Source organism: Martinezella lusitana (genome assembly GCF_016901135.1).
Classification (GTDB): domain Bacteria; phylum Pseudomonadota; class Alphaproteobacteria; order Rhizobiales; family Rhizobiaceae; genus Rhizobium; species Rhizobium lusitanum_D.
In genome coordinates this window covers 507,460-562,033 of sequence record NZ_JAFEVL010000075.1, presented here as the reverse complement: position 1 = coordinate 562,033, position 54,574 = coordinate 507,460, and the positions used below count along the sequence as shown (strand labels likewise).

General features: G+C 60.8%; 60 protein-coding genes, 1 other RNA gene and 1 pseudogene (2 of these 62 running past the window's edge). 30 read left to right on the top strand and 32 right to left on the bottom strand.

From position 1 onward, the window contains the following. From pyk to JTP94_RS34485, 3 genes are all read left to right on the top strand, one after another. Positions 1–245, top strand: the end of a protein-coding gene (gene pyk / locus JTP94_RS34495; RefSeq protein ID WP_204854808.1) for a pyruvate kinase. The gene continues 1,195 nt to the left of window position 1, outside the view; the window shows 245 of its 1,440 coding nt (coding positions 1,196–1,440); its start codon lies beyond the left edge, outside the window; it ends in the stop codon at positions 243–245. 131 nt (positions 246–376) lie between these two features. Further along, on the top strand, positions 377–1,258 hold the full coding sequence (locus JTP94_RS34490) for an NAD(P)-dependent oxidoreductase (protein ID WP_204854807.1): 882 nt from the start codon (positions 377–379) through the stop codon (positions 1,256–1,258). Positions 1,259–1,574: 316 nt separating this feature from the next. After that, positions 1,575–2,210 (top strand): LysE family translocator, encoded by a 636-nt coding sequence (locus JTP94_RS34485; RefSeq protein ID WP_204854883.1) that lies wholly within the window; start codon positions 1,575–1,577, stop codon positions 2,208–2,210. An 83-nt stretch (positions 2,211–2,293) separates the two neighbouring features. Here JTP94_RS34485 and JTP94_RS34480 read toward each other — a convergent pair whose 3' ends face one another. From JTP94_RS34480 to JTP94_RS34465, 4 genes are all read right to left on the bottom strand, one after another. Then, a complete protein-coding gene (locus JTP94_RS34480; protein WP_204854806.1) occupies positions 2,294–3,265 on the bottom strand; it encodes a threonine/serine dehydratase in 972 nt (323 codons plus the stop codon). Between the two features lie 90 nt (positions 3,266–3,355). Then, complete coding sequence (locus JTP94_RS34475; RefSeq protein ID WP_204854805.1) at positions 3,356–3,928, bottom strand: DUF4865 family protein; 573 nt, start codon at positions 3,926–3,928, stop codon at positions 3,356–3,358. Between the two features lie 3 nt (positions 3,929–3,931). Further along, the gene (locus tag JTP94_RS34470; RefSeq protein ID WP_204854882.1) at positions 3,932–4,327 is read right to left on the bottom strand and encodes a cupin domain-containing protein; all 396 of its coding nucleotides are present in this window, start codon (positions 4,325–4,327) and stop codon (positions 3,932–3,934) included. 5 nt (positions 4,328–4,332) lie between these two features. Further along, positions 4,333–4,725 carry a tautomerase family protein gene (locus tag JTP94_RS34465; protein ID WP_204854804.1) on the bottom strand — a complete coding sequence of 131 codons (393 nt, stop codon included), beginning with the start codon at positions 4,723–4,725 and terminating at the stop codon, positions 4,333–4,335. A 110-nt stretch (positions 4,726–4,835) separates the two neighbouring features. Here JTP94_RS34465 and JTP94_RS34460 point away from each other — a divergent pair, with 110 nt between their 5' ends. Then, positions 4,836–5,789, top strand: coding sequence for a LysR substrate-binding domain-containing protein (locus JTP94_RS34460; RefSeq protein WP_204854803.1), 954 nt, complete (start codon positions 4,836–4,838; stop codon positions 5,787–5,789). On the opposite strand, the gene JTP94_RS34455 is transcribed toward JTP94_RS34460, so the two are convergent. The 6 genes from JTP94_RS34455 to JTP94_RS34430 all read right to left on the bottom strand — a co-directional run bounded on the left by JTP94_RS34455 (position 5,755) and on the right by JTP94_RS34430 (position 9,671). Next, complete coding sequence (locus JTP94_RS34455) at positions 5,755–6,795, bottom strand: alpha/beta fold hydrolase (protein ID WP_204854802.1); 1,041 nt, start codon at positions 6,793–6,795, stop codon at positions 5,755–5,757. The two genes, JTP94_RS34460 and JTP94_RS34455, sit on opposite strands and share 35 nt — an antisense overlap. Positions 6,796–6,902: 107 nt before the next feature. Beyond that, positions 6,903–7,529: a hypothetical protein gene (locus tag JTP94_RS34450; protein WP_204854801.1), complete on the bottom strand. Its 627-nt coding sequence runs from the start codon at positions 7,527–7,529 to the stop codon at positions 6,903–6,905. A 91-nt stretch (positions 7,530–7,620) separates the two neighbouring features. Further along, complete coding sequence (gene ykgO / locus JTP94_RS34445; protein ID WP_111162638.1) at positions 7,621–7,746, bottom strand: type B 50S ribosomal protein L36; 126 nt, start codon at positions 7,744–7,746, stop codon at positions 7,621–7,623. 152 nt (positions 7,747–7,898) lie between these two features. Further along, positions 7,899–8,957, bottom strand: coding sequence for a 5-(carboxyamino)imidazole ribonucleotide synthase (locus tag JTP94_RS34440; protein WP_204854800.1), 1,059 nt, complete (start codon positions 8,955–8,957; stop codon positions 7,899–7,901). Then, complete coding sequence (gene purE / locus JTP94_RS34435) at positions 8,954–9,448, bottom strand: 5-(carboxyamino)imidazole ribonucleotide mutase (protein WP_034505381.1); 495 nt, start codon at positions 9,446–9,448, stop codon at positions 8,954–8,956. Before purE ends, JTP94_RS34440 begins: the two co-directional genes overlap by 4 nt. Positions 9,449–9,467: 19 nt before the next feature. Continuing rightward, a complete protein-coding gene (locus tag JTP94_RS34430) occupies positions 9,468–9,671 on the bottom strand; it encodes a YdcH family protein (RefSeq protein WP_034503554.1) in 204 nt (67 codons plus the stop codon). Between the two features lie 231 nt (positions 9,672–9,902). On the opposite strand from JTP94_RS34430, the gene JTP94_RS34425 reads away from it, so the two are divergent. Next, complete coding sequence (locus JTP94_RS34425; RefSeq protein ID WP_034503556.1) at positions 9,903–10,076, top strand: YdcH family protein; 174 nt, start codon at positions 9,903–9,905, stop codon at positions 10,074–10,076. 179 nt (positions 10,077–10,255) lie between these two features. On the opposite strand, the gene JTP94_RS34420 is transcribed toward JTP94_RS34425, so the two are convergent. Then, positions 10,256–10,516, bottom strand: a complete 261-nt coding sequence (locus JTP94_RS34420) for an ArsR/SmtB family transcription factor (protein ID WP_004117412.1) — start codon at positions 10,514–10,516, stop codon at positions 10,256–10,258. Positions 10,517–10,751: 235 nt separating this feature from the next. Here JTP94_RS34420 and JTP94_RS34415 point away from each other — a divergent pair, with 235 nt between their 5' ends. The 5 genes from JTP94_RS34415 (at position 10,752) to JTP94_RS34395 (ending at position 15,841) form a co-directional block, all read left to right on the top strand. Next, positions 10,752–11,405, top strand: a complete 654-nt coding sequence (locus JTP94_RS34415) for a thiamine phosphate synthase (RefSeq protein ID WP_204854799.1) — start codon at positions 10,752–10,754, stop codon at positions 11,403–11,405. 9 nt (positions 11,406–11,414) lie between these two features. After that, the gene (locus JTP94_RS34410) at positions 11,415–12,635 is read left to right on the top strand and encodes a tetratricopeptide repeat protein (RefSeq protein ID WP_246755447.1); all 1,221 of its coding nucleotides are present in this window, start codon (positions 11,415–11,417) and stop codon (positions 12,633–12,635) included. Between the two features lie 193 nt (positions 12,636–12,828). Next, entirely contained in the window at positions 12,829–13,629 is an 801-nt protein-coding gene (locus tag JTP94_RS34405; RefSeq protein WP_204854798.1) for an inositol monophosphatase family protein, read from the top strand. Between the two features lie 130 nt (positions 13,630–13,759). Continuing rightward, the gene (locus JTP94_RS34400) at positions 13,760–14,806 is read left to right on the top strand and encodes a MotA/TolQ/ExbB proton channel family protein (RefSeq protein ID WP_204854797.1); all 1,047 of its coding nucleotides are present in this window, start codon (positions 13,760–13,762) and stop codon (positions 14,804–14,806) included. 3 nt (positions 14,807–14,809) lie between these two features. Beyond that, positions 14,810–15,841 carry a peptidoglycan -binding protein gene (locus JTP94_RS34395; RefSeq protein ID WP_204854796.1) on the top strand — a complete coding sequence of 344 codons (1,032 nt, stop codon included), beginning with the start codon at positions 14,810–14,812 and terminating at the stop codon, positions 15,839–15,841. Between the two features lie 4 nt (positions 15,842–15,845). Here the strand turns inward: JTP94_RS34395 and JTP94_RS34390 are convergent, their stop codons facing one another. The 4 genes from JTP94_RS34390 to JTP94_RS34375 all read right to left on the bottom strand — a co-directional run bounded on the left by JTP94_RS34390 (position 15,846) and on the right by JTP94_RS34375 (position 19,800). Next, on the bottom strand, positions 15,846–17,093 hold the full coding sequence (locus tag JTP94_RS34390) for an RNA polymerase sigma factor (protein WP_204854795.1): 1,248 nt from the start codon (positions 17,091–17,093) through the stop codon (positions 15,846–15,848). Between the two features lie 5 nt (positions 17,094–17,098). After that, on the bottom strand, positions 17,099–17,437 hold the full coding sequence (locus JTP94_RS34385) for a YciI family protein (RefSeq protein ID WP_204854794.1): 339 nt from the start codon (positions 17,435–17,437) through the stop codon (positions 17,099–17,101). 244 nt (positions 17,438–17,681) lie between these two features. Then, positions 17,682–17,870, bottom strand: coding sequence for a YegP family protein (locus tag JTP94_RS34380; protein ID WP_015341032.1), 189 nt, complete (start codon positions 17,868–17,870; stop codon positions 17,682–17,684). 109 nt (positions 17,871–17,979) lie between these two features. After that, the gene (locus JTP94_RS34375) at positions 17,980–19,800 is read right to left on the bottom strand and encodes an ABC transporter transmembrane domain-containing protein (protein WP_409456657.1); all 1,821 of its coding nucleotides are present in this window, start codon (positions 19,798–19,800) and stop codon (positions 17,980–17,982) included. 174 nt (positions 19,801–19,974) lie between these two features. On the opposite strand from JTP94_RS34375, the gene rpmE reads away from it, so the two are divergent. Next, positions 19,975–20,196: a 50S ribosomal protein L31 gene (gene rpmE / locus JTP94_RS34370; RefSeq protein ID WP_034503571.1), complete on the top strand. Its 222-nt coding sequence runs from the start codon at positions 19,975–19,977 to the stop codon at positions 20,194–20,196. Positions 20,197–20,360: 164 nt separating this feature from the next. Here rpmE and JTP94_RS34365 read toward each other — a convergent pair whose 3' ends face one another. From JTP94_RS34365 to JTP94_RS34355, 3 genes are all read right to left on the bottom strand, one after another. Then, positions 20,361–20,876, bottom strand: coding sequence for a DUF1465 family protein (locus JTP94_RS34365; protein WP_204854792.1), 516 nt, complete (start codon positions 20,874–20,876; stop codon positions 20,361–20,363). Between the two features lie 364 nt (positions 20,877–21,240). Further along, positions 21,241–21,432, bottom strand: a complete 192-nt coding sequence (locus JTP94_RS34360; RefSeq protein WP_204854791.1) for a DUF1192 domain-containing protein — start codon at positions 21,430–21,432, stop codon at positions 21,241–21,243. 28 nt (positions 21,433–21,460) lie between these two features. After that, complete coding sequence (locus JTP94_RS34355; RefSeq protein WP_204854790.1) at positions 21,461–22,735, bottom strand: MFS transporter; 1,275 nt, start codon at positions 22,733–22,735, stop codon at positions 21,461–21,463. Positions 22,736–22,889: 154 nt separating this feature from the next. On the opposite strand from JTP94_RS34355, the gene JTP94_RS34350 reads away from it, so the two are divergent. Then, positions 22,890–23,123, top strand: coding sequence for a hypothetical protein (locus tag JTP94_RS34350; RefSeq protein ID WP_037196458.1), 234 nt, complete (start codon positions 22,890–22,892; stop codon positions 23,121–23,123). Between the two features lie 48 nt (positions 23,124–23,171). Here JTP94_RS34350 and JTP94_RS34345 read toward each other — a convergent pair whose 3' ends face one another. Further along, positions 23,172–24,089 carry a PhzF family phenazine biosynthesis protein gene (locus JTP94_RS34345; RefSeq protein WP_204854789.1) on the bottom strand — a complete coding sequence of 306 codons (918 nt, stop codon included), beginning with the start codon at positions 24,087–24,089 and terminating at the stop codon, positions 23,172–23,174. A gap of 136 nt (positions 24,090–24,225) precedes the next feature. Continuing rightward, positions 24,226–24,606, bottom strand: coding sequence for a helix-turn-helix domain-containing protein (locus JTP94_RS34340; protein ID WP_204854788.1), 381 nt, complete (start codon positions 24,604–24,606; stop codon positions 24,226–24,228). 47 nt (positions 24,607–24,653) lie between these two features. Here JTP94_RS34340 and JTP94_RS34335 point away from each other — a divergent pair, with 47 nt between their 5' ends. Then, positions 24,654–25,463 carry an SDR family NAD(P)-dependent oxidoreductase gene (locus JTP94_RS34335; protein WP_204854787.1) on the top strand — a complete coding sequence of 270 codons (810 nt, stop codon included), beginning with the start codon at positions 24,654–24,656 and terminating at the stop codon, positions 25,461–25,463. A gap of 50 nt (positions 25,464–25,513) precedes the next feature. Here the strand turns inward: JTP94_RS34335 and JTP94_RS34330 are convergent, their stop codons facing one another. The 7 genes and pseudogenes from JTP94_RS34330 to tkt form a co-directional block, all read right to left on the bottom strand. Continuing rightward, complete coding sequence (locus JTP94_RS34330; protein ID WP_204854786.1) at positions 25,514–26,662, bottom strand: hypothetical protein; 1,149 nt, start codon at positions 26,660–26,662, stop codon at positions 25,514–25,516. A gap of 243 nt (positions 26,663–26,905) precedes the next feature. Next, positions 26,906–27,931 (bottom strand): class I fructose-bisphosphate aldolase, encoded by a 1,026-nt coding sequence (locus JTP94_RS34325; RefSeq protein ID WP_204854785.1) that lies wholly within the window; start codon positions 27,929–27,931, stop codon positions 26,906–26,908. A 212-nt stretch (positions 27,932–28,143) separates the two neighbouring features. Further along, positions 28,144–29,402: pseudogene (locus tag JTP94_RS34320) on the bottom strand (phosphoglycerate kinase). 16 nt (positions 29,403–29,418) lie between these two features. Next, positions 29,419–31,269, bottom strand: a complete 1,851-nt coding sequence (locus tag JTP94_RS34315; protein WP_204854783.1) for a potassium/proton antiporter — start codon at positions 31,267–31,269, stop codon at positions 29,419–29,421. Between the two features lie 321 nt (positions 31,270–31,590). Further along, the gene (locus JTP94_RS34310) at positions 31,591–32,178 is read right to left on the bottom strand and encodes a putative glycolipid-binding domain-containing protein (RefSeq protein WP_204854781.1); all 588 of its coding nucleotides are present in this window, start codon (positions 32,176–32,178) and stop codon (positions 31,591–31,593) included. A gap of 2 nt (positions 32,179–32,180) precedes the next feature. Further along, positions 32,181–33,191, bottom strand: a complete 1,011-nt coding sequence (gap, locus tag JTP94_RS34305) for a type I glyceraldehyde-3-phosphate dehydrogenase (protein ID WP_204854779.1) — start codon at positions 33,189–33,191, stop codon at positions 32,181–32,183. 65 nt (positions 33,192–33,256) lie between these two features. Next, positions 33,257–35,239 (bottom strand): transketolase, encoded by a 1,983-nt coding sequence (gene tkt, locus JTP94_RS34300; protein ID WP_204854778.1) that lies wholly within the window; start codon positions 35,237–35,239, stop codon positions 33,257–33,259. Positions 35,240–35,640: 401 nt separating this feature from the next. On the opposite strand from tkt, the gene JTP94_RS34295 reads away from it, so the two are divergent. From JTP94_RS34295 to ssrS, 3 genes are all read left to right on the top strand, one after another. After that, positions 35,641–35,916, top strand: coding sequence for a DUF4164 domain-containing protein (locus JTP94_RS34295; protein ID WP_015341018.1), 276 nt, complete (start codon positions 35,641–35,643; stop codon positions 35,914–35,916). Between the two features lie 51 nt (positions 35,917–35,967). Further along, on the top strand, positions 35,968–36,345 hold the full coding sequence (locus JTP94_RS34290; RefSeq protein ID WP_204854777.1) for a cell division protein ZapA: 378 nt from the start codon (positions 35,968–35,970) through the stop codon (positions 36,343–36,345). A 69-nt stretch (positions 36,346–36,414) separates the two neighbouring features. Continuing rightward, positions 36,415–36,573, top strand: a non-coding RNA gene (gene ssrS, locus JTP94_RS34285) — 6S RNA. 78 nt (positions 36,574–36,651) lie between these two features. Here ssrS and JTP94_RS34280 read toward each other — a convergent pair. Both JTP94_RS34280 and JTP94_RS34275 read right to left on the bottom strand, forming a co-directional pair. Continuing rightward, positions 36,652–37,368, bottom strand: a complete 717-nt coding sequence (locus tag JTP94_RS34280) for an SDR family oxidoreductase (RefSeq protein ID WP_204854776.1) — start codon at positions 37,366–37,368, stop codon at positions 36,652–36,654. 43 nt (positions 37,369–37,411) lie between these two features. Continuing rightward, positions 37,412–38,230: an SDR family NAD(P)-dependent oxidoreductase gene (locus JTP94_RS34275; protein ID WP_204854880.1), complete on the bottom strand. Its 819-nt coding sequence runs from the start codon at positions 38,228–38,230 to the stop codon at positions 37,412–37,414. 102 nt (positions 38,231–38,332) lie between these two features. On the opposite strand from JTP94_RS34275, the gene JTP94_RS34270 reads away from it, so the two are divergent. The 8 genes from JTP94_RS34270 to JTP94_RS34235 all read left to right on the top strand — a co-directional run bounded on the left by JTP94_RS34270 (position 38,333) and on the right by JTP94_RS34235 (position 47,906). Continuing rightward, positions 38,333–39,196, top strand: a complete 864-nt coding sequence (locus JTP94_RS34270) for a helix-turn-helix transcriptional regulator (RefSeq protein ID WP_204854775.1) — start codon at positions 38,333–38,335, stop codon at positions 39,194–39,196. A gap of 430 nt (positions 39,197–39,626) precedes the next feature. After that, positions 39,627–42,236 (top strand): bifunctional lysylphosphatidylglycerol flippase/synthetase MprF, encoded by a 2,610-nt coding sequence (gene mprF, locus JTP94_RS34265; RefSeq protein WP_204854774.1) that lies wholly within the window; start codon positions 39,627–39,629, stop codon positions 42,234–42,236. After that, the gene (locus JTP94_RS34260) at positions 42,233–43,630 is read left to right on the top strand and encodes an AcvB/VirJ family lysyl-phosphatidylglycerol hydrolase (protein WP_204854773.1); all 1,398 of its coding nucleotides are present in this window, start codon (positions 42,233–42,235) and stop codon (positions 43,628–43,630) included. Before mprF ends, JTP94_RS34260 begins: the two co-directional genes overlap by 4 nt. 241 nt (positions 43,631–43,871) lie before the next feature. Further along, positions 43,872–44,549 (top strand): HAD family hydrolase, encoded by a 678-nt coding sequence (locus JTP94_RS34255; protein ID WP_204854772.1) that lies wholly within the window; start codon positions 43,872–43,874, stop codon positions 44,547–44,549. Positions 44,550–44,651: 102 nt separating this feature from the next. After that, a complete protein-coding gene (locus JTP94_RS34250) occupies positions 44,652–45,239 on the top strand; it encodes a 5-formyltetrahydrofolate cyclo-ligase (protein WP_204854771.1) in 588 nt (195 codons plus the stop codon). A 3-nt stretch (positions 45,240–45,242) separates the two neighbouring features. Further along, positions 45,243–46,067, top strand: coding sequence for a TIGR00282 family metallophosphoesterase (locus JTP94_RS34245; RefSeq protein ID WP_047555368.1), 825 nt, complete (start codon positions 45,243–45,245; stop codon positions 46,065–46,067). A gap of 126 nt (positions 46,068–46,193) precedes the next feature. Continuing rightward, positions 46,194–47,033: an MBL fold metallo-hydrolase gene (locus JTP94_RS34240; RefSeq protein ID WP_204854770.1), complete on the top strand. Its 840-nt coding sequence runs from the start codon at positions 46,194–46,196 to the stop codon at positions 47,031–47,033. 126 nt (positions 47,034–47,159) lie between these two features. Beyond that, positions 47,160–47,906 carry a YebC/PmpR family DNA-binding transcriptional regulator gene (locus JTP94_RS34235; protein ID WP_204854769.1) on the top strand — a complete coding sequence of 249 codons (747 nt, stop codon included), beginning with the start codon at positions 47,160–47,162 and terminating at the stop codon, positions 47,904–47,906. 58 nt (positions 47,907–47,964) lie between these two features. Here JTP94_RS34235 and JTP94_RS34230 read toward each other — a convergent pair whose 3' ends face one another. Next, positions 47,965–48,768, bottom strand: coding sequence for an anti-sigma factor (locus JTP94_RS34230; RefSeq protein WP_204854768.1), 804 nt, complete (start codon positions 48,766–48,768; stop codon positions 47,965–47,967). Beyond that, positions 48,765–49,472, bottom strand: coding sequence for a sigma-70 family RNA polymerase sigma factor (locus tag JTP94_RS34225; RefSeq protein ID WP_271025246.1), 708 nt, complete (start codon positions 49,470–49,472; stop codon positions 48,765–48,767). The genes JTP94_RS34230 and JTP94_RS34225 overlap by 4 nt, the downstream gene beginning before the upstream one ends. Before the next feature lie 416 nt (positions 49,473–49,888). Here JTP94_RS34225 and JTP94_RS34220 point away from each other — a divergent pair, with 416 nt between their 5' ends. The 3 genes from JTP94_RS34220 (at position 49,889) to JTP94_RS34210 (ending at position 51,887) form a co-directional block, all read left to right on the top strand. Beyond that, positions 49,889–50,863 (top strand): MBL fold metallo-hydrolase, encoded by a 975-nt coding sequence (locus JTP94_RS34220; RefSeq protein ID WP_204854767.1) that lies wholly within the window; start codon positions 49,889–49,891, stop codon positions 50,861–50,863. A 22-nt stretch (positions 50,864–50,885) separates the two neighbouring features. Then, a complete protein-coding gene (locus tag JTP94_RS34215; RefSeq protein ID WP_204854766.1) occupies positions 50,886–51,347 on the top strand; it encodes a tetratricopeptide repeat protein in 462 nt (153 codons plus the stop codon). A gap of 102 nt (positions 51,348–51,449) precedes the next feature. Next, the gene (locus tag JTP94_RS34210) at positions 51,450–51,887 is read left to right on the top strand and encodes a DoxX family protein (protein WP_204854765.1); all 438 of its coding nucleotides are present in this window, start codon (positions 51,450–51,452) and stop codon (positions 51,885–51,887) included. A 64-nt stretch (positions 51,888–51,951) separates the two neighbouring features. Here the strand turns inward: JTP94_RS34210 and JTP94_RS34205 are convergent, their stop codons facing one another. Then, complete coding sequence (locus JTP94_RS34205; protein ID WP_204854764.1) at positions 51,952–52,950, bottom strand: LLM class flavin-dependent oxidoreductase; 999 nt, start codon at positions 52,948–52,950, stop codon at positions 51,952–51,954. Between the two features lie 194 nt (positions 52,951–53,144). On the opposite strand from JTP94_RS34205, the gene ruvC reads away from it, so the two are divergent. The 3 genes from ruvC to ruvB all read left to right on the top strand — a co-directional run. Then, a complete protein-coding gene (gene ruvC / locus JTP94_RS34200; protein WP_204854763.1) occupies positions 53,145–53,672 on the top strand; it encodes a crossover junction endodeoxyribonuclease RuvC in 528 nt (175 codons plus the stop codon). 47 nt (positions 53,673–53,719) lie between these two features. Beyond that, positions 53,720–54,334, top strand: coding sequence for a Holliday junction branch migration protein RuvA (gene ruvA, locus JTP94_RS34195; protein ID WP_204854762.1), 615 nt, complete (start codon positions 53,720–53,722; stop codon positions 54,332–54,334). 154 nt (positions 54,335–54,488) lie between these two features. Further along, on the top strand, positions 54,489–54,574 hold the start of the coding sequence (ruvB, locus tag JTP94_RS34190) for a Holliday junction branch migration DNA helicase RuvB (RefSeq protein ID WP_037196500.1). 955 nt of this gene lie beyond the right edge of the window; the window shows 86 of its 1,041 coding nt (coding positions 1–86); it begins with the start codon at positions 54,489–54,491; the stop codon falls past the right edge of the window.

Below are 54,574 nucleotides of genomic sequence, written 5' to 3'. Positions count from 1 at the left end.
TGTCGCCGATCATTCAGACGGCCCGCCGCCTTTCGGTGGTCTGGGGCATGCACTGCGTCGTCACCCATGATGCGACCGATCTCGACGATATGGTCAACAATGCCTGCCGCATCGTTGCCGAAGAAGGCTTCGGCAAGCCTGGCGACCGCATCATCATTTCGGCCGGCGTACCACTCGGCACGCCCGGCGCCACCAACATGCTGCGCATTGCCTATATCGGTTCGGACGGCCAGTCCGGCGTGTGATCGCTGGCATCCGATTACGGCGGCACCTGAAACATCCGAAACCCGCTGTCGCAAGATGGCGGGTTTTTTCTTGAAGGCGAAGCGCCTGCGGCCGAACGTCGAAGCAGGCGGATTGAGAAGGAGATATGCCAATGAAGGTCGGATTTATCGGATTGGGACAGATGGGCAGCGCCATGGCGGCCAATCTCCTGAAGGCCGGACATGAGGTGACGGTCTACAATCGCTCCAGGGACAAGGCGGAAGCGTTGGCCGGTCAGGGCGCGAAAGTCGCCGCGACAGTCGCGGATGCCTGCGGTGGCGAAGCGGTGTTCACCATGCTCGCCCATGACGACGCGCTCTCGGCCGTCGTTCACGGCGATGGCGGCGTTCTCGCGAGCCTAGGCAAGGGAGCCGTCCATATCTCCGCAAGCACGATCAGCGTCGCCATGTCCGAACGGCTGACTAGGGAACATGCCGCAGCAGGCCAGCGCTTCGTTGCGGCGCCGGTCTTCGGCCGGCCGGAAGCCGCCGCCGCGGCGAAATTGTTTGTTGCCGCCGCCGGCTCACCTGATGCCATAGAGGCGGTCACGCCGCTTTTCGACGCCATCGGCCAGCGCACCTTCGTTCTCGGCGAAGAGCCGAAGGCTGCCAATCTCGTCAAGCTCAGCGGCAATTTCCTCATCGCCTCGGTCATCGAGTCGCTTGGGGAGGCCATGGCGCTAGTCGAGAAGGGTGGTGTCGACAGGCATGCCTATCTCGATCTGCTAACGTCGACGCTGTTCAACGCGCCTGTCTACAAGACTTATGGCGGGCTGATCGCCGATCGTAAGTTCAAGCCCGCCGGCTTCACCGCGCCGCTTGGCCAGAAGGATATCCGGCTGGCACTGGCCGCTGGCGAGGCGCTGAATGTGCCGTTGCCGCTTGCAAGCCTGCTGCGCGACCGGTTCCTGACCTTGCTTGCCCATGGCGGCGAGGAGCTCGATTGGTCGGCAATCGGCGCGCTGGCTGCCAAGGATGCGGGATTGGTGGAGTAGTTATGATCATTGGCGACCGAGTTTGTGGAGAGATACCCCCCTCTGTCACTTCGTGACATCTCCCCCACATGGGGGGAGTTTGGTGGCTCGCGGCACCGACCCGCCTCCAACCAATATCGGATCCGCAGTAACTGCAGTCTGTCGGTTTGAAAAGAACGGGCAGCAAGCTCCCTATGATCTCCCCCCTTGTGGGGGAGATGTCACGAAGTGACAGAGGGGGGTATCAGAGGTGCGGCATGCTGGAAGCCTACATCAAGCAGGCACTTGCTAAGCGCAGTGCCACATGCAAGTTTCGCTGCCTGAAGAGGAGGAAACCATGCATCTCACCACGCTGCTTGCCTTCGCCGCCGTCTCGTTCATCGGTATCGCGACACCGGGGCCGACCGTGCTTCTGGCGCTGACCAACGGCTCGCGCTTCGGTGTGCGGCGCGCCTTGCCGGGCATGTTCGGTGCCGTGCTTTCGGACGCGGTTCTGATCAGCGCTGTCACCATTGGCCTCGGCGCATTGCTCGCAGCCTCGGAATTCTGGTTCTCGGCGCTGAAATGGGTCGGCGCGGCCTATCTCGCCTTTCTCGGCATCATGATGCTGCGTTCGAAAGGAACGATCGACGGCATGTTGCAGAACGGCGCGGAGCAGCCGAAGGGAACCGCGTTTTCCATCGGCATGAAGAGCTTCATGGTCGCGGTGACCAATCCCAAGGGCTATCTGTTCTTCTCGGCCTTCCTGCCGCAATTCATCGATCCGTCGGCTCCGCAGCTGCAGCAGTATATGATCCTTGGCGCTATCTTCGCCGCGCTAGATTTCGCGATCATGTTCGGCTATGCCGTCTTCGGCTCGCAAGCCGTGCGTGTCCTGAAGACTGAGGGAGCAAAATGGCTGGAGCGCGCCTGCGGCGGCGCGCTTCTGGCTTTGGCCGGGTCGCTGGCGCTTTATCGTCGCGCCGTGAACTGACACAGAGCGGCTAAGCCGCTCGGTGTTGTTGTTTTCACGCAATTCCGGACGGAAAACCGCCACGCACTTTTCCTGGAATTGCGTTAGTGCCGGCTCAGTGCCGCCTCGAAGACTTCGGTATCCACGTTGCCGCCCGACGTGACTGCGATCACCGTGTCGCCGTCGATATCCTTGCCATGGAAAAGGGCCGCGGCCAGCGCGACTGCGCCGCCGGGTTCCACGACGATCTTCAGTCGGGTGAAGGCAAGCGCCATGGCTTTCTGAGCCTCTTCATCTGTCACGACGAGGCCTGGGCCGCAGAGGCGCTTCAGGATCGGGAAGGTGATGTTGCCCGGCTGCGGCGTGATGATGGCGTCGCAGATCGAGCCTTGCAGCGCGGCATTGCGCTCGATCTTGCCCGATGCCAGCGAGCGGGTGGTGTCGTCGAAATTCTCCGGTTCGCAGGGGCGCACCTTGAAGCTTGGCGCCCTGGATTCGAGTGCCAGCGCGATACCCGACGTCAAACCGCCGCCGCCGCAGGGGACGAGCACGCTCGCGACCTCGATGCCTTCCTCAGCGGCCTGCTCGGCGATTTCCAGGCCGGTCGTTCCCTGGCCGGCGATGACCTGCGGTTCGTCGAAAGGCTTGATCAGTGTCAGGCCGCGCTCCTTGGAGAGGCGTGCGCCGATCTCGTCTCGGTCTTCCTTGATCCGATCATAGAGCACGACTTCAGCACCGAAGGCACGGGTATTGGCGATCTTCAGCCTGGGAGCATCCGTCGGCATGACGATGACGGCGGGAATGCCGTGCAGCCGTGCGGCCAGCGCCACGCCCTGGGCATGGTTGCCGGATGAAAAGGCGATGACGCCTCTGGCGCGCACCGATGGCTCCAGTGCAGATACCGCCGACCAGCCGCCGCGAAACTTGAAGGATCCGGAATGTTGCAGGCATTCCGCCTTCACGAACAACCGGCGTCCGGCGATCTCGTCGAGGAAGGGCGAGGAGAGAAGCGGTGTGCGCCGCGCGCGGCCACCGAGGCGAACGCGGGCGGCTTCGATCATTGCAATATCGACCATGGAGGGATCACTCTTCTGCTATAAGAAAGGCTATCCATCCATAAAGCTCCCCGCTTCCCTTTGGAACAGCGAGATTGTCTCCATGACACTTCAGCTTGCGCTTGGCAGGGAAAGATGGCCGACATTGTAGGCTTGGACATCAGGTCGCGATACATCCTTCGGCGGCTCAGCCAGTAGTCGGAAGCGCACCAGCGTCCAATGTGTCGGCTCGAAGGCGACGATCGAGGCGAGGGCATTGCCGCTCGATATCGCGGTGATGGCCGCATCGCTCTCTTTCTGGCGAAGCTCGGCAAGCGGTACGTGCGCTCCGATTGCGACCACCTCGCGCGTGGCGAGGCGGGCGCTACGGATATCCGCTGACGTGTCGGCGCGCCAGGCGACCCAGGTGTTTACCTGTGGCCTGCCGAAACTCTCGGTCACGGCCACGAAGCCGGGACCGCAAACGAAGTCGCTCAGGACCTCTTCCTCTTGCCAGACATAGAAGGGCGCATAGAGATTTTCCCGGCTTGCCGTTATGGCGTCGCCCTTCCTCGCGGTGAGATAGGCCTTGAATTTCAGGCCCGGCAGATTGTCGAGCAAGGGCCCCTTGTCGCGGATGCGGCGATCGATGATCGCCATGTCGTAATCCGCCGGAAGGGAGAAATTATATTGCATGGCGATCATGAGTCATTCCTCCAGCCAGGTGACGGCGCTGCCGTTTTGGGCGGCCTGTATGCTGATATAGGCGAAGGTGCTTTCCGGTGCCGCACCGTGCCGATGGCGTTCGTTCGGTGCGAAGGTGATGCAATCGCCGGCGCGCAGTTCCTCGGCGGGGCCGCCATGGCGTTCGGCCAGGCCGACGCCGGACAGAACGTAAAGGATCTGTCCGTGCGGGTGGGTGTGCCAGCGGGTCATGACACCGGGTTCGATCGTGCAGCGCATCGCTGTCAGGCCGCCGTCCTCGCTGTTTTCGACCAGCATTTCCACCCAGAAGGGAGCGCTGGCGATGCCATCCGGCGTGCGTTGCACGGCCGTGCCGGCGCGATGGATTGCGGGCGATTGGCGCGATGTCGTTTGATGCATCATCGTCAGACTTGTTCGATCATCTGCGCGATGCCATCGGCAAAGGACAGATCCTCGCGTGTCGTGGATGTCACGGCAATCATGACGTCCTCGGGGCGAACACCCGGTGCGTCGCTGAGAAGTTCGACGAGCCGGCGATAAAAAGCCTTCTTGACCTCCGTGCTGCGCGGCTTTCCGATGGTTATATCGAAAAAGATGTAATTGTCCGAGCGCTGGCTGCTGACGAGATAGGTCCGGTCGAAGATCAGCTCATGCGGCTCCAGCTGATGGATTGCCTGGAAGCGATCTGTAGGCGGCACATCGAAGGTTTCAACCATGGCGCGGTGAAAATTGTCCGACAGGGCCTTCAGATATTCGGGCGACTTGCCGCGGAGGAGGGTGATGTGGGTGAAAGGCATGGGATGCTCCTGTTTCTGTGTCACTTGACGAGCATAGAATGTCATTGGATAATCATCCTGAAAATCAGATAATTCTGGACTTATAGTCCCAAAAATGTGGACGATTATCCATGCGGAAGATTATCTTCGACCTCGACGTCCTGCGCAGTTTCGTCACGGGTATGGAGCTCGGCAGCTTCGCCAAGGCGGCAGACCGGCTTGGGCGCTCGACGTCGGCGATCAGCGCCCAGCTCAAGAAGCTGGAGGAGCAGACAGGCACGCCGATCTTTCGCAAGGCCGGGCGCGGGCTGGCGCTGACCGAGGCCGGCGAGACCATGCTTGCCTATGCACGACGGTTGCTGGACCTGAACGACGAGGCGGCGACGGCGATCCACGGCGCTGAACTGGAGGGCTGGGTGCGGCTAGGCCTGCAGGAGGATTTCGGCGAAACCCTGCTGCCGGATGTGCTTGGCCGCTTTGCACGCGCTCACCCGAAGGTGCGCATCGAGGCACGGGTGGTCCGTAATGCGGAACTGGTCGAACGCGTGATATCAGGCAAGCTCGATCTGGCGCTTGCCTGGAGCGACGGCTTTCGCACCGCTCATTCGGATCGCATTGCCGAGGTGCCGATGTGCTGGGTCGGCCCGGCGCATGGTGCCGTGCATTGGCATGCCGGCAGTGGCGAACCTTTGCCCCTCGCATCGCTTGAGGCGCCCTGCCTTCTACGATCCATCGCCACGAAAATGCTTGATCGTGCCGGCATCGGCTGGCGGATTTCCTTTGTCAGCCCAAGCCTCGGTGGGCTTTGGGCGGCAACGGCGGCCGGCCTCGGGCTGACCGTACGCACGCCGCTCGGCCTGCCTGACAAGGTAAGGCAACTGCCTCCGGGCGAGGCCGGTTTGCCTCTCCTGCCCAAGCTTGATCTCGTGCTGCATCGCGCCGAGGCGGAGTCAAGCCCGGCGACGGATCGATTGGCGTCGATCATCCTGCAGGCGGTGCGGCAAACGGTTGAAGCCACGCCGCAGGGTCGAACCTTCGCGGATGCGCCGATTACGATGTCGTCACAGCCTGAGACGGTGGCGTAGGTTTGCTCTTGAGGCGGGCGATGCGGATTTCCGCCTGCGCCGCCAATCTCTGCAGGTCGCGGGGCTGCCCTGCCAGCCGCTCCATGGCGGCGATCGCAACATCAGTCGTCACGTAATCGGGTTTATGGCCGAGATTGCGGATGGTGATGAGCTGGGAGCCGGGGATATCGCGCGCGAGGCCCCGCGAATGCAATTTCTCCAGGACGATATCGTCGCTGTCGCCGGTGATGATGATCGTGGGTGCCTTGATCTCGCGATAGCGCGACGCGTGGGCGGAGACATAGCCGAAGAGATTAACGACATCGGCTGCGTTGTTGCGGAAGGTTTGCGGCCGCAGCACCAGTTCCGGCGCGGTCTTCGCTATATAGTCGGCCGGCCGCTCATTCGGGTGGAAGACGTTGAGCGTGCCGTTCTCGACACGGCGCAGGCCAATCGGGATGACGAACATGTGCGTGAAGAGCCAGCCTAAGAAGGGCATGGTGGCGAGGGTATAGTACCAGTCGACGCCGCCTGGCCATGGATGAGTCGCGGGTGCAAGGAAGAGCAGGCCTTCGGTCTTCTGCGGGTGTCGCATGGCGAAAGCGGCGGCGATCGCGCCGCCGAAGGAATGGCCGATGATGATGGCGCTCTTGATGCCGCGCTTGTCCATGAGCCTGGCGATTGCGTCGGCCTGGCCGGAGGGCAGGGCGTTTTCGGCAGTCCCACGCTCCGAATAGCCGTGGCCGGGCCGGTCGACGAACAGCATTTCGGCACGGCCGCTGAGTGGCGCGGCAAAGGCTTCGAACTGGTCGCGCAAGTTTCCGCTGGCGCCATGGATGAAAACCAGCGGCGGCAGATCCGGTGTGGCCGGGCGCGGCAGATGCAGGGCATTCAAGCGGTAGCCGCCAACATCCGTAAGCTCGCCGATATTGGGATAGGCTCGCTCGATGGCGCGCGTCTTGTAGGCGGAGAAGCCGGCGCCTAAGACGAGAAACACAGCAACGATGGCAAACAGAGAATCGATCATTGCGGCACGCATCAAATATCGAAACCAACTAAACTAGCGCGGTCTCACGGCTTTTCATCCCCCTTCGAAGCGTGATCTCAACGGCGAGCGGAGCCGCGGCCTGCGCCTCAGGTCCGATTGCCGGCGATCTTTTCCGAGAGCTTGTCGGCCTGTTCCTGCGCGGATCGATTGGCCGGATATATTTCAAGGAAACGCTCCCAGGCCTTCAGGGTCAGTTCGTCATTGCCACGTTCGCTCAGGATGGCCGCCATGCCCGCCAGCGCGCCGAAATGGCGCGGCTCTATCCGCAGAACCTGGTTGATGTCCTCCATCGATTTGCGATAGTCGCCGATGGCGTAATTGAGCGTCGCGCGGCGATTCCAGCCTTCGACATAGTCGGGCTTCAGCGCGATCACCTGATCGAGGAAGTCCATCGCGGCGGCATTGCGCTTTTCCTGAATGGCCTTGTCGGCCCATTGCATCAGGAGGTTGATCGTCGCACTGCCGGAATCGCTCAGCTCCGTATTGATCTGATCTGCAATAAGGCTTGCCTGATCGGGATCGCGTTGGCGCTTCAAGGCCGTGAAGAGATTGTCGAGCCGCTGCTTCGGCGAAAGGCTGCCTGAGGAATCACCGGGATCCTTCCTTTCGACGATACTCGAACCGTCAGCCATCGCCATATGTGGCGCAGCACTCAAAACAAGGAGGATCGGCAGGGCTAGGTATGACAAAGCAAAAACGCGCATGGCGGGCATAGTAGCCCGCCAATGTCGAAGATCAAAACAAATTTGATGCGATCAACTAAAACTGAGCGCCTGATCCATAGGGATCAGGCCGCGCGCTTTATCAGCCCTGACGAGCCTTGTAGCGCGGGTTCAGCTTGTTGATGATGTAGACTCGGCCCTTGCGGCGGACCAGACGGTTGTCACGGTGGCGCGCCTTGAGCGACTTGAGCGAATTCTTGATCTTCATTTTTCTGATCCGCGATGTTCGAGGGGGAATGTCACATTCGCCCGTATCTTTTAACAATCAAAAGCGCGCTCAGGGCGCGCTCTTTAGGGTGGGGAGCAAATACCTTGTCGCCTGGGCCCTGTCAACCACGTCAGGGCTTTTTCCCTGCGTTGTTAGCGGTGAAGCTGCGTGACATGGCCCATTTTGCGGCCGGGACGCGACTCGGTCTTGCCATAGAGATGCACTAGCACATCGTCACGGCGCAGCCAATCGGGGACCGAAAGGATGTCGTCGCCGATCAGATTCGTCATCACGCAATCGGAATGGCGGACGGGGTTGCCGAGCGGCAGGCCGGTGACGGCGCGGATGTGCTGCTCGAATTGCGAGATGACGCAGGCGGCCTCCGTCCAGTGGCCGGAATTGTGCACGCGTGGTGCCATTTCATTGGCGATGAGGCTGCCGTCGGCGAGCGCGAAGAACTCGATGCCGATAACGCCGACATAGCCGAGTGCGGTCAAAATCTTCTCAGCTGCCTCGCGTGCGGCGGCTGCCGTCGCGTCGGAAATGCCTGATGGCAGCGTGGAGGTATGGAGGATGCCATCGCGATGGACGTTTTCGGCAGGGTCGTAACAGGCGACCGCGCCATCGATGCCGCGTGCGGCGATGATGGAAATCTCCCGTTCGAAGGAGACGAAGCTTTCAAGAATGAGCGGCACGCTGCCGAGCGCCACATAGCCGCCTTCGGCACTGTCGGCGACGGAACGATAGACACGCTGTCCTTTGCCATCATAGCCGAGGCGACGGGTTTTCAGCACGCCCTGGCCGCCAAAATCGGCAAGTGCTGCTTCGAGATCACTCTGGCTGTCGATGGCATGGAAGCGGGCGGTCGGGATGCCACAGCCATTGATGAACTGCTTCTCGGTCAACCTGTCCTGCGCCATCTCCAACGCCTTCGGTGGCGGATAGACGGAGACGGCTTTTGCGAGCTTCTCAGCGGCGGCGACCGGAACGTTCTCGAACTCATAGGTCACGACGTCGCAGCGTTTCGCCAGCTCTGCAAGAGCGGCAGGATCGTCGTAGGCGGCCACGATCTGGTCGCTGGCGACCTGTGCTGCCGGGCAGTCCTTCTGCGGTTCAAGGATGATGGTAGCGAAATTGAGGCGTGCTGCCGCCATGGCCAGCATGCGGCCGAGCTGGCCGCCGCCGATGATGCCGATTGTCTTTGCGGTCATAGGTCGTCCATCGGATATTCGGCAACGGCAGCGCTCTGGCGGGCGCGCCATTCATCAAGACGATCGGCAATCTCTTCGTCACCGAGCGCCAGTACGGCAGCAGCAAGCAAGGCGGCGTTGATCGCGCCGGCTTTGCCGATCGCCAGCGTTCCAACGGGAATGCCGGCCGGCATCTGTACGATGGAGAGAAGACTGTCCTGGCCGGACAAAGCGCGTGACTGTACGGGCACGCCGAAGACCGGCAGCGGCGTCATCGAAGCGGCCATGCCCGGAAGATGAGCCGCGCCACCGGCGCCGGCAATGATGACCTTGAAGCCTTCGTCCTTCGCACCCTTGGCAAAACTCACCAGCCTGTCCGGCGTTCGGTGCGCGGAGATGATGCGCGCATCATAGGTGATCTCCAAGGCTTCCAGAGTGTCTGCGGCATTCTTCATGGTTTCCCAGTCTGACTGGCTTCCCATGATGATGGCGACAGGCGGTCTTTCGGTCATCATCGTCGCTTTGTGCTCCTCAAGCTATGATGTCGGGAATGATCTGGTCTTCCAGCTTGGTCAGCTTGTCCTTGATGACGAGCTTCTTCTTTTTCATGCGCTGGATGCGAAGGGCGTCGCAGCCCGTCTGGATCATGGCGTTGATGGCGGCATCAAAATCCTCGTGTTCCTGACGCAGCCGCGCCACGACCAGTCTGATTTCTGCCTGTTCCTGATCGGCCATGCTTATTTCCCCAGCATCTCGCGGAATCGCATTCGCTCCGCCTCATGAATTCCGCAAGCTCCTATCACCAAATAGCGATAACGGGAAGTTATCCTTCATCACGAATTTGCCGCCCATAAGCCACGTTTTCGCCTTCGACAAGGGTTCGATAATATGGCACAGTGATAGGGTTGACACCTAGAGCCTTGGCGAATGGATGGTCAGAGCTCTTAAAGAGGAAGGAAGGGTCATATGACTGTTCAAGCTCATCTTGAATCGCTCGAAAAGAAGCATGTCGCTCTCGAGGAGGAGCTACATGTGGCACGAACATCTCCCTCTATCAATGATACCGAAATAGCCGACATCAAACGCAGGAAGCTGCGTGTTAAGGACGAAATCCAACGTCTGCGTTCGTCAGTTCACTGACGCAAAACTCCAAGGATTAAAAGCATCGATCTTGGCGGGTAAGACAGGCGGATCGCAAGTTCCCGAAGCGATTGCTCGGCCAAGGTCGATGAACATTACCGCCAAAAACGGATGCGCCAGCGTCAGGTGTAGGGTTGGCGCAATTTTCCGGTCGATCGCAAAGTCGCCGGGGTCAGCTTTCAGGCCCAGAATTGATCCAGCCATAGATTGAGCTTGTCAAAGCCGCGGCTATTGACGGCGTATATGCGTTTCGTGCCCTCATTGGTCACGGAAACGAGATTGCTGTCGAGAAGTGCCTTGAGATGTTGAGAAACCGCCGGGCGGCTGATCGGCAGGCCCTGCGCCAGCTCGTTGACCGTTTTGGGTGCGCGACGCAACTCCTCCAGCAAATAGCGCCGGTTCGGATCCGCGATGGCAGCGAAGGGGTCCATGGTCGACATGGCGAAAAGCTACGTCAAACATCAAGGGGCGGCAAGTCAATTGTGCGCTGCATGATAGAATGTGCGTCTCATGCGAGAAAGCGGCTGTCGCAAGCGGCTAATTACGCATGGCATCTTCCGCAGACCGCCAGTTTCGGCCGCGGCCCCTTGTCAGACCGGGCTAACGGATTTACTCACGACTATCGAACCGGGTGCGTTATCACTGACGATGAAACCCGAAACCATGGAAGCTCGCATGACCGTGCCCGAAGATCGCTGCCGCCTTGTTCTCATCGTTCCCGATATTGCCGATATCGAAGAGCAGGCAAAGATTGTGGCCGATGCACTCAGAGGCGGGGACGTGGCGTCGGTGATCATCCCTCAATACGGGCTGGATGACGGCGTTTTCCAGAAACATGCGGAAAAGCTGGTGCCGATCGTGCAGGCGGCGGGTGGCGCGGCGCTGATCGCCGGCGATAGCCGCGTGGCCGGCCGGGCCAAGGCCGACGGGCTGCACATCACAGGCAACGTCGCGGAGCTTACGGATGCCGTGGAGAAATTCGTGCCGAAGCTCATCGTTGGCGCCGGCAATGCGGCGGACAGGCACCACGCGCTGGAGGTCGGCGAACTCCGCCCAGACTATATTTTCTTCGGTAAGCTTGACGGCGACATCAAGCCGGAGGCGCATCCGAAAAATCTCGCGCTTGGCGAATGGTGGGCGTCGATGATCGAGATTCCGTGCATCGTCATGGGCGGCACCGATGCGAAGTCGGCGCTGGAGGTGGCTTTGACCGGTGCCGAATTCGTGGCGCTGCGCGAAGCGGTTTTTGCCGATCCCGCTGCTGCCCCCTCGATCGTCGCTGAAGTGAATGCGCTGCTCGACGAAAAAGCGCCACGGTTTGAGGATTGATAGCGATTCATGTCGTTTGAGCCTCGATTCCGCCATCAAGTCTTTCTTGCCGCGCTCGCCGTAGGGCTCGCGGCATTTCCATTGCTGGCTGCAGCGCAATCGGCAACCGGGGATACCACTTTGCCCGGCGTCACGGGGCAGGCGGACAAGGGGCCTCGGACCGATGACAGCGGACAGGCCGATGACGATTCGGCTATACCGGACGCTCCGCAACACAATGACAGCATCGTAACGCGCCCGATGGACGCGGGTGCCGGTACGTTCAAGACCGAGAAGATCCAGCCGGGTGCCGAGCCAAAGGCCGATAGCGATGTCAAGCCGTCCGAGGGTGTCGGCGTGTTCGACCGCATGGGCGCAAAACTGCCCGATCTGCCGCCGGAGAAGCCTTTCAAGGGGAAGGCCGATGATGCCTACGGCGCGTTCCAGCGCGGCTACTATCTGACCGCGTTCCAGAGGGCCTTGCCGCGAGCACAGCTGGGCGATCCCGCCGCGCAGACCCTGATTGCCGAATTGATGTCGCAGGGACTGGGCGTCAAGCGCGATGCGAAGGACGCCGCCTTCTGGTACAGCAAGGCCGCCGCCGGCGGCGATGAGACATCGATGTTCAAATACGCGCTGATCCTGATGGAAGGGCGCGACGTGCCGCGCGACCAGAAGAAGGCGGATGAGTGGATGAAGAAGGCGGCCGAGGCGGGGCAGGCCTCCGCCGAATTCAACTGGGCCCAGACTTTGACGGCCGAAAACCCTGGAATCAAGGGCCTGCAACTGGCGCTTCCCTATTACGAGAAGTCCGCCGAGCAGGGCATCGCCGACGCGCAATACGCAGTTTCGCAGCTCTATCTCAATATGCCCGACCTGCCGCCGGAAAAGAAGGGGCAGGCTCGGGAGTGGCTTTCGCGCGCGGCCAATGCCGGCTTCGATACCGCGCAGCTCGATATGGGCATCTGGCTGATCAACGGCACGGGCGGCAGGCAGGATCTCGAAAACGGTTTCAACTGGATGCGCGTTGCTGCCTATCGTGGCAATGTTGTCGCGCAGAACAAGCTGGCGCATCTCTATATCAATGCCATCGGCACGAAGCAGGATCCGGTCGCCGCGGCGACCTGGTATGTCATTTCCCGCCGCGCCGGCCTGAAGGATCCGGAGCTTGAGGATTTCTACCAGGGCATTGAGGATTATCAGCAGAAGGCGGCGATCGACGCCGCCAATAAATTTCGCCGGGCGCGGTAGCGGAAGGTCCGAATCCGGTCTTATTCGGCGGAGCCCGGCGCCTGTTTGCATGCGCCATAGCCTCGCCACTTGAAATTCCCCCGATTTTATGGTCTTGAGGCCGCCAATCTTTTATGTGCGCTGACGCTCCCGCTCCGCCGGGGCCTGATTTTCGGGTCCGGTCAGCACCTTCTGCATTATCCAAGGAAATCCGATGGCCCGTTCTGCTCTTCTCAATGTCATGGTTCAGGCTGCCCTCAAGGCAGGCAAGTCACTCAGCCGCGATTTCGGCGAAGTGCAGAACCTGCAGGTTTCGGTGAAGGGACCGGGCGATTTCGTCAGTCAGGCCGATCTCAAGGCGCAGAAGATCATCCGCGATGAGCTGATGAAGGCGCGACCGACCTATGGTTTCCTCGGCGAAGAGGACGAGGAGATCAAGGGCACCGACGGCGCGCATCGCTGGATAGTCGATCCGCTCGATGGCACCACCAACTTCCTGCACGGCATTCCGATGTTCTCTGTGTCGATCGCCCTTGAGCGTAACGGCGAGATCGTCGCCGGCGTCATCTTCAATCCGGCGACGGACGAGCTCTACACCGCCGAGCGCGGCGGTGGCGCTTTCCTCAACGATCGCCGTTTGCGTGTCGCCTCGCGCCGCGTGCTGTCTGATTGCGTCATCGGCTGCGGCGTTCCGCATCTCGGTCGCGGCAATCACGGCAAGTTCCTCGTCGAGTTGCGCCATGTCATGGGTGAAGCCGCCGGCATCCGTCGCGTCGGCTCGGCAGCGCTCGATCTCGCCTATGTGGCGGCCGGCCGCTTCGACGGTTTCTGGGAAGTGGGCCTCTCTGCCTGGGACATGGCTGCCGGCATTCTGCTGATCCGTGAAGCCGGCGGTTTCGTCTCCGATTTCGATGGCGGCACCGATATGCTGGGCACGAGTTCCATCATCTGCGGCAACGAGCACATTCAGAAGGCGCTCGCCGAAGTCGTCAAGCGGCCGATCCCGACGAAGTAAGTTCGTCTTTTCTCATCTTTCATGCGGTGAAACAGTCTGTTGCCAACGGGCTGTTTTGTGCTTTCCGTCTCTTCAATTCGGCACAATGTTGCTCTAGTCTCCGCCTGCGGAAAATGCGGCGGAGCGTGTGATGGAAAATGTGAAATTGGCGGAACTGGGATCGACCGACAACGTGTCGGGTGGTTACGCCTACAAGCTCTCAAGCCCTATGGCTTTCTTCTGGACGATGATTCTTTTCCTGATCATCGTCGGCTTCATCGTCGCTATCCTGTTCCGGCAGGCCCAGGTCGCCTTCCTGCATAATCCCGGCCTCAACGGCCTCATTCTGGGTGTTCTGGCGGTCGGCATCCTCTTGGTTTTCAACCATGTGCTGATGCTGAGGCCGGAGGTTCGCTGGTTCAATCATTTCCGTGCCGTCGGTAATGCCGCTGACAAGGTCGGCCGCAACCCTCGACTTCTGGCACCGATGCGGGCGCTGCTCGGCAATCGCCGCGCGATGCAGCTGTCGACCGCGACCCTGCGCTCCATTCTTGACTCCATTGCGACGCGTCTCGACGAGTCGCGTGATACCTCGCGATATCTCATCGGCCTGCTCGTCTTTCTCGGCCTGCTCGGCACATTCTGGGGTCTGATCGGCACGATCGGCTCGATCAACGACGTTATCCAGAGTCTCGACGTCGGTTCGGGCGACAGCGGCGATATTCTCGGTGCTTTGAAGACCGGCCTGTCCGGTCCGCTGGTCGGCATGGGCACGGCCTTCTCGTCTTCGTTGCTCGGCCTTTCCGGATCGCTGATCCTCGGCTTTCTCGACCTGCAGGCCGGCCGCGCGCAAAACCGCTTCTATACCGAACTCGAGAATTGGCTTTCTTCCGTCACCGATGTCGGTTCCGATATGGCGCCTGTTATCGAAGGTGCAGCCGGCGCCTCTTCGGAGGATGTGCGGGCGCTGTCGGATTATCTGCGCAAGATCGCCGAAGAGGGTGGTGGCCAGCGTTCGGTAACGGCGATGGCGAACCTCGCCGAGGGCATTCAAGGCCTGGTCAAGAACATGCGCAACGAGCAGCAGATGCTGCGCGACTGGATCGAGGCGCAGCAGGAAGAGGCGAAATCGATGCGCCGGACGCTCGATCGCCTTGCCGATCGTATCGGCCATGCCGAGAAGACCGGGAGCAAGTAGACCATGGCGCTCGCCCGCAACCGACGCCATCAGAGATCGGTCGATTATTGGCCTGGATTCGTCGACGCACTGTCGACGCTGCTGATGGCCATCATGTTCCTGCTGACGGTCTTCGTCGTCGGCCAATTCATTCTGAGCCGCGAGATCTCGGGTCGCGACGAGGTGCTCAACCGCCTCAACAGCCGCATCAACGATCTGGTCGAGCAACTGGCGCTGGAAAAGAACGGCAAGCAGGATCTTGAGGATTCGGTCGCCAACCTGCAGGCATCCCTTTCGTCAGCGGAGAGCGAGCGCTCGCGCCTGCAGGCCTTGCTCGCCACCGGTTCTGGCAATAGTCAGGCGGCCGAGACGCGTGTCGGTACACTCACACAGCAGCTCGATGAGCAGAAGCAGGCAAGCGTCAGGGCGCTGAGCCAGGTCGATCTTCTCAATCAGCAGATTGCCGCCTTGCGCAGCCAGATCGCCGCGGTCGAGGCGGCGCTTCAGGCGTCCGAGTCCAAGGATCAGTCGTCGCAGGTCAAGATTGCCGATCTCGGGCGGCGATTGAACGTGGCGCTGGCGCAGCGCGTGCAGGAGTTGAACCGCTATCGCTCCGATTTCTTCGGCCGGTTGCGTGAAATCCTCTCCGACCGCGACAACATCCGCATCGTCGGCGACCGCTTCGTGTTCCAGTCCGAAGTGTTGTTCCCGTCAGGTGCGGCGGATCTCAATCCGGCCGGGCAGGTGGAGATGGCCAAGCTTGCGGCGGCGCTGATAGACCTTGCCAAGGAAATCCCTCCGGAGATCAATTGGGTGTTGCGAGTCGACGGCCATACCGACAACGTGCCGCTCTCGGGCAGCGGCCGCTATGCCGATAACTGGGCACTGTCGTCGGCGCGCGCCATCGCCGTCGTCAAATTCCTGATCGCGCAGGGCGTCCCCGCCGACAGGCTCGTCGCGGCAGGCTTCGGCGAATTCCAACCGATCGCACCCGGCGACACGCCGGAAGCCCGCGCCACCAACCGGCGCATCGAGCTGAAGCTGACGGAGAAGTAGCCTGTCAGCGCCCCGGCGGCGCGACAGCATCGAGGCGTGCCTGGAGAAACTGCCGCACGGCTTCGCTGTCGCTCAAGCCGATTGCAGTGCGATATGCGCTGGAGGCGCTTGCCGTTTCCCCGGTCTCGGTCAGCAGATGCGCACGCACCGCCCAGTAAGGCTGATAGTTGACGATGTCGCGCTCGGCTATCCGGTTCAGCAGAGCCAGTCCGGCAGCCGGACCTTGTACTTTGCCTGTCACTGCCGCGTGGCTGACACGGGCGCCAGCTGTCGGCTTCATGAGCACAAGCGCGTCATAGAGCTTGGCAAGTACCGTCCAGTCGGTCACACCGGAGCGTCGTCGGTCGGCGTGTACGGATTGAATGGCCGCCTGGCACTGGAACGGACCGAGACGGACGAATGTACCGGCCAGTCGCAGCAGCTTGTCGGCCTCGATGATCATTTCGGCATCCCAGAGCGTGGTATCCTGTTGATCGAGAGGGACATACTGCCCATTCACATCGCGACGGGCTCCGCGACGGGATTCGCTATAGAGCATCAGCGACAACAAGCCTGCCGCTTCCGGTTCCTGGGGCAGGGTTGCAAGCAGCGTGCGGCCGAGCCAGATGGCTTCATCCGCGAGATGGCCTTGCTTGCTGGTCTCGCCATCCACCCCGTCCCAACCGAGCCCGTAGGCGGCATATATGGCGGAGAGCACGCTCTCCAATCGACTTGGCAACGCGGATCGCTCCGGAACGACGAAAGGGATGTGTGCGTCACGGATCTTGATCTTTGCCCGCACCAGCCGCTGGCTCATGGCTTGCGGCGAAACGAGGAAGGCCTTGGCTATGGTTGCGGCATCGACGGCCAGTACGGATTGCAGCATCAGCGGGGTGTGAGCCGAGCGATCCAAAGCCGGATGGGCGCAGACGAAGAGGAGCTTCAAGCGCTCATCTGGAAAGGTGGAATTGTCGGCATTCATGCGTTCCTCCGCTTCTTCGAAGGCCATCATGATCCTGTCGCGCGCTCCGGCCCTGATGTTCTCGTGCCGCACCCGGCGAAGGAGGTTACGCTTGGCTGCAACCAACAGCCAGGCTTCCGGATTGTCGGGGATGCCGCGTTCCGGCCAGGTACTCAACGCTGCCGTGATCGCATCGGACAAGGCATCCTCGGCCGCCGGCACGTCGCGGAAGCGCGCGGCGAGAAAAGCAATCAGCTTGCCGTAGGATTGACGCGCCGCTTGCTCGGCAGCGCGTCGGGCATCCAATGCCATGATGGCTACATCTGCAATCGCGGCCGTATCTCGACCGAGCCTTGCTGGGAGATCGGTATACGCAAGGCCCATTCCAGCGCGGCATCGAGATCCGGCACGTCGATCAGATAGAAGCCGCCAAGCTGCTCCTTACCGTCAGGGAAGGGACCGTCCTTTACCTCGTGGTCCTCGCCCTGGCGACGGACGACCGTTGCCGTTTCCGGCGCGGTCAATCCCGCGCCGCCAGTCATGATGCCGGCCTGGACAAGTGCCTGAGTGTAGGCAATCCAGCCGTTCTTGTAGGCTGGATCCTCGCGGCGGTTAAAATCCTCGGCCGATTCACGGATGATCAAAGCATATTGCATGAGACAACTCCCACTTACTTTGTTGACGATAGCCGGACGGACGCAGCACCTGAAAATTCAATTGTAGAATATGCAACGCTGCCGGCGAAGCGACTTTCTGCCGCTTCGATACAATGAGCCGCGAGCAGCGTCGAATTCGACAGGCGTGAAGGGATTCTCGAAGTTTATTGTCGAACAAACGAAAACGGCCGGCACGCCTGAAGGCGACCGGCCGGTCTTTATAGCAAACGCTTGACGCGAAGTCTTAGGCAGTAGCGGTGGTCTGGTCGTCGATGACGGCGCCACCAACATGTGCCTTGATCGATTCGATGGCATGCAGGGCCGAAGCCTTCGCCTTGTAGCCTTCGGACCCGAACATGGTTTCGCCGTTCGAGGCTTTGAAGCGGAAGCGAAACTCGCCGGCCTTGTCCTTGTAGACTTCAAATTTGTACATGGTTCTCGTCTCCTAGAATCGCGTCAGCGCGGGATAACGTTGAAAATCTAGCTCAACTTGAAAGTTATTTCTACAAGGTTGTATGCGGCTTGACTTAACCCGGTTCGCGTTATTTCGCGATGAGCATGTGCTCCTCGATCCCGGCATCGAATTGCAGGCGCGCGAGCTTCGCATAGATGCCGCCGTGGCGGATCAGGCTCTGATGCGTGCCCTCCTCGACGATGCGGCCCTGATCCAGCACCAGAATGCGGTCGGCCTTCAGCACGGTTGCCAGACGATGCGCGATGACGAGCGTCGTGCGCGTTTCCATCAGGCCTTCCAGCGCCTTCTGCACCAGGGTTTCGCTCTCGGCATCGAGCGCGGAGGTCGCTTCGTCGAGCAGCAAAACCGGCGCATTCTTCAAGATTGCGCGTGCAATGGCGATGCGCTGGCGCTGGCCGCCGGAAAGTGTGACGCCGCGCTCGCCCGCCTGCGTGTCGTATCCCTGCTCCAGGCGTGAAATGAATTCGTCCGCCTGCGCGGCGATGGCAGCGGCGCGCACCTCGTCGCGGGAGGCGCCTGGGCGGCCGAAGGCGATATTGTCGTGGATCGAGGCGACAAAAATCGTCGTGTCCTGCGGCACGATGGCGATGCGTTCGCGCAATGCCTCCGGCGGTACGCGGCTGATATCCACGCCGTCGACGGCGACGCTGCCCTGCTGCGGATCGTAAAAGCGCAGCAGCAGCGAGAAGATGGTGCTTTTGCCGGCCCCTGAGGCGCCGACGATCGCCACGGTTTCGCCTGATGTGACCGAGAAGGACAGGCCGTGCAGTGCCGATCTGTTCGGCCTTGACGGGTAGGAGAAATGGACGTCTGCGAATTCCACGCGACCCTGGGGTGGCTGCGGCAGGGGCAGGGGATCGGCCGGGGCTGCGATCGGCGAAACTTCGGCAAGAAGCTCGCCAAGGCGGTCGGCAGCACCAGCTGCTTGGGACAGCTCGCCCCAGACTTCCGATAGCGAACCGAGCGAGGAGCCGGCAATGACGGAATAGAGCAGGAACTGGCCGAGCGTTCCCGCCGACATCGTGCCGTCGAGCACGTTCTGCGCGCCGACCCAGAGAACGGCAACGATGCTGCCGAAGACCATGGCGATGGCAAAGCCTGTGAGCAGCGAGCGGGATTTGATCGCCGCGCGCGCCGCCTGATAGGCGTCTTCGACCGCTAAGCCGTAGCGTCGGGAGGCTGCGTCCTCGCCGTTATAGGCCTGTATGGTGCGGCTGGCGGCGATGGTTTCGTTGGCATAGGCCGATGCATGCGCCAGCGTATCCTGCGCGGCGCGGGAGCGTTTGCGCACGGAACGGCCGAAACTGACAAGCGGCAGCACGATGATGGGGATCGCGATCAGCACGATGCTCGAGAGCTTCGGGCTGGTGAAGATCATCATCACCATGGCGCCGAGACAGAGGATGAGGTTGCGCAGTGCCACCGAGGCAGTCGCGCCGACGGCCGACTTGATCTGCGTCGTATCGGCCGTCAGCCGCGAGACGATCTCGCCCGACTGGTTGACGTCGAAGAAGGAGGGGGAAAGCCGCGTCACGTGATCGAAGACTTCGCGGCGCATGTCCGAGACGATGCGCTCGCCGATCGAAATGACGAAGTAGTAGCGCAGGGCGCTCGCCGCTGCGAGCACCAGGGCCATGGCCATGATTGCGATGAAATAGCTGTCGATGAGGCCGCGGTCGATCTGATCGAAGCCATGATCGATCATGCGGCGCACGGCGATCGGCAGAGCGAGCGACGTAACGGCGGCAATGACAAGTGCTACGAGCGCTCCGGCCACCATGCCCCGATACCGCCTGAGGTAGGGTGTCAGTCGTCCAAGGGGTCGGATGGACCTGTTGGTTTTTTCGTCTGCCTGGCCAATTTCCGACAAGTCGTCTCCAATCCCCATATCAGCAAGGGACTTGACGTTTTCGCCCCTTGTTATCCCTGCCGCCTTCATGTATAGGCACGCCATCTTAATTGGAAGCCGTGGCCTAACCGGACTGCGGCTTCATTTATTCAATCGGTTCGGTTGCCGCAATGCCTTGCGACAAATGGACCCTGCCATGACAGGAAGATTGTTATGAAGGCGAACATCCATCCCGACTACCACACCATCAAGGTGGTCATGACCGACGGCACCGAATATGAAACCCGCTCGACCTGGGGTTCCGAAGGCGCTGTCATGAATCTTGAAATCGACAGCAAGTCCCATCCGGCCTGGACGGGCGGCAACCAGCAGATGATGGACCGCGCCGGCCGCGTTTCGAAGTTCAACAAGCGCTTCGGCGGTCTTGGCATCTAATCGCTTCGCGATCTGCAGTTTTGAAAGAGCCCGGTTTTGCCGGGCTTTTTTATTGTTTTGCGGTGGCCGGCTGGTGCGGCGCGATTATTTCGCTATGACGCGAAAACAAAACCGGCCGCGCAAAGCACGACCGGTTCAAACCCGTCACCGATATCTCGATCGGTTCAATTGTTGCCGAAAGCCGTCTGCAGCAGGGTGAGCTGTGCCTTGACGCTGTTCTGGTTGTCCGGAACGATCGCGGCTTCCGTCGGGCGATAAATCTCGCGGTCGAGCAGGGCGACGCGGTTCTGCAGGCGAAGGGAGCGCTCGACGAGGTCGCGGAAGGATTCCGGCAGGTCGTTCCAGCCGGGTGCGGTGCGGTCCACGTTGAAGCCGTCGAGGCGAACCTTGTTCTTCTCGGCCAGCACCTGATCGCGTGACATTTCGCCATTGTTGACGGCGCGCTGCAGCAGCAGCCAGGAGGCCATCTGCATGAGGCGGGTGGTCAGGCGCATGGATTCTGCGGCGTAAAGTACGGAGGCCATGCGCGGCAGAACCTTGGAGGCGGCCCGGCCCTGACCGTCCAGATAGCCGGCGGTTTCCTCGACCAGCGACATGCCCTCGGCATACAGCGCCCTGAACTGTGCCGAAGAAGCGGCGTGGCCAGCGAAGCTGATCGTGTTCAACCCAAGTTCCGACATCGAATAAATCCCTGCTTCACGCAACACTTTTGTTCAGGAAAAGCCGGTCAAGTCCCTAAGAGCTTTCCGCATCTGCTTTTATGACTTTAAGATGGTGGTTTTAACTGAAATTCGCAAGGCGATTCTTAAGAAAGGGTTAATCTCCACAGTTTCGTCGGAGAGGCCGATACATGGCAAAAAAGAAGAGCCGCAAAAGCGGCTCTCAAGGTAAAACAGGGAGAAAAATCAGACCAATTCGCCAAGTGGAGGAACTGTCTGAGTCCAGAGCAAATCTGGATGATCACAGTAATAAGTCATAAAGCTTAATATTTTGTTGAGCATATCGCGATCAAAATCTTGCCGCCTCGATTTTGCGCTGCCGGCGTCAGAAACGAAAGAGATTCTCCGCCGCCTTGCGGCCGGATGCCTTGGTGGCAATTTCCTCCTCCAGCCGGGCGATTTCGCTCTGCAGGAGTGCTATGCGGTTTTTCAGCTCATCGACAGACAGCAGCGACAGATCGCTGCCGATCTCGTGGACTGATGGCTGCTGCGGACGATCATCGTCGAAAATGCTCATTTTGGCTCCTCCTTTTCCCGCAAAGGGATCAGGTGCCGTAATTTACAGTTATATCGTCCTTTTTTGAAGTCTCGCTTCGCGCGAGTGACATGCTCTCCGGCGTGATCATCTGGGCGTTGGCGGATGGCATCGTCGTGTAGGCGTCGCGATCGCCCGCGGGTTTGGCGGCGCGGCGGCGGCTACGGAAGATGGAATAGGCTGTTATGAGCACGTGGGCGACGGCTGTCAGGAAGAAGAGGGAGTAGGGGCCGACGGAGGACATGACAGGTCCGCCGATCGTCGGGCCGATGATGGTGCCGATGCCATAGAGCAGCAACAGGCCGCCGGAAACCTTAACGAAGTCCTCCGGCGCGGCGAAGTCGTTGGCGTGGGCGACGGCGATCGGATAGAGCGTGTTGGCGACAGCGCCGTAGACCACCACCATGCCGATGAGGAAGTAGGGGCTGCTGGGTTTCAGCAGGAAGAGCAGCAGGCCGTCGAGAGCCGCGATGGCGGCCATGCCCGCCAGCACGTAGCGGCGGTCGATGCGGTCGGAAAGACGTCCGGCCGGAAACTGCATCACGGCGCCGGCAAAGATAGTCGAGCTCATCATAATCGCGATGTCACGATCGGAAAGGCCGGCATTGGCGCCGAAGACGGCGCCGAGCGTGCCGTAAGCGCCATTGGCGATACCAACAAGCAGGATGCCGAGCGAGGCCACGGGCGAATTGCGGTAGAGCGCCTTCAGGTCGAGGCTGACGGCTTTCAGCGGCTGCGGCGAGGCGGCGGTCGACAGCGTCGTCGGCAGCATGGCGATGCAATAGCAGATGCCGCACATCATGAAGAGAATGGGCGTATGGATGTCGGCGAAGGGCACCATCATCTGGCCGGCGACCGCGCCGATCAGCGTGATGCCGATATAGAGCGAAAAGATTGCCCCACGGCTCTCGTTTGTGGCACGCTCGTTGAGCCAGCTTTCGATGATCATCGAGGTACCGGCGGTGCAGAAGCCGGTGACGGCGCGCAGCGCCACCCACCAGGTGGCGTCGACGACGATGCCGGTCAGCAGCGCGATGATGGCGATGACGGAGATGAAGCCGGAAAAGGCGCGGACATGGCCGATGCGTCGGACCACCTTCGGCGCGGTCAGGCAGCCGAGCACGAAACCGGTGGCCCAGGTCGTGCCGAGCAGGCCGAGCGTCGTGGTCGCGTAGCCCTCGGCCGTGCCGCGTACCGGCAGCAGCAGGCTATGCAGGCCGTTTCCCGTAAAAAGGAAAAGCGTGCCGAACAGCAGGGCCAATACGGGCAAAATATTTCTTTTCATGCTCCCCACCTTCATGCGGATCCGTTTAAGGAACCGATAAGACAGGAATCCCCTCCTGTCCGTCTTCGCTATTGATTGTGTCCCGGATTGCCGCTATCGGCGTGTAGAAACAGTCTGTTGGCGCGGAAAGATGTCCGTCCTATGACGTTAGAGCATGATCAAGAAAACTGCGCAGCGGTTTTTGGTCGCGGTTATGCTCACTCTTGCGCAAACGGGGAAAAATAGCGTGACAAAAGTCATCGCGGTGCTGCTGCTGCTCGCCATGGCGGTGCAAGTCATCAAGCCACTGGGGTTACCGGGCCTCAGGCGTCGGGTCGATTTCTGGAAGATCGCCATCATCGCCTTTGCCGTATGGACAGTTGCGCTGATCATCAACGAGACGTTTTAGAGCCGCTCAGGCCCGGATGGCGGCTTTCGAGCGCAGATGCGCCTCTCTTCAGAGCAGGATTTCGCCGCGCATGACCTTGACGCAGCTGCCCGACAGAAAGACATCATTTACCACGCCGTCAGATTTCCTGACGTCGACGCCGATCAGGCTGCGCCGACCCATCTCGACGCCTTGTTCGATGGTGATTTTCACCTCGGCATCGCGCGCCGGCAGCAGCGAGGTCAGATAGGCGCTGAGTGCTGCGGAGGCGCTGCCGGTTGCCGGGTCCTCGATGACATTGTCGAGCGGCGCGAACATGCGGGCGCGAATGTGCCACGGATTTTCGGCCGACCGCGTATAGAGAAAGAGCGAGAAGCCCGTCTTGTCTTCCTTGTGCCGCGCGGCCGCCTCGGCGAAAACAGCGGCATTCGGGCGGGCCTTGCCGAGTGTTTCGAGGCTATCCAATTCGGCAAAGGCAAAGGGCAGCCCGACGGAGGCAAATGTCGGCGCATGCGATGTCCTGCGGATCGAAAGAGGCTCGATCTGCACGCAGCGGGCAATCAGCTCGTCGGCGATCGTCTCGCCAATGGTAAGCTTTCCGGGCGCGCGGATGCTGGCCCCGGTGACGTCAGCACCACTGCGCAGCAACGTCACATTCACCAGACCGGCATCCTCTTCGAAGATCAGCTTGTCACCGACAGACTTTCCGAAGATCTCCCGTTGCTGGCCAAGTGCGAAAGCGGTGCCGACATTGGGATGGCCGGCAAAGGGAATTTCAGCCGTCGGGGTGAAGATGCGGACGCGTGCCGTACGATCCGGGTTTTCCGGCGGCAGCACGAAGGTCGTTTCGGAATAGCCGAATTCGGCCGCGATCTTCTGCATCGCATCGCCGCTAAGGCCGCGGGCATCAGGAATGACGGCCAGCGGATTGCCGACGAAACGCTCGGAGGTGAAGACATCAACGGTGACATAGGCGGCGGTATTCATGGCGGCTCCCGATGCTTTCATAGGACTGCCAAGGATATAACCGCGGGCCGAGCATGGCTGAAGGCCGGAACTTGTGCCGGTGACAAGTTCAGGTCATCCGTCCAATTCGAATAAGACTCGGACGCGGGTGGGAGAGCTATTTTTCGGAGACGTGGCTTATCGAAAACTCCCTCGCGGCCATTAAGACAGGCATGAGCCCTCGACCGGCATCGGTGAGCTGATACTCGACGCGCGGCGGCTGCTCGCCAAAGTCTCGTCTCTCAACAAGGCCGTCACTCTCAAGCTCTCGCAGGTGCTGCGTCAGCATCTTCTGCGAAATGCCCGGCATGTCCCGTTTCAATCGCGAGGTCCGCATGGATGGCTCGGCGAAGAGGCGGAATAGGATCGGCAGCTTCCAGCGCCCGCTGATCATTCGAAGCATTCTGGTGACATGTGCCACAGACCCGTCCGGACCGAGGCATACTGACCGCTCTTCGCGTTCTACGGGCACTTTAAAGTGCGTAATTGTCTCGCTCATCGTTCTGTTCTTTTGTGAGGTATCGACTTCAAGATAGGTACCGCGCAATGGATTTGAAACTGGACGGGAAGACCGCGCTCATCACCGGGAGCAGCAAAGGTATTGGAGAAGCGACCGCCAGAGGGCTTGCTCGCGAGAAGGTGGTCGTCGTTGTCCATGGCCGCGACAGGACACAAACGGAACGGGTCGTCCATGACATCATCACCGACGGAGGACGCGCCCATGCCGTTGTCGGAGACCTCACGATTGACGGCGACGTGCAGCGCCTCGTCGATGAGGCACAGGCGCTTGCCGGTCCGATAGACATCGTGATCAACAATGCCGGCGGCTCAGGTGACGCGGAGGATTGGACGAGCAGTCGCGCTGCTTCATGGGCGTCCGCCTACGATCGCAACGTTCTCGCTGCCGTGAGAGTAACGACCCTGCTGCTCCCGAGAATGCGGCAGGCCAAGTGGGGGCGGGTCGTCAACATTTCGAGCCTAGCCGGTTTGATGCCGCCAGCCTCCAGGCCTGATTATTCCGCTTGCAAGGCCGCGATGAATGCAATGACGGTCTCTATGGCGAAGGCGGTCGCTGCCGACGGGGTCACAGTCAATACGGTATCGCCCGGCACGATACACAGCGCGAGGCTGGACGCCCGGTTTCGCGAGGTCGCCGTGGAGCAAGGACTTGCGCAAGACGCTTCGTGGGAGACGATCGAACAAGCGGTGCTGCCGATGTTCGCCCAGGTCCCCGTGAGCCGCGTGGGGACCCTGGAGGAGATAGCCGATGCGGTTTCGTTCCTCGTCAGTCCGCGGGCCGCGTACATAACCGGCGTCAATCTGAGGCTCGATGGTGGCATGCTGCCGACCATCTAGAAGGAATTGGTTGGTGGTGACCGCAATGGGTCGATACCGCAGTTCTCTAGTCACCCGCCTTGGCCGAAGGCCGGGAAATCCGGCACGGTTTCCTTCGAGTTTTGCCAGGACGCTGGCAAGGAGGAGATTGGGCAGTAGCGGTAGCGCGTCGTGCTGCCCGCGACCTGGGTGACAAAGCTATCGGAATCCGGGACGGCGATGGTGGCATTCGCCGTGTGTTTCTTGCCCTTCGTCTGCTCCTGACATTTCTCCGTCATCGTGTAGGACGCGCCGTCGTGCGTCACTCCGTCGATCGCGCAAAGGTCGGAGCCTTCCTCGAACGCCGTGCCGGTGTACTGGATGACGATCGCCTGGTATGCCTCTCCGCACGGCGCATCCGAGTTCACGTAGTAGCCGGGACGCAACGGCAGCTTTGTCTCTGCGGGGGCGGGCGTGGCCTGTGCAAGCTGTGTCGTCGCCGGGATAGTCGCCGCAAAAGCCTTTAGCAGCGCGGGCTGGGCCCCTTCTGTTTTGAGCACTGCCGCAGGTATGATAACCGGTTCCTCGCAGGCAGCCATCACATGTGGCAACCCGAGTTGGAGCGCCAACCCGCCGCCCTTTGCGTCCAGCCAGACCATCATGCCCGGTGGTCCGTCTGTTGCCTCGCTCAGCAAAGCCTGCTTGCAATCGTCAAGGTCGCTACCCGGTGCGTCGCCAGCGCCGTATCCAGCCATATAGAGATCGAACAGTCGCTTGGAAGCCAGGGTGACGACTTTGGTGCCGTCTGCCTGTTGCGCCAACGCTACCGTGCCGGTTAGGGTCGCTGGAAGCAGATGCGTCCAGTCGACGGGTTGTCCCGTCGTCAGGTCGTAGACGATAGACATTGTGCCCGAGTCTGGGTGGGCGCTTCCGTCGCAATCAAGCGAATCCGTGATGACTAGGCTGAGGAACCCAGGCCCCCTCATGGCAACATCCACCGAGCGTTGCCAGTCACCACCCTTGCAGTCCTTGGATGCCTTAAGAACATTGAGATCCAGGCGCTTCAATGCGGTGTTAATACGATGTTCGGCATCGTCGACAGGCGCGATCAACTGCGGCATGGCCGCGATGTCTTTGCCGACAGGGCTAGGCACCGTCAGGTGCACGGGACGGTCTGCCGACAGGGTAGGCCCTGCCATGCAGGCGTAGGCAAGCAGGACGACGCAACTTATCTTCCACATCAGAACCTCGAAACGGCAAATCTCTTCAGGCAGCTGTGGCACAGAAAATGGCGATCACATAGTGCTCTGAGCCTTTGCACCAAAATTGGTACCCAAGCGGGCCGCGTAGTTCTTTCAACTTACTGAGAGAGAAACCGGGTGGGCCGGATAAGGGGTTCTTCAGGCGCATCTTACCGCATCAAAGCAAAAAGCCCCGACCGCATTGCGATCGGGGCTTTTTGTTCATTCGAACGCTACCTGAAATCAAGCAGCCTGTTCGCGATCCTTCGTCCAGCTGCCCTTGGCGGCGAGATAGTTCATCTCGGCGCGATGGGCGAAGGCGCGCTGGCCGGCGGCGACGTTTTCCGGCTTGCCGCCCCATGCCTTCAGCGCACTGTCCTGCAGGGCGCGGCCATAGGAGAAGGTCACCTGCCAGGGCAGGTCGTAGCCGGAGTTGATGGCGGAGAGATGGGCGGTCGCTTCTTCGGTCGACTGGCCGCCGGAGAGGAAGGCGATGCCGGGAACGGCCGAGGGCACGGTTTCCTTCAGCACCTTGACGGTGCGCTCGGCAACCTGCTCGACGGAAGCCTTGCGAGCCTTCTTGCCGTCAATGACCATGCTCGGCTTCAGGATCATGCCTTCGAGCTTGATGCGGGCTTCCGCGAGCTCCTGGAAGACGATCTGCAGCGTCCAGCGGGTCACTTCCTCGCTGCGGTCGAGATCCTGCGTGCCGGGTTCGCCGTCCATCAGCACTTCCGGCTCGACGATCGGGACGATTTTGGCCTGCTGGCAAAGGGCGGCGTAACGGGCAAGCGCATGGGCGTTGGCCTTGACGGCGCCATAGGTCGGCAGCGTGTCGGAAATAGCGATCACGCCGCGCCACTTGGCGAAACGGGCGCCGGCTTCGTAATATTTCGCCAGGCGATCGGCGAGGCCGTCGAGGCCTTCGGTGATGGTTTCGCCCGGGAAGCCGGCCAGCGGCTTGGCGCCAATATCGACCTTGATGCCGGGAATGCTGTCTGCGGCCCTGATGACGTCGACGAAAGGCGTGCCGTTCGCGGCTTTCTGAAAGAGGGTTTCCTCATAGAGGATGACGCCGGAGATGTATTTCTTCATCGCGTCTTCGGAGCGGAAGAGCATTTCGCGATAGTCGCGGCGGCTCTCTTCCGTGGAGACGAGAGAGATGGTGTCGAAGCGCTTCTTGTTGGTGGCGGTGGATTCATCCGCCGCCAGGAGGCCCTTGCCACCGGCAACCATCTTTACGGCAATGTCTTCAATTCGTTCGCTCATTTTGTTTCTCCAAGGCGATTTCAGTCGGCGACAAGATCAATATAGATCGGCGATAACAGAAGTATAGAAGGAGGGAAATGGCTGGCTAACTAATTGAAACGATTGAAATGATTTCAACCGTTTGAAAGTTTCGGAGGCTATCTTAGCACTCACAGGAAAGCCGCGAAAGCCTTCGCCTTCGCGGCTCTCTTCACTCGTTTGTGCGAACGCGCTTACTTGGCCGTCTGGAGAACGGCGACGCCGGGCAGAACCTTGCCCTCCATCCATTCGAGGAAGGCGCCGCCGGCGGTCGAGACGTAGGTGAAGTCATCGGCAACGCCGGCGTGATTGAGCGCGGAAACCGTGTCGCCGCCACCGGCGACGGAGGTCAGCTTGCCGTTCCTAGTGCATTCGGCGGCATATTTGGCGGCCGCAACGGTTGCGGCATCGAAGGGGGCGATTTCGAAGGCGCCGAGCGGGCCGTTCCAGACCAGCGTCGTGGCGCGGCCGATCCAGCTCTTGATTGCCTCAACCGACTTCGGGCCGACATCGAGCACCATGGCGTCAGCCGGGATGGCTTCGATGGCGACGACCTCGTTGTCGGCGCCTGCCTTGAACTCGCGGGCGACGACGCCGTCTTCCGGCAGGACGATCGCGCAGCCGGACGTGGCGGCTTCGATCATGATCTGCTTGGCGGTGTTGGCGAGGTCATGCTCGCAAAGCGACTTGCCGACATTCGTGCCGCGAGCGGCAAGGAACGTGTTGGCCATGCCGCCGCCGATCACCAGCGCATCGACCCTCTTCACGAGGTTCATCAGCAGGTCGATCTTGGTCGAGACCTTGGCGCCGCCAACGATGGCGACGACCGGGCGGACCGGGTTGCCGAGGCCTTTTTCCAGGGCCTCAAGCTCGGCCTGCATGGTGCGGCCGGCATAGGCCGGCAGGAGGTGGGCGAGGCCTTCGGTCGAGGAGTGGGCACGGTGGGCAGCAGAGAAGGCGTCGTTAACGTAGATGTCGCCATTGGCGGCAAGCGCCTTGGTGAAGGCCACGTCGTTCTTTTCTTCTTCCTTATGGAAGCGGGTATTTTCCAGCAACAGGATGTCACCATTGTTCATCTGGGCAATCGCGTCGGCAGCCGGGGCACCGATGCAATCGGAGGCGAAGAGAACGGCGTGGTCGAGGACTTCCTCGACCGCCGGGATGATGAGGCCGAGGGAAAGGTCCGGTGACGGGCCATCCTTCGGGCGGCCGAAGTGGGCGAGCAGGATCACCTTGGCACCCTTTTCGGACAGTTCCAGAATCGTCGGCGTGACGCGCTCGATGCGGGTCGCATCGGTGACCTTGCCGTCCTTGACCGGCACATTCAGGTCGACGCGCACGAGCACGCGCTTGCCGGTGATGTCGGTGAGATCGTCGAGGGTTTTGAAGGCTGCCATGGGGAGGATCCAATGTTGTTGGTAGCGTGAAGTGCGCCGACCATACTACGGATGATCGGAGACGCAAGGCGGTCAGGCGTCGTTTTTGCCGGTATTGGAATCGGTTGAAACAGCCCCTCCCGCACGTTCGCGACGTCTGCGCAGAAAGCTGCGAATGCCGTTCAGAATATCGTGCAGATTGATGAAAATCGGCAGGATGACCGGCGGTTCTAACGCTTCCAACGACATCCCAACAGACTGGATATGATCGTTCTCATCGAGATCGCGGACGATGAGGATGATTTCGCCGAGACGCACCCGGTCGGCATAATCGGCCTTGCCGCCGAGGCGCTGACGCATGAGTTCGGCGATGGTGAGGCCCTTCTCGTGTTCGCTGAGCAGCCCCGGCCCATAGGCCGCGTCGAGATCGGCGGCGGGGCGCAACGGCGAGATCGAGAAGGCGCCGAAGAATTCGGCATCATCAGGATCGACCGCCGCGCGGCTGGCGAAGAGGCGATCGAGCAGGCGCGAATAGCTGGGCGCGATGAAGAGATAGATGACATCGTTTTCGCGCAGGCGGCCGGCATACTGATAGCGCATCGACTTGCCGTCGCGCACGACGAGAGAAGGCATGGCCCAGCGCGGAATGCGCTCGCCGCGCAGAACCGGGCTGTCTTTCACGACGCGATAGGAAAGCAGCTCGTGACTGGCCGTGCCCGGCAGGTCGACCTCGACCTTGTCGATCGCGCCGATGCGAGGTGGCACGATGAGGCCGAGCTTGCGCGCCATGGGCTTGATGGTCCAGCCCTGGACGAGCAGCGACACCAGCACGACGATGAAGGCCACGTTGAAATAGGTCTGGCCTGCCTCGAGATTGCCGAGGATCGGCATGATCGCAAGCAGGATGGAGACGGCGCCGCGCAGGCCGACCCAAGCGACGAAGCCGGTCTCGCGCTGGGTATAATCGAAGGGCAGCAGGCAGAGCCAGACGGCGATCGGCCGGGCAATGAAGATCAGGAACAGGGCCAGAGCTACCGAGGGGATGGCGATTGCGGGAAACTGCGATGGCGTGGCGAGCAGGCCAAGGACGAGGAACATGATGATCTGGGCCAGCCAGGTCATGCCGTCCTGGAAGCGCTTGATGGAGGCCGAGGCCGGCATCTTGCGGTTGCCGGCATAGATGCCAGCGACATAGACGGCCAGGAAGCCACTGCCGCCGACGGCGCCGGTGAAGGAAAAGACGAGCAGCGCCAGCGCCAACACGAAAATCGGCGTCAAGCCGCGATCGGTCTCCAGGCGGCTGACAATGAGGACGATCATCATGCCGCCGAGCAGGCCGAGGATAACGCCAAGCCCCATCTGCTGGATAAACGTCGCCAGCATGGCAAGGTTGATGCCGCCATAGCCTTCGCCGCTTGCCAGCAGCTCGACCAGGGCCAGCGTCAGGAAGATGGCCATCGGATCGTTGGTGCCGGATTCGACTTCCAGTGTGGAGCGCACCTTGTCGCGGATATTGATGCCGCCGATGCGCAGCAGGAAGAAGACGGCGGCAGCGTCGGTGGAGGCGACGATCGAACCGAGCAGCAGGCCCTGCAGCCAGGTGAAGCCGAGAAGCCAAGTGGAGGCGAGGGCAAACAGAGCTGCGGTCACGAGAACGCCGACGGAGGCGATGGTCAGGGCCGGCGCTGCCGCGAGCTTGAACGCCTGGATCGGCGTGCCGTAGCCGGAATCGAAGAGGATGATGGCAAGCGCGAGGGAGCCGAGGATATAGGCGAGATAATTGTTGGAGAATTCGATGCCCAGCCCATCCGTGCCGGCCGCGAGCCCGATCATCAGGAACAGCAACAGCAGTGGGGCGCCGAAGCGGAAGGCAAGCAGGCTCGAGAAAGCCGCGATCAGGATCAGGACCGTGCTGACCAGCACGATGACGTAAAATGCCTCCACCTTGTTCTTCCCCTTCCAGTGCGCCGCTGCTGGGACCAAAAGCCCGGATCGTTCAAAACTCCCCCATCGTCCATCATGCTATCGCGCCATGCAATTTTGCAAACACGGATGCCTTTCGGGGAGGGTCTTGGGATATAGATCCGCTCCGATGGCTGCGACATCATGATGTGAGGCGCACCGCCAGAACGGCCGTGCGGCTTTGGAACGCCCTGGGAGAATTCCATTTGGAAATTTATTGGTAAATCTGGACCATAGCAGGGCAGGAGGCGAAAAAATCTGAAATGTTTTTAAGAAGATGCGCGGATCGATCGCGGCTGCGGATCAGACGTCGACACGCTTGAAATAGATAGGATAGTCGATTACCAGGCCGTCCGCGTCGACAGGCAGGTCGACGGTGAAGGCCCTGTCTTCGGCGGCATAGCGATAGAGCGCTCCCGGCACGATGCAGGTGTAGTGCTGGCCGTCGCGTACGGGATCGAAACTGTCGAACGGAATATAGAGCATGGAAAGCTTCGCCGTTCCGTCTTCCGGCGTCAGCTCGAGCCGGCGGATCGGCAGGCTGTTGGTGAAGGGCGAACCATAGAGGTCGATGTCGATACAGCCGTCGAATTGCGGCAGGGCAAGGCCGTCTTCGGTGCGCCAATGCCCCTTGCCGTCGGAAAGCAGGGCAAGGCGCCGGCCATCGGTGGTATCGACGCTAAAGGATAGAACGGCCCAGTTGGCCGTGCAGTCGATGCGGTAGAAGACGCCGTAGGGCGAACCGCCACGTCCGCCGATAATCATGCCACTGGCGCGAATGGTCGCGCCAGTGGCCGTGTCGTTGATCGGAGCGATCGTCAGATGCTCCAGTCCGTCTCCTTCGATCGGACGCCAGCGGACTGTCGTCGGAAGGAGAGAGCGGAAGGCCATGATCAGATCAGCTTGGCAAGCGCGACGGCCGTGTCGGACATGCGGCTGGAGAAGCCCCATTCGTTGTCGTACCAGGACAGGACGCGCACGAAGTTGCCTTCCAGAACCTTGGTCTGGTCGGTCGCGAAGATCGACGAATGGCTGTCATGGTTGAAGTCGCGGGAAACCAGCGGCTCGTCGGTGTAGCCGAGGATGCCCTTCAGCTTGCCGTTCGATGCAGCCTTGATGGCTTCGTTGATTTCACCGACCGTCGTTGCCTTCTTGGACACGAACTTGAAGTCGACAACCGAAACGTTCGGGGTCGGAACGCGGATCGACGTGCCGTCGAGCTTGCCCTTCAGGTGCGGCAGAACGAGACCAACAGCCTTTGCAGCGCCCGTCGAGGTCGGGATCATGGACAGGGCTGCGGCGCGGGCGCGGTACAGGTCCTTGTGCATGGTGTCGAGCGTCGGCTGGTCGCCGGTGTAGGAGTGGATGGTCGTCATGAAGCCATGATCGATACCGATGGCGTCGTCGAGGACCTTGACGACCGGCACCAGGCAGTTCGTGGTACAGGACGCGTTGGAGATGACCAAATGCTCCTTGGTGAGCTGGTCGTGGTTGACACCGAAAACGACGGTCAGGTCGGCGCCATCAGCAGGAGCGGAAACGATGACGCGCTTGGCACCGGCTGTCAGGTGAGCGGCGGCCTTGTCGCGGGCAGTGAAGATGCCCGTGCATTCCATGGCGATATCGACGCCGAGGTCGCGGTGCGGCAGCGTTGCCGGATCCTTGATCGCCGTGACCTTGATTGGCTTGCCGCCGCCAACAATGATCGTGTCGCCCTCGACCTTCACCTCGGCCGGGAAACGGCCATGGATCGAATCGTAACGCAGAAGATGGGCATTGGTCTCGACCGGGCCGAGGTCGTTGATGGCAACGACTTCGATGTCGGTGCGGCCGGATTCGACGATGGCGCGCAGAACGTTGCGACCGATACGGCCAAAGCCGTTGATGGCTACTTTTACAGTCATTTGAAATTCACTCCCGTTCACTCAGGGTGTTTATCTATTGGATTTGAGAGCGCTTGTCAGCGCCCTCAGGAAAGCTTTGCCTCGGCGGCGGCGACCACGGCTTCCGTCGTGATGCCGAAATGCTTGTAGACGTCCTTGTAAGGAGCGGAAGCGCCGAAGCTCTTCATGCCGATGAAGGCGCCTTCCGGACCGATGAATGCGTCCCAGCCCTCACGAACACCAGCTTCGACGGCGACCTTGACCGGCGAGTTGCCGAGCACTTCCTTGCGGTAGGCGTCCGGCTGTTCGAAGAAGAGTTCGGTGCAGGGAACGGAAACGACGCGGGTGGAGACGCCCTTGCCTTCGAGGACCGTGCGGGCTGCGACGGCGAGTTCGACTTCGGAACCCGAAGCGAAGATCGTCACCTTGGCGTCGGCGTTACCGGCCAGCGTATAGGCACCCTGTTCGCAAAGGTTCTTTTCGCTGTATTCCGTGCGTGCGGCCAGAAGGTTCTGGCGGGTCAGCGCAAGACCGGACGGACGGTTGGTCGTCTTGATGGCGATCTGCCAGCATTCCGCCGTTTCGGTTACGTCCGCCGGGCGGAATAGCTGGAAGTTCGGGATGGCACGCAGGCTGGCGACCTGCTCGACCGGCTGGTGGGTCGGGCCGTCTTCGCCAACGCCGATGGAATCATGCGTCAGGACGTGGATGGCACGAATGCCCATCAGGGCAGCGAGGCGGAGCGGCGGGCGGCAATAATCCGAGAAGATCAGGAAGCCGCCGCTGTAGGGGATCAGACCGCCGTGCAGGGCGATGCCGTTCATCGCGGCAGCCATGCCGTGTTCGCGAATGCCCCAGTGCATGTAGCGGCCGGAGAAATCGGTCGGGGTGATCGACTTCATCTGGCTGGTCTTGGTGTTGTTCGACGGCGTCAGGTCGGCGGAGCCGCCGAGCGTTTCCGGAATGAAGCCGTTGATGATTTCGAGCGCGTCTTCCGATGCCTTGCGGGTTGCAAGCGTCGGCTTGGTTTCCGCGAGCTTCTTCTTGTAGTCGCTGATGGCGGCGTCGAATCCGGCAGGCAGTTCGCCCGCGAAGCGACGGGTGAATTCCGCCTTCTTGCCTGCTTCCGCAGCGGCAAGGCGGCCTTCCCAGTCGACGCGCGTGCCGACCGAGCGTTCGCCCGTGGCGCGCCATTCGGAGAGGATGTCGTTCGGGATGACGAAGGGCTCGTAGGGCCAGTTCAGCGCGACGCGGGTCGCGGCGATTTCCTCGGCGCCGAGCGGCGAGCCGTGGACCTTGTGGGTGCCCTGCTTGTTCGGGGCGCCGAAGCCGATGATGGTCTTGCAGGCGATGAACGTCGGGCGGTCGGACTTATGGGCGGCTTCGATGGCGGCACTGATGGCGGCCTGATCGTGGCCGTCGACTTCGATCGTGTTCCAGTGAACGGCCTTGAAGCGGGCGACCTGATCGGTCGAATCCGAGAGCGAAATCGCGCCGTCGATGGTGATCGAGTTGTTGTCCCAGAAGAGGATGAGCTTGTTGAGCTTCAGATGGCCTGCGAGCGCAATGGCTTCATGGCTGATGCCCTCCATCAAGCAGCCGTCGCCGCACATGGCATAGGTATGGTGATCCTGCAGCTCCGAGCCGAACTCTTCACGCAGCTTGCGCTCAGCGATCGCCATGCCGACGGCATTGGCAATGCCCTGGCCGAGCGGGCCGGTGGTGGTTTCGATGCCGGTGGCGTGGCCATATTCCGGATGGCCGGCTGTCTTGGAGCCGAGCTGGCGGAAACGCTGCAGCTCGTCGACCGTCATGTCAGGATAGCCGGTTAGGTAAAGAACCGAATAGAGCAGCATCGAGCCGTGGCCAGCCGACAGGACGAAACGGTCGCGGTCCGGCCAATGGGGGTTCTTCGGGTCGAAGCGCAGATATTTGCTAAAGAGAACGGTGGCGACATCCGCCATCCCCATCGGCAAACCGGGGTGACCGGAATTGGCCTTCTCGACAGCATCCATGGCAAGGAAACGGATCGCATTTGCCATCCGGTCGTGTTGTTCGCGAGAGATCATGGGTTTTTCCGCAATGTTCCGGGTTCGGGGGATGGCCGCACGCTTGGGAGGGAGGCCACCGGTTGAAAGGCGGGCGAAAGGGAGACGTTCCTCCGAACTCCATTTTCAGCGTCACCTCAGGCGGCTGAGACATAGCAGTTGGGGCGAGCAAGTCAATAAATCGAGGCCCCAATCCGGGGCGGCTGCCGCACTTTTTTGACATTTGCCTGTTCACTTTTACAAAAGACGACAATCGTGCGACAAAGCCTGTATCGTCGGCAAACGGGTCATTCATCCACAGATTAGGCCCCCTGCCGTAGGGTTGCCTTTATTGACGTGCAGTCGCCAAGTTGAATATTGTTGCGAAATCAGACAAGTGGCCGGATGTTTTGATTCGGGCCTTGCGCGGAGTATCGAAAGGCATGACACCTTCAGGCAAAACGGTGGATGCGGCGCTCGCCCAATTGCGCCAGGCGCTTTCGACTTTGGAAAGCGCCGTCGACGGACGTTTCGAACGGGAGCGGGCGCAAAGCGACATAGAAGGCGAGGTCCGACGGGTCCACGCCGATCGCTCACGTCTGGCCCAGGAGCTGGACCAGGCCGAGTTCCGCGCAAACCGGCTCGAGGAGGTCAATCGCGAAGTGTCGCGCCGACTTGTTACGGCGATGGAAACCATAAGAGCCGTGCTGGACCGCTGATCCCTCACGGGGCGCAGCCGTCGCCACCAGCGGCAATGATCGGAAAGTCGAATGGCACAGGTAACGGTAACGATCGACGGCAAAGCCTACCGGATGGCCTGCGAAGAGGGGCAGGAAGAGCATCTGACGGATCTCGCCAATCGTTTCGACCGCTATGTTCTGCATTTGAAGAGCCAGTTCGGCGAGATCGGCGATCTGCGCCTGACCGTCATGGCCGGCATCATGATCATGGATGAGGTGTCGGAGCTGACGCGCCGCGTCTCGGTATTGGAAGGCGAGCTGGAGAACCTGCGCAGCAACCGCGACACCGTGCTTGCCGCCAGCACCCGCGCCGATGAAACGCTGGCCACTGTCATCGACGAGGTGACGACACGGATTCAGGGTATCACTGAGAAACTGCTGGTCCGGTCGAGCGCCGAGCCGAATTGAGTATCATATTTCTCGAACCGCCTGCTCGCACCCACTGGTGCGATGTCGCAATCCGCCTTATATAGGACGTGCGGTCTGCGCTTCCCGACAGGAACCACAATCCCTGGGGCCATACTCGATCCAAAGGGAGCTGTCCCTGGCTAGGCCCCTGGGCTTAGACACACGGCGCCCACCTACGTTTGTAGGCACCCAGGATCGTAAACATCCATCGGTCGTCGTGGATCGCTCTATCCTTTCTTGATTTTAGATAAAGACGTCATTGCCGATGATGACCGGCAGTGACTTGGCGTGGGCAACGTGCAGCCGTTATTGGCCGAGGCGGATACCGCCGTCGCAGATCAATGTGTGGCCACTGGTGAAACCGTTGCCGATCAGGAAGGCGATGGCCTGGGCAATCTCCTCCGGGCGACCGACGCGTCCAACCGGGGTACGCGCGGCAAAACCGGCAAAAACCGGTGCCTTCTGATCGTCTCCAAGGAAATCCCACCAGGGCGTCTCGACGACGCCGGGGGAAACGCAATTCACCCGGATCGGCTTCAGCTCGACCGCCAGAATGGGCGCAAGCGCGGCAATGGCGGCGTTGACGGCGCCGAGTCCAGCCGTGCCTGGCAGGGCGGCTTGTGCTGAGACGGCCGAGACGAAGGTGATGCTGCCTTCCTTCGAAAGAAAGGGAAGGCAGGCCTGAGCGCAGGCAAAATGTGCCAATGTCTTTTGCTCGAAGCCCTTCCTGAGGTCGGCGAGATCGACCGTGGCGAAGGGGCCGCCGCCATTGCCGCCACCGAGCGCCAGGACGAGATGATCAAGAGGGCCGATTGCCTTGAAGGCTTCGGGAAGAGTGTAGAGATCAGCGGCATCCATGACGACGGTGGTGACCTCGCCCGCAAGACTTTGCGCTGCCGCCTGCAGTTTGGTCTCGTCGCGACCCGTGATCGTGACGCGGTAGCCCTTCTCTAGAAGATCGGCCGCGGTTGCAAGGCCGATGCCAGATGAGCCGCCGATAATGACAGCATGTTGGAGTGACATGTCGCGTCTCCTTTTTTGAATATGGATGATGGAATTGATGAGGTCAGGCGAGGCCGGTAAGGTCTTGGCTGAGGGTGCGAAGTCGCTCGCGGGCGCTTGCATCATAGGCTTGGGCATTGGCGCGGGAGGGCCGTCGCCCATCGTAATAGAGACCGGAAGAGCCTTCGATGTCGGCGCTAGCAGCGAGATTGAGAATGGCGTCCGCACCCTGATCGACGGTGCTCAAGGGCGCCACGCCGGCCTGTCGCACCATGGTGGTATCCATATAGGTTGCCGGGTGCAGGCAGTTGGCGACAACGCCTGAGCCGGCCAGTTCCTCGGCAAGGTCGAGGGTGAACATGACCTGCGCCAATTTGCTCTGGCAATAGGCACGCACGCCGCTGTAGTCGCGGGTCAGCATGACGTCACGGAAGTCTATCGGTTGCTGTCCCGCGGAGGATACATTGACGATGCGTGCATGGCCGCTTGCCTTCAACAGCGGCAACAAGCGGCGCGTCAGTAGGAAGCCGGCGAGGTAGTTCACCGCAAAGCGCAGTTCATGCCCGTCGCGGCTGAGCTCGCGTTTTGGGTTACCGCCGCCGGTGCCGATGCCGGCATTGTTGATCAGAACGTCGAGCTGAGTGTGCTCGCGTTCGATCGCGTCCGCCAGGCTGCGAACATCATCCAACGACGAAAGGTCGGCCGGGTAGAAGGCCGCCTTGCCGCCGGCATCGCGAATGGTGGACAGCAGATGCTCGGCGCGCGGCTTGTCGCGGCCGTGCATCAGCACCGTTGCGCCCGTCGGGGCAAGCCGTTCGGCAACCCGTCTGCCGACGCCATCGGTCGAGCCGGTGATCAGTATCGTCTTGTCGCTCACATCCATCGCGGGCGCCTCCATTTCGTTTCCGCGACAATATTTGACAGCTCGAGAAGGTGATAAACAGTTCCGGCTTTATCCTAGTATCAATCCTGCTATGATGCGTGGATGAACATCCATCAGAACGAGGCGGTCCTCACCGCCAGACGCCGCGAATTCGGTGCTTTCCTGCGCTCGCGCCGGGAGAAGCTGACGCCGGCCGGCGTCGGGCTGCCGGGCGGATTCCGCCGGCGGACGCCGGGGCTCAGGCGGGAGGAGGTGGCGCTTCTCGCCGGCGTCGGGACCACCTGGTACACCTGGCTGGAGCAGGGGCGGGACGTACGCGCATCGGCGGAAGTGTTGTCGGCGCTCGCCGACGCTTTGAGGCTTGATGCTGCCGAGCGGCGGCATCTCTTTGCCCTGAGCGATCGACCGCCGACAGAGACGATATCGCAGGGACCGGAACAAGTTCCCGAATCTTTGCGGCGGATGCTGGCAAGCCTGAGCGGCCAGCCAGCCTATATCCTCGGCCGGCGCTGGGACGTGCTGGCCTGGAATTCGGCGGCCGTGGCGATTTTCGGGGATTATGGCCTGTTGCAGGGCGATGCCCGCAATACAATACATCGCGTATTCACCGATCCCACGCATCGGCAGCTTCTGGTCGATTGGGAGAGCGTTGCGGCGACCTCGCTTGCGATGTTCCGTGCGGATAGCGCCCGCTATGCCGGCGATCCTGACTTTGAGCGGCTCATAGCGACCTTGATGCGAGATAGCCCGGAGTTTCGCGCCTGGTGGCCCAGACAGGAGGTGCAGCGGCCATTGACCGGTCACAAGCGCTTGTGTCATCCGCACGGGGGCTTGATGACGTTCGAATATACAGCGCTTGCCGTTATCGATCGAACGGATATGAAGTTGGTCGTCTACACACCGCTCGAGGACGACGGGACCCAGGAGAAGCTGAAGGAGCTGCTGCAGCTGAACGAGAAGGCCTGATCCCGCATTGATCTCGGCTGGCTACGTCGTTCGGCGGCACTGCGTGTGATCAGCCTGAAGGGCTCAGGCAAACTCGCGCTGTGGGGCTGTGCGCGATTGGAACGATATCTTCGTTCGAAAGGCGTGGGGGGACAGGTGACCCGGTTGTAATTTCCTGATAGGGAGCTGCGCTTAAGGCAGGGTAGGCCGGTCACTTTTGTGTGTGGATAAGCTTAAAATCCGGGTGAATGACAAAATCCGGTAAATAATAACAGATCCAGTGCTGGTGGAATGGGGCCTGCGCCAAAATTGCCTAAATTCAGAACGATGGGAGCACGCGTCACAACGGGCCTGTCGAAAGAAGTGTAGACGGCAACACGAAGACGCATAGTCGCTGTTACTGAATATCCGAGCAATCGGGCCGGCGAAAGTCAAGATAAACAGGTAGAACATGTCGACGCCAATCGATCTGGAAAAAGCCGATGAGGAATTGGAAGAGCGTGGCGGTATCAGCGGTTTCCTGAACCGATACCGCACGCTGATCGCTGCCGTTCTGACCGTCGCCGTCTTCTGCATCGCCGCCTATGCGATCTTCGGTCTGACGAACGAGGTGCGCTACGACGACGTCGTGCATGCTCTGACGACGACGAAGATTTCCTCCATCCTGCTCGCCCTGCTGTTCACGGGGCTGAGCTTCCTCTCCCTGATCTATTACGACCAGAACGCGCTGGAATATATCGGCAAGCGGCTGCCGTTTCCGCATGTGGCACTGACATCATTCAGCGCCTATGCGGTGGGCAACACGGCAGGCTTCGGCGCGCTCAGCGCCGGCGCGATCCGCTACCGCGCCTATACGCGGCTCGGCCTGTCGCCTGACGATATCACCCGCGTCATCGCTTTCGTGACGCTTGCCTTCGGCCTCGGCCTTGCCGCTGTCGGCGCCATCGCATTGTTGGTCATCGCCGACGAGATCGGACCGCTGATCAATGTCAACGGCCTGTGGCTTCGCCTGATCGCCGTCGCCATTCTTGCAGCACTTGCCTTCGTCGTCTTTATCGGCCGCAACGGCCGGGAAGTGCGCATAGGGCCGATCGCCGTTCGCTTGCCGGATTCGCGAACCTGGTCACGGCAATTCCTGGTGACCGCATTCGACATCGCCGCGTCGGCGTCGGTACTTTACGTGTTGCTGCCGGAAACGGCCATCGGCTGGCCGGCCTTCTTCGCCATCTATGCCATCGCCGTTGGTCTTGGCGTGCTAAGCCACGTTCCGGCCGGCTTCGGCGTTTTCGAGACGATCATCATCGCCTGGCTCGGCAGCTCGGTGAACGAGGACGCCGTTCTGAGTTCGCTGGTTCTTTACCGCGTCATCTACAACGTCATTCCGCTTGTCATCGCGATCGCGGCGATCTCGGTCGCGGAATTGCGCCGTTTCGTCGATCATCCGGTTGCCTCCAGCATGCGCCGCGTCGGCGGCAGGCTGATGCCGCAGCTGCTGTCGGCTTTCGGGCTGCTGCTCGGCATGATGCTGGTATTTTCGAGTGTGACGCCGACGCCGGACCAGAATCTGATCGTCCTTTCCGACTATGTGCCGCTGCCGCTCGTCGAAAGCGCGCATTTCCTGTCCAGCATTCTGGGCGTGGCCATGATCGTTGCCGCGCGCGGTCTCAGCCAGCGTCTCGACGGGGCCTGGTGGGTATCGATCTTCTCGGCGGTGCTTGCACTGCTGCTGTCGCTCTTGAAGGCCATTGCCATCGTCGAGGCCGGGTTGCTGGCGTTTCTCGTCTTCAGCCTCGTCGTCAGCCGCCGGTTGTTCACCCGCCCGGCATCTCTGCTGAGCCAAGCGCTCACGGCCGGATGGCTGACGGCCATTGCGGTCGTCTGCATCGGCGCCATCGTCATCCTGTTCTTCGTCTACCGCGATGTCGGCTACAGCAATCAGCTCTGGTGGCAATTTGAATTCGCAGACGAGGCGCCGCGCGGCCTTCGTGCCGTGCTCGGCATTTCCATTGTTTCATCGGCGATTGCCATCTTCAGCCTGTTGCGTCCCGCGACGAAGCGGCTGGAACCGGTGACGGACCATGCGGTTGAGCGGGCCGTCGAAGTCGTCCGGAAACAGGGGATTGCCGACGCCAATCTGGTGCGCATGGGCGATAAGAGCATCATGTTCTCGGAAAAGGGCGATGCCTTCATCATGTATGGCAAGCAGGGCCGTTCATGGATCGCGCTGTTCGATCCCGTCGGCCCACGTCAGGCACTCCCCGATCTCATCTGGCGATTTGTCGAGGCCGCCCGTGCCGCCGGTTGCCGCTCGGTCTTCTATCAGATCTCGCCGGCGCTGTTGTCCTATTGCGCGGATGCCGGCCTGCGTGCCTTCAAGCTCGGCGAACTGGCGGTGGTTCAGCTCGCGAATTTCGAGCTGAAGGGCGGCAAATGGGCCAATCTTCGGCAGACGGCGAGCAGGGCAGTGCGTGACGGACTAGAATTTGCCGTTATCGATCCTCAACATGTGCCCGAAATCATGGATCAGCTCGAGCATGTTTCGGATACGTGGCTCGCAGACCACAATGCCAAGGAAAAGGGTTTTTCGCTGGGCGCTTTCGATCCGGACTATGTGAGCTCGCAGCCGGTCGGCGTGTTGAAAAAGGATGGTAAGATCGTCGCTTTTGCGAATATTCTGATGACGGAAACCAAGGAAGAGGGGTCCGTCGATCTGATGCGTTTTTCGCCCGATGCTCCGAAGGGGTCGATGGATTTTCTGTTCGTGCAGATCCTCGAATACCTCAAGGAGCAGGGGTTTCATCGATTCAATCTGGGTATGGCGCCGCTTTCGGGCATGTCGAGACGGGAGTCGGCGCCGGTTTGGGACAGGGTCGGGGGGACCGTGTTCGAACACGGCGAACGTTTCTACAATTTCAAAGGGCTTCGTGCCTTCAAATCCAAATTCCATCCCGAATGGCAGCCACGCTATCTGGCTGTTTCGGGAGGTGTGAGTCCCATGATCGCGTTGATGGATGCCACATTCCTCATCGGGGGCGGACTAAAAGGGGTCGTGAGGAAATGATCTTGAAATACGCAATGTCATTGGTTTTCGCATGCATGCTGACGGTGGGTCTGCTTGCCTCAGGCTCTGTACGGGCCGACGAAGACGATACCAAATACGATCTGGGCATGATTTCGCCGCCGCATATCCTGCGCCCGCAAGGCAAGGTGACGAGCGAGGTCGTTCTGATCTCCGACACCACGGGCTGGGGCGACAAGGAAAAGGCGGTTGCCGACAAGCTCGTCGCCAATGGCTCGTTGGTCATCGGCATCGATTACCCGTCCTTCCTGGCGTCGCTGAACAAATATGACGTCAGCCAGAACGACGGCTGCATCTACATGGTCTCGGATCTGGAATCACTGAGCCAGCAGGTGCAGCGTTCCTTTGCCGACAGCACCTATCAACTGCCGATCATCGCCGGCGTCGGCGCAGGCGGCGCCATGGCACTGACGATAGCCGCGCAGACCCCGGATGCCACGGTCGCCGGAACGCTTGCCGTGGATCCGGCAGCCGGCATCGGGCTGAAGCAGGAGCTTTGCACGCCGGCCGAGAAGAAGACCGATGGCGACATGGTGTCCTTCGGCCTGCAGGAAGGTGCTTTGCCGAATCCGATTCTCGTGACCTTCACGCCGAATGCTCCGAAGGATGGACGCGATCACGTCGAGGAGATCCAGAAGGATCATCCCGAGGTCCAGACCACGGATTCCGGGATCGACGATACCTATGCGACGCTCGAGGCTTCGCTGGCAGACCTGATGAAGTCGATCGACAGTGCGAAGTCGCCGCTCGGCCTGCCTGTTGATGTCATGGAAACGACGCCGACGGAGGACACGCTTGCGATCGTCTATTCCGGCGACGGCGGCTGGCGCGATATCGACAAGGAAGTCGGCAGCTATCTGCAGGATCAGGGCATTCCGGTCGTGGGCGTGGATTCGCTGCACTATTTCTGGTCGGAGCGGGATCCGCAACAGACGGCAGACGACCTCGCGCGCATGATCCAGTTCTATACCAAGCGTTTCAAGGTCAAGCACGTGGTGCTGATCGGCTATTCGTTCGGCGCCGATGTGCTGCCGGCGAGCTATAACCGCCTGAAGCAGCCCGACAAGGACAAGATCGTGCAGATGTCCCTGCTGTCGTTGTCGCAGAAGGTCGACTATGTGATTTCGGTCATGGGCTGGCTCGGCGCTTCGAGCGAGGGCAAGGGTGGCGATCCCATCAATGACCTCAAGTCGATCAATCCGAAAATGGTGCAATGCGTGTACGGCAAGGACGATGACGAAGACGTCGGATGCCCGCTGCTGAAGGGCACCGGCGCCGAAGTCATCGCCATGGATGGCGGCCACCATTTCGATGACGATTATGAGGCGCTGGCGAACCATATCATCAATGGTCTGAAGAGCCGCCTCGGCGAATAACAGATCGACGCGTGCGGCTGGTCTCTTCAGTCGCACGCTTCCGTTTCGCCATCCGCCGATGGCGATGCAAGCGCTTCCATCCGATGTCGTGCCGGCTGAAACGAATGAACGGGTTTTTCCTGCGTCCGTTGCTCAGCAATCATTTGCTTCTTGCCGCGGCTGCCGTTAGTCGGAGGAAGCTCCTATCGCGAGTGGCGCGGCTGCGCCGGCCACTCGTTTTCACGTCCAGAAAGGGCCTGCCTTGTCCGCTGCACCGTCTTCCGCCTTTACCAAAGCCTATTCCGGCTTCCTGTTCGACATGGATGGCACGATCATCAATTCGATCGCCGCCGCCGAACGCGTCTGGGGCAATTGGGCTCGCAGCAAGGGTCTGGACGTCGAAAAATTCATGCCGACCATGCATGGCAAGCGCGGTGTCGATACGATCGGCCAGTTGAACCTGCCCGGCGTCGATCCGGTCGCCGAGTCGGCTGGCATCATGGAGGCGGAGATTGCCGACGTCGAGGGCGTGGTCGCGCTGCCGGGTGCCATCGATTTCCTCGCGTCACTGCCGCCGGAGCGGTGGGCGATCGTTACCTCCTCGCCGTACCGCCTGGCGCTGGCCCGACTTGACGCCGCCGGCATCCCGGTGCCGCGCTTCATCGTCACCGCCGAGGACGTCAAGGTCGGCAAGCCTGATCCGCAGGGCTACATCCTCGGGGCGGAACGTCTGGGCCTGCGTACTTCCGATTGCCTGGTGTTCGAGGATGTCATGGCCGGCATCAAGGCAGGCGAAGCGGCCGGCGCCGATGTGATGGTAATCACCGCGACGCATTCCCATCCGGTGGAGACCGGCCACTCGACGTTGTTGAACTATGAAAATGTCCGCGCGCATCTGGATGGCGACGGAAAGATGTCCGTCGTGCGCAAGGGCGGCTGATATCAGCTTGCACCATACCATCCCAGATGTCGCTTTCGCGCATTGCATTAGGCTGCCGGCTCATTATGTTTTCGTGATATCATAGAAAATTGCGAAGATCCGATGACCCCCAAAGAGCTTAAAGCCCAATATCGCAACGAGCGTCTGGCGGCGCGTGATGCCATTCCAGCCGATGAACGCATCGAAATGGGGTTGGCCATGGCTGCCCATGGCGGCGATGCCATCGATGTCGCACCGGGAGCGATCGTTTCCGGTTTTCTACCGATCCGGTCCGAGGTGGATATAAGGCCGTTAATGGCGCGGCTCAGGGAGCGCGGTGCGCGGCTTTGTGTGCCCGTCATCCTCGATCGCAGCACCATCGTCTTTCGCGAACTCGTGCCGGGTGCCGCGCTCGTTGCGACCGGGTTCGGCACCTCGGGGCCGGGGCCTGATGCAGCGGTGCTCGATCCGGATATCATGCTGGTGCCGCTTTCGGCGTTCGACAGCTCCGGCCATCGCATCGGCTACGGAGCCGGCCATTACGATCGCGCCATCGCACGTCTACATCAAAAAGGCTTGAATCCGCGGCTGATCGGCATTGCATTCGATTGCCAAGAAGTGCCATCAGTACCGGCTGAGCCGCATGATGTCCGTCTTGACGCGATTTTGACCGAGAGCGGACTCGATTTCGTTTCGGAAGCGATTGGATAGCGAATGCGGCTGCTTTTTCTGGGTGACATGGTCGGCAAGACCGGACGAACCGCGGTATGGGACCGCCTTCCGGGGCTCGTGTCCGATCTGAAGCTCGATTTCGTCATCGTCAATGGCGAGAATGCCGCCGGCGGTTTCGGCATCACCGAGGACATCTTCCTCGAAACGATCAATGCCGGCGCCGATGTGGTGACGACGGGCAACCATGTCTGGGATCAGAAGGAAGCCGTTGTCTTCTGCGAACGCCATGACCAGTTCCTGCGCCCCGCCAACTATCCCGCCGGCACGCCCGGCCGAGGTTCCGGTATCTATTATGCGCGCAATGGCGCCCGCGTGCTTGTTGCTAACATCATGGGCCGCGTCTTCATGCATCCGGAGCTCGACGATCCCTTTAAATCGGCGGAGGTGATCCTCGATGCCTGCCCGCTGAAGGAGCAGGCGGACGCCATCATCTTCGACTTTCATGCGGAGGCGACCAGCGAGAAGCAATGCTTCGGCCATTTCGTCGACGGCCGCGCCAGCTTCGTCGTCGGCACGCATACGCATGTGCCGACCGCCGATGCGCAGATCCTGAACGGTGGCACCGCCTACATGTCGGATGCCGGCATGTGCGGCGACTATGATTCCTCGCTTGGCATGGAGAAAGAGGAGCCGCTCAACCGGTTCATTTCGAAAATGCCGAAGGGTCGCTTCGAAGCGGCATCCGGACCGGCGACCATCTGTGGCGTCGGCGTAGAGATATCGGATGCGACGGGGCTTGCCGAGAAGATCGCGCCGTTGAGGCTCGGGCCGCGTCTGGCCGAGACCATTCCCGAGTTCTGGCGCTGATCGTGCCCTGCAATTAATCAACGAAGCGCAATGACGCGATTGTGAGCAATTGTGTCCGATTGTCGCTGGACCTGTTTTCGGTCATGCAGCATCCTTCTGCCCTTCCTGGGCTTGAAGGGGTGGCAGATGCTGCGGTTTCCTGTCTTCGCCGTGTTCTTCCTGCTGGCTGCGGCGAGCTGGAGCGCCGCGGATGCCCAGGAGAAGCCTTCACGTCCTCAGCCGAGCCAATGCCAGGCGATTGCGCAGTCCTTGCCCAAGGCGACCTTCGCCAGCTTTTCCAATCAAGGCCCGACACTCGCCAACGATCCCGTCAATGGCGACGTGAAAATCACCTTCCTCGGTCATGCGACCCTGTTCATCGAGACGCCCGGCGGCGTTTCCATCGCCACCGATTTCAGCGGCGCCTATCCGCCGCCCTATACGCCTGACGTCGTCACCATGAACAAGGCGCATCCGAGCCATTACACGCTGACGCCCGACCCGGCGATCAAATATGTGCTGCACGGCTGGAGCGACACGCCGGGCGAACCGGCTAAGATCCACCTGACCGTCGGCGACACGCTGATCCGCAACGTTGTGACCGATATCCGCTCCTGGGGCGGGGGGATCGAGCCCAACGGCAATTCGATCTTCATCTTCGAGGTGGCGGGCCTCTGCATCGGCCATCTGGGACATCTGCATTTCGAACTTACAGACCAGCAATATGCCGAGATCGGCCGCCTCGACGTCGTGATGGTGCCCGTGGATGGCGGCTTGACCATGGGGGCCGACAGCATGAGCCGGGTGGTGAAGCGGCTGCGCTCATCACTCATCCTTCCCATGCATCGCTGGGGACCGCCCGTCGACCAGTTCCTCGCCCTGTTCGGCCCGGATTTCGATGTCGCCTACGCCCCGACCGCAAGCGTCACCGTTTCTGTGAAAACCCTGCCGAAAAAGCCGCTGATCTATGTGCTGAAGGGGATTTGATTGCCATGCCCATGGCTGCGGTTTTGTGAGCACTGACTGCCCAAAATCCGGCTTTTTGCTTGAATGAAAGCCGCTTCGCTCTTATAACGCCGCCCATTCCCAACAAAAGACGTGAACAGGGGTGCCATGGCTGGCCATTCACAGTTTAAAAACATCATGCATCGCAAGGGTCGCCAGGACTCTGTGCGTTCGAAAATGTTCTCGAAGCTGGCGCGTGAAATCACCGTCGCCGCCAAGGCGGGTCTGCCTGACCCTACCATGAACGCGAGCCTGCGCCTGGCGATCCAGAACGCTAAGGCCCAGTCGATGCCGAAGGACAATATCGACCGCGCCATCAAGAAGGCGGCCGGCAATGACGGCGAAAACTACGATGCAGTCCGCTACGAGGGCTACGGCCCCGGCGGCACGGCGATCATTGTCGAGGCGTTGACCGACAATCGCAACCGTACGGCTTCGAACGTCCGTTCGATCTTCACCAAGGCCGGCGGTGTTCTAGGCGAAACCGGTTCGGTCTCCTTCTCCTTCGATCATGTTGGCGAAATCACCTACAAGCCGACCGTCGGCAATGCCGACAAGGTGATGGAAGCGGCGATCGAAGCCGGCGCCGATGATGTCGAGAGCGACGAAGAGGGCCACACGATCATCTGCGGCTTCGAAGCGATGAACGAAGTTGCCAAGGCGCTCGAAGCGACGCTCGGCGAGGCCGAAACGGTCAAGATAATCTGGCGCGCGCAGAACAACGTGCCGGTCGATGAAGAAAAGGCAGTGTCGTTGATGAAGCTCATCGATAGCCTCGAGGACGACGATGACGTCCAGAACGTCTATTCGAACTTCGAAGTCTCCGAAGAAGTGATGGCCAAGCTCTCGGCCTGATCAATGTGATTGATTGAAAGAAGCCGGCTGCAGCGATGTGGCCGGCTTTTTGTTTGCCTCACGGGGCGGTGGCGCGTGAAAAATCGTCTCGAAAGGCAGAAAGGTCGGGGGCGCTAACATCGGATACCGCCCAGAACACCAGTCCGTCCGCATACCATTCGGCGAAATTGTAGCCTTCCTTCTCGGCACTGCTGCGGGTGGCGGCCGCGCTGGGCCAGATGAAGAGATTGATGATATGGCCGTGCCGGTGGTAGATCAGCGCCGCGACGACCCGACCGTTCAGATAATCCACCCGGCCGCCGACGAGGGGAAACCCCTGTGCCGCCAGATCGACTACCGGCGGAGAGAAATCGATCTTGCCGCTGAACCATGGCTTGACGGTGTGCTGATCCGAGGTCAGCACGTCGGTCAGGTGATCGGCGAGCATCGAGCGCACGTGGCTCGCAAGAAGCTGATCTTCGATCGTTTGGCTCTGCTGCGGCATGTTCAAGACCAGTATGAGGCTGGCTGCCAGCACGGCGAGCGACGGTATGAAACTCCATTGCCGGACGAACCGCCAGAAGCGATGCCACGGGTTTTCCGTTTGGATCGTTGCCGTCATGGCGCGTGCCACCATGACCTGTTCCAGCGCCAGCGCAGTCTGGATGCGGGCGTGGACGGCGTCAGGTGCTCGCCACTTCACCCCTTGGCGGCCGGTAAGGCGTTTTACCATGAGAGCCTCTTCCATCTCGTGGGTGCATTCCTCGCACGTCGCGAGATGTGCCTCGAAGCGTGCGAGGTTGGTCGGATCGAGTTCACCGTCGATGAAGCCGTGCAGCAGGTCGGCCCATTCGCCATGATCACTTTGTTCCCTCTCGCTCATCGCGCCGCCCCTTTCTCGTCGAGGCTGCGCCAGACCTCGCCGAAATCGCGGCGAGCGCGGGCAAGGCGCGACATGACGGTGCCGATCGGCGCATCGATGATTTCGGCAATCTCCTTATAGGAAAGATCCTCGAGCTCGCGCAGGACGAGGACTTCGCGCATGGCATCGGGCAGCATGTTGATGACCTGGCGCACTCGTAGCGTTTCCGCCTTGCGGATTAACGCTGCCTCGGGAGTATCGTCTTCGGAAGCGGGATCGGACGACCGCGGGTCCTCCGCTGAGTCATCGCCGTCGGTCATCGGCTGCTCGTAATAGGTCTTGCGCCGCCCTTCCTGCAACCAGGCGTGATAGCAGTTGCGGACGATGGTGAATGTCCAGGCCCGGGCATCGCCATTGCGAAAGCCGCCAAAGCCGCGATAGGCGCGCAGGAATGCCTCCTGCACGATATCCTGGGCGGCATCGGCATCCCTGCTCAAGAAGCGCGCGAAATTATAGGCGGCATCCAGATGCGGAACGATCGTGCGCTGGAAGCGGCGCATGGTTTCGTCCGACGATGAGATTGTATGCAGGCGCGGTTCGGCATTTGCGCCTGGTTCGGCCACTACCATGAGGCTGGGGTAGCTAGCCTCCTTAGTTCCGTGCGCGTTCGGTCCGGCAAACGGGCCAACCAACCGGGCGAGAAGCCGCTCGAGGCTGCGCGTCACGCTTGTTTGCAGCCGACTCCAGTTCACGGCGTGAAACCGGCGGTCGAACCAAATCGCGCTTATAATCTGGGCGTCTGTCATCATGGTCCCCGCGAAACGCCGACGTTGACTGTAAGCCTCGGGTCCGGCGCTTGCAATCTTGCCTAAAGACGTAGATCGCACTCGCTCGGGTTTTATTCCCAATCGGATGCGAAAAAGTCGAAGACGGTGCACCCAGGCGCACGGCACCCAGTGGATTGTGATCCGGGCTTCCGGCATCGAGCTAAAATAGCCAATTAATTTCAATTATTTGAATGAATCTTTCGTGCTGTGGGGAATAAGTGCCCGCAGTCGCTGATCTTTCTCCTCAGTGGGGGCGGCAATCTGCAAGCGTCCTCCGCCTGGCCCCAAAGCCATAACCCTGAGGAGATATCGCGATGTTTGACATGACCCGCCGTGCCGTGCTCGGAACGGCCGCCGCCGCGGCAGCCTTTGGACTGTCGTCGAAGCTCGAATTCATTCCGCAAGCCTTTGCCGCGACCCCGCTGGAGCCGACGACGGGCTTCTACAAATACAAGGTCGGTTCGATCGACGTCACGGCCGTCTATGACGGCATCTGGCGCAAGCCCCACGATCCGGCCTTCATCAAGAACGCCTCCGTCGATGACACCAAGGAGGCGCTTTCCAAGGCCGGCCTGACGACGGAATTCATGCCCATTCCGCTGACCGTCGTCGTTCTCGATATTGGCGGCCGGAAGATCATGATGGATGCCGGCTCCGGCGTCGGACAATGGCAGACCAATGCCACGCATCTTCCGGCCAACATGGCCGCCGCCGGCATCGACTACAGGAAGATCGACACGATCATGATCTCGCATTTCCATCCGGACCATGTCTGGGGCCTGATGGAAAAGGGGACGAATGCGCCTGTATTCGCCAATGCCGAGCTTGTGGTCAATGCGACCGAGTACAACTGGTGGACCGATCCCGGCCGCGTCGACAAGCTGGCGGAGGGGCGCAAGGAGGCCGGCAGGCGCATCGCTTCCGTCTTTCCGAAGTGGAAGAACTGGCGACTGGTCGATGACGGCGCCGAGGTTGCGCCGGGCGTGCGCATCATGGCCGCACCTGGCCATACCCCCGGTCACTCGGTCTTCCTCATCGATGGCGGCAACGAGCAGCTGATGGTCTCGGCCGACATCATGTACGTGCCGGCGCTGCTCGCCCCCCATCCCGAATGGCAGGGAGCCTACGACCAGGACGGCCCGATGGCCGTCGGCACACGCCGCAAGCTGATCGACCGCGTCATTGCAGACAAGATCAGGATCTGCGGCTCGCATTTTCCGTTCCCGGGCTCCGGTACCTTCGTCAAGGACGGCAACGCCTACGGATTCACCCCCACCATCCAGGCCTGAGCGGCCAAGAAGGAGCAAGGCCATGTTGAAACATGCCATTATCGGAATTGCCGGCCTGTGCGCCGTGATCGTCATTCCCGCCGCAACGGCCGGCGTCGCCTTCGCCGTCGACAATATGGAGGCCACCGACGCGCCGGATCTGACGTCGGTGCATGCCAAGATCGATGCGAAGGATTATGCCGGCGCGCTTGCCGAACTTCGCGATATCGCCGAGGAGTATCAGCAGGCCGATGTCTACAATCTGATGGGCTTTACCCTGCGCAAGACCGGCGACTACCGGACGTCGCTGACCTACTACACCAAGGCGCTGGAGCTACAGCCGGATCACAAGGGCGCGCATGAATATCTCGGCGAACTCTATGTCGAAACCGGCGACATGCCCAAGGCTCGCGAACAGCTTGCCACACTCACCAAACTTTGCCCCGGCGGTTGCGAGGAGCTGGAAGATCTGACCAAGGCGATCGCCGCCAAGGCAAGCAACTAGAGCTCCGCCTCAACTGACCCGGCGGCATTTCCATTCGACCAAGTCGTGGAAATGCCGCCGAGAGCGGAAACCGCCCGGATATTGCTGTGAAGGAGGAAATCCATGGAATTCGAAGAGGAGAGTGCCGCTCTCGTCAATATGGCAGACATGGCACTGCTGTTCGGCCGCATGCTGCTGTCGTTACTCTTTCTGGAAGAGAGTATCGAACTCGCCAGCCATTTCGATAATGCATTGGAGGCCATGGCAAAGCTCGGCGTTGCCGCACCCATCGCGACTGCAACCATCGCCGTGCAGCTTGCTGCAGGCCTTGCCATTGCGATCGGATTCACGACCCGATTGGCGGCATTCGGCCTCGGCCTGTTCTGCTTGCTGACGGCGCTACTGTTTCACACGAACTTCGCCAGCCACAATGAACTCCTGCACTTCGAAAAGGACCTGGCGATCTCGGGTGGAATGTTCGTGCTGATCGTCGCCGGCGCCGGCAAGCTGTCATTGGATATGTTGATCAGACGCCACTGGAAGACGAGGCTCGTATCCTGACCTCGTCGATCGCCGGTGAGCCGCTCATAGGAGATCGGCTCACCGGATTGTTCGCACTCGAAAGTCAGGACACCTTCTTGAAGCTCGGAAGCGTAGCGAACAGCTCAACCGATCTCAATCGCGCCTCGATATCGTGGATCGGCATCGAAATGATCACCTCGTCTGCCTCGGTATCCCTGATGAATTGCGAGAGTTTGGCCTCTGCCGTCGCAGGAGAGCCGACCACGGCATAGCGTAGCGTGTTTTCCACATTCAGCTTTTCCCTCGGCGTCCAGAAATCGTCCATGTCCTTGCGCGGGCGAGGGAAGGGGCCGCGCACGTTACGACGCAGGTTGACGAATTGCTGCTGTGCCGAGCTGAAATGGTATTGCGCCTCCTCATCCGTATCTGCCGTCGAGCCCATGACGCCGACCATGACATAGGGCTTGTCGAGTGTTGCCGATGGCGTGAAACGCTCGCGATAGATGGCGACCGCGTCAAGCAGGGCTTCCGGCGCGAAATGCGAGGCGAAGGCATAGGGAAGGCCGAGCATGGCGGCGAGGTGGGCGCTGTAGAGGCTGGAGCCGAGCAGCCAGATCGGCACGTTGGCGCCATGGCCGGGAACGGCGAGGATGATCTGGTTCTCGTCGGCCGGGCTGAACAGATGCTGCAGCTCGACGATGTCGTTGGGGAAGCTTTGCGCGCCGGCATCGATATTGCGGCGTAGGGCCTGCGCCGTGCGCATGTCGGTGCCCGGCGCGCGGCCGAGGCCCAGATCGACACGGCCGGGAAACAGGGCTTCCAGCGTGCCGAATTGCTCGGCAATGACGAGCGGGGAATGGTTCGGCAGCATGACGCCGCCAGAGCCGATGCGGATGCGCGAGGTTGCCGCGCCGACATGGCCGATGACGACCGCCGTCGCGGCACTGGCGACGCCCGGCATGCCGTGGTGCTCGGCCAGCCAGAACCTGTTGTAACCGAGCTCCTCCGCCTTCTGCGCCATGCGCTTCGAACCGTCGAAGGACTGGCGGATGGTGCTGCCTTCGGCAACGGGCGAAAGATCGAGAATGGAAAAGGGAACCATGGCAAGAAACCTGCGTGGTGAAAGGGAGGATGTGTTTCCACCATGTAGGAGCGCCGGCGCGTCATTCCAAACCCTGCCGCCCCGATTTCGTCACGATGCTTTCAGCGTGGCGAGAACCGCCGGCAATCTGTGGCTTGTTTTTGTTTTGTTCACATTTTGCTGGCACATCTTTGGCCTGAAAGATAGGTTGAGCCATGCAAAACACGATTCGCATCATCGGTATCGATCCGGGCCTGCGCCGCACCGGCTGGGGGGTCATCGATATACTTGGCAATTCCCTGCGTTTCGTGGCATCGGGAACGGTGACCTCGGACGCCGACATGGATCTCGCCTCTCGCCTTTGCCAGCTTCACGATGGCCTTGCGGAGATCGTTCATAGCTACAAGCCGGATGAAGCTGCCGTCGAGCAGACCTTCGTCAACAAGGATGCGGTGGCGACGCTGAAGCTCGGGCAGGCGCGCGGCGTCGTCATGCTGGTGCCGGCGCGCGCCGGCCTGCCGGTGTCCGAATATGCGCCGAACGCGGTCAAAAAGGCCGTGATCGGTGTGGGGCATGGCGAGAAGCAGCAGATCCATATGATGTTGAGGATCCTGATGCCCAAGGTCGAGTTCAAGGGCAACGACGCCGCCGATGCACTCGCCATTGCCATTTGCCACGCCCACAATCGCGGCACCAACCGGCTGCGGCAGGCGGCGCTGGTGACTACTGCCAAGGCTTCGTGACCGCATTCAATCCTGTTCGCTAAACCCATCCCTGACGGACACCATTCATGATCGGCAAGCTGAAAGGCACAATCGAAGAGCTCGGCGAGGACTATGTGCTCGTGGACGTGCACGGCGTCTGCTATGTCGCCTATTGCTCGGCCCGCACGTTGTCGAAGCTCGGTTCCGTCGGCGAGGCCTGCATTCTCTTCATTGAGACCTATGTCCGCGAAGACCAGATCCGGCTTTTCGGCTTCATGACGGCGCTGGAGCGGGAGTGGTTCAACATCCTGCAGACAGTGCAGGGCGTGGGCGCAAAAGTGGCACTGGCACTGTTGTCGACCTTGACGCCCGCCGAGCTTGCCAATGCGATCGCGCTGCAGGATCGCATCGCCGTTTCGCGGGCGCCGGGCGTCGGCCCGAAGGTTGCGATGCGTATCATGACCGAGCTGAAGAACAAGGCGCCGGCCTTTGCCGGCGACGCGGCGAATATCGGGCTCAAGCAGGAGCTGGGCGAAGGGGTCGCCGCGGCGCCCGTTGCCGATGCTGTTTCGGCGCTTACCAATCTCGGCTATTCCCGCGACCAGGCCGCCAATGCCGTTGCGGCCGCGATGAAAGTGGCCGGCGAAGGTGCTGACAGTGCCAAGCTGATCCGCTTCGGTTTGAAGGAATTGGCGCGGTGAGGCTTTGCACCTTCTGCATTCCTTACTATTGTCTCAAAGTGAGGAGATCGACTTGCGACGCTCCTTCGCGGGGAAATATTTTGAATGCGGCAGGCCCTGATGCCGTCTTCGGCGAAAGAGCAGCGAAACGCATACCGGGAATGGAACTTCTGACATGAGTGAAGCCGCGCGCCTGATATCGCCGGAAAAGCGGGGCGAGGACATCGATGCGACGCTCAGGCCGCAATCGCTGGACGAGTT

Coding starts and splice junctions, on each gene's coding strand:
- JTP94_RS34490 (WP_204854807.1), top strand. CDS start 377: ATGAAGGTCGGATTTATCGGATTGGGACAGATGGGCAGCGCCATGGCG.
- JTP94_RS34485 (WP_204854883.1), top strand. CDS start 1,575: ATGCATCTCACCACGCTGCTTGCCTTCGCCGCCGTCTCGTTCATCGGT.
- JTP94_RS34480 (WP_204854806.1), bottom strand. CDS start 3,265: ATGGTCGATATTGCAATGATCGAAGCCGCCCGCGTTCGCCTCGGTGGC.
- JTP94_RS34475 (WP_204854805.1), bottom strand. CDS start 3,928: ATGATCGCCATGCAATATAATTTCTCCCTTCCGGCGGATTACGACATG.
- JTP94_RS34470 (WP_204854882.1), bottom strand. CDS start 4,327: ATGCATCAAACGACATCGCGCCAATCGCCCGCAATCCATCGCGCCGGC.
- JTP94_RS34465 (WP_204854804.1), bottom strand. CDS start 4,725: ATGCCTTTCACCCACATCACCCTCCTCCGCGGCAAGTCGCCCGAATAT.
- JTP94_RS34460 (WP_204854803.1), top strand. CDS start 4,836: ATGCGGAAGATTATCTTCGACCTCGACGTCCTGCGCAGTTTCGTCACG.
- JTP94_RS34455 (WP_204854802.1), bottom strand. CDS start 6,795: ATGATCGATTCTCTGTTTGCCATCGTTGCTGTGTTTCTCGTCTTAGGC.
- JTP94_RS34450 (WP_204854801.1), bottom strand. CDS start 7,529: ATGCCCGCCATGCGCGTTTTTGCTTTGTCATACCTAGCCCTGCCGATC.
- ykgO (WP_111162638.1), bottom strand. CDS start 7,746: ATGAAGATCAAGAATTCGCTCAAGTCGCTCAAGGCGCGCCACCGTGAC.
- JTP94_RS34440 (WP_204854800.1), bottom strand. CDS start 8,957: ATGACCGCAAAGACAATCGGCATCATCGGCGGCGGCCAGCTCGGCCGC.
- purE (WP_034505381.1), bottom strand. CDS start 9,448: ATGACCGAAAGACCGCCTGTCGCCATCATCATGGGAAGCCAGTCAGAC.
- JTP94_RS34430 (WP_034503554.1), bottom strand. CDS start 9,671: ATGGCCGATCAGGAACAGGCAGAAATCAGACTGGTCGTGGCGCGGCTG.
- JTP94_RS34425 (WP_034503556.1), top strand. CDS start 9,903: ATGACTGTTCAAGCTCATCTTGAATCGCTCGAAAAGAAGCATGTCGCT.
- JTP94_RS34420 (WP_004117412.1), bottom strand. CDS start 10,516: ATGTCGACCATGGACCCCTTCGCTGCCATCGCGGATCCGAACCGGCGC.
- JTP94_RS34415 (WP_204854799.1), top strand. CDS start 10,752: ATGACCGTGCCCGAAGATCGCTGCCGCCTTGTTCTCATCGTTCCCGAT.
- JTP94_RS34410 (WP_246755447.1), top strand. CDS start 11,415: ATGTCGTTTGAGCCTCGATTCCGCCATCAAGTCTTTCTTGCCGCGCTC.
- JTP94_RS34405 (WP_204854798.1), top strand. CDS start 12,829: ATGGCCCGTTCTGCTCTTCTCAATGTCATGGTTCAGGCTGCCCTCAAG.
- JTP94_RS34400 (WP_204854797.1), top strand. CDS start 13,760: ATGGAAAATGTGAAATTGGCGGAACTGGGATCGACCGACAACGTGTCG.
- JTP94_RS34395 (WP_204854796.1), top strand. CDS start 14,810: ATGGCGCTCGCCCGCAACCGACGCCATCAGAGATCGGTCGATTATTGG.
- JTP94_RS34390 (WP_204854795.1), bottom strand. CDS start 17,093: ATGGCATTGGATGCCCGACGCGCTGCCGAGCAAGCGGCGCGTCAATCC.
- JTP94_RS34385 (WP_204854794.1), bottom strand. CDS start 17,437: ATGCAATATGCTTTGATCATCCGTGAATCGGCCGAGGATTTTAACCGC.
- JTP94_RS34380 (WP_015341032.1), bottom strand. CDS start 17,870: ATGTACAAATTTGAAGTCTACAAGGACAAGGCCGGCGAGTTTCGCTTC.
- JTP94_RS34375 (WP_409456657.1), bottom strand. CDS start 19,800: ATGGGGATTGGAGACGACTTGTCGGAAATTGGCCAGGCAGACGAAAAA.
- rpmE (WP_034503571.1), top strand. CDS start 19,975: ATGAAGGCGAACATCCATCCCGACTACCACACCATCAAGGTGGTCATG.
- JTP94_RS34365 (WP_204854792.1), bottom strand. CDS start 20,876: ATGTCGGAACTTGGGTTGAACACGATCAGCTTCGCTGGCCACGCCGCT.
- JTP94_RS34360 (WP_204854791.1), bottom strand. CDS start 21,432: ATGAGCATTTTCGACGATGATCGTCCGCAGCAGCCATCAGTCCACGAG.
- JTP94_RS34355 (WP_204854790.1), bottom strand. CDS start 22,735: ATGAAAAGAAATATTTTGCCCGTATTGGCCCTGCTGTTCGGCACGCTT.
- JTP94_RS34350 (WP_037196458.1), top strand. CDS start 22,890: ATGATCAAGAAAACTGCGCAGCGGTTTTTGGTCGCGGTTATGCTCACT.
- JTP94_RS34345 (WP_204854789.1), bottom strand. CDS start 24,089: ATGAATACCGCCGCCTATGTCACCGTTGATGTCTTCACCTCCGAGCGT.
- JTP94_RS34340 (WP_204854788.1), bottom strand. CDS start 24,606: ATGAGCGAGACAATTACGCACTTTAAAGTGCCCGTAGAACGCGAAGAG.
- JTP94_RS34335 (WP_204854787.1), top strand. CDS start 24,654: ATGGATTTGAAACTGGACGGGAAGACCGCGCTCATCACCGGGAGCAGC.
- JTP94_RS34330 (WP_204854786.1), bottom strand. CDS start 26,662: ATGTGGAAGATAAGTTGCGTCGTCCTGCTTGCCTACGCCTGCATGGCA.
- JTP94_RS34325 (WP_204854785.1), bottom strand. CDS start 27,931: ATGAGCGAACGAATTGAAGACATTGCCGTAAAGATGGTTGCCGGTGGC.
- JTP94_RS34310 (WP_204854781.1), bottom strand. CDS start 32,178: ATGGCCTTCCGCTCTCTCCTTCCGACGACAGTCCGCTGGCGTCCGATC.
- gap (WP_204854779.1), bottom strand. CDS start 33,191: ATGACTGTAAAAGTAGCCATCAACGGCTTTGGCCGTATCGGTCGCAAC.
- tkt (WP_204854778.1), bottom strand. CDS start 35,239: ATGATCTCTCGCGAACAACACGACCGGATGGCAAATGCGATCCGTTTC.
- JTP94_RS34295 (WP_015341018.1), top strand. CDS start 35,641: ATGACACCTTCAGGCAAAACGGTGGATGCGGCGCTCGCCCAATTGCGC.
- JTP94_RS34290 (WP_204854777.1), top strand. CDS start 35,968: ATGGCACAGGTAACGGTAACGATCGACGGCAAAGCCTACCGGATGGCC.
- JTP94_RS34280 (WP_204854776.1), bottom strand. CDS start 37,368: ATGTCACTCCAACATGCTGTCATTATCGGCGGCTCATCTGGCATCGGC.
- JTP94_RS34275 (WP_204854880.1), bottom strand. CDS start 38,230: ATGGATGTGAGCGACAAGACGATACTGATCACCGGCTCGACCGATGGC.
- JTP94_RS34270 (WP_204854775.1), top strand. CDS start 38,333: ATGAACATCCATCAGAACGAGGCGGTCCTCACCGCCAGACGCCGCGAA.
- mprF (WP_204854774.1), top strand. CDS start 39,627: ATGTCGACGCCAATCGATCTGGAAAAAGCCGATGAGGAATTGGAAGAG.
- JTP94_RS34260 (WP_204854773.1), top strand. CDS start 42,233: ATGATCTTGAAATACGCAATGTCATTGGTTTTCGCATGCATGCTGACG.
- JTP94_RS34250 (WP_204854771.1), top strand. CDS start 44,652: ATGACCCCCAAAGAGCTTAAAGCCCAATATCGCAACGAGCGTCTGGCG.
- JTP94_RS34245 (WP_047555368.1), top strand. CDS start 45,243: ATGCGGCTGCTTTTTCTGGGTGACATGGTCGGCAAGACCGGACGAACC.
- JTP94_RS34240 (WP_204854770.1), top strand. CDS start 46,194: ATGCTGCGGTTTCCTGTCTTCGCCGTGTTCTTCCTGCTGGCTGCGGCG.
- JTP94_RS34235 (WP_204854769.1), top strand. CDS start 47,160: ATGGCTGGCCATTCACAGTTTAAAAACATCATGCATCGCAAGGGTCGC.
- JTP94_RS34230 (WP_204854768.1), bottom strand. CDS start 48,768: ATGAGCGAGAGGGAACAAAGTGATCATGGCGAATGGGCCGACCTGCTG.
- JTP94_RS34220 (WP_204854767.1), top strand. CDS start 49,889: ATGTTTGACATGACCCGCCGTGCCGTGCTCGGAACGGCCGCCGCCGCG.
- JTP94_RS34215 (WP_204854766.1), top strand. CDS start 50,886: ATGTTGAAACATGCCATTATCGGAATTGCCGGCCTGTGCGCCGTGATC.
- JTP94_RS34210 (WP_204854765.1), top strand. CDS start 51,450: ATGGAATTCGAAGAGGAGAGTGCCGCTCTCGTCAATATGGCAGACATG.
- JTP94_RS34205 (WP_204854764.1), bottom strand. CDS start 52,950: ATGGTTCCCTTTTCCATTCTCGATCTTTCGCCCGTTGCCGAAGGCAGC.
- ruvC (WP_204854763.1), top strand. CDS start 53,145: ATGCAAAACACGATTCGCATCATCGGTATCGATCCGGGCCTGCGCCGC.
- ruvA (WP_204854762.1), top strand. CDS start 53,720: ATGATCGGCAAGCTGAAAGGCACAATCGAAGAGCTCGGCGAGGACTAT.